At 72.2% G+C, this 57671-nt stretch carries 50 protein-coding genes (2 of these 50 only partly in view); 35 read left to right on the top strand and 15 right to left on the bottom strand.

Annotated features, from left to right (window positions below):
• Together AB4Z02_RS07750 and meaB are read left to right on the top strand one after the other, a co-directional pair.
• Nucleotides 1-72, top strand: partial view of an acetyl-CoA C-acetyltransferase gene (locus AB4Z02_RS07750; protein WP_441970259.1) — the final stretch only. 1131 nt of this gene lie to the left of the window's left edge; 72 of the gene's 1203 nt are visible here — the last part of the coding sequence; the start codon falls outside the window, past its left edge; it ends in the stop codon at nt 70-72.
• 2 nt (nt 73-74) lie between these two features.
• Nucleotides 75-1037, top strand: coding sequence for a methylmalonyl Co-A mutase-associated GTPase MeaB (gene meaB / locus AB4Z02_RS07755; protein ID WP_056882627.1), 963 nt, complete (start codon nt 75-77; stop codon nt 1035-1037).
• Between the two features lie 132 nt (nt 1038-1169).
• On the opposite strand, the gene AB4Z02_RS07760 is transcribed toward meaB, so the two are convergent.
• Entirely contained in the window at nt 1170-1631 is a 462-nt protein-coding gene (locus tag AB4Z02_RS07760; protein WP_441970260.1) for a globin domain-containing protein, read from the bottom strand.
• Nucleotides 1632-1719: 88 nt separating this feature from the next.
• On the opposite strand from AB4Z02_RS07760, the gene AB4Z02_RS07765 reads away from it, so the two are divergent.
• From AB4Z02_RS07765 to AB4Z02_RS07810, 10 genes are all read left to right on the top strand, one after another.
• Nucleotides 1720-3276, top strand: coding sequence for a serine/threonine-protein kinase (locus AB4Z02_RS07765; RefSeq protein WP_441970261.1), 1557 nt, complete (start codon nt 1720-1722; stop codon nt 3274-3276).
• Entirely contained in the window at nt 3273-4991 is a 1719-nt protein-coding gene (locus tag AB4Z02_RS07770) for an FAD-dependent oxidoreductase (protein ID WP_441970262.1), read from the top strand. The genes AB4Z02_RS07765 and AB4Z02_RS07770 overlap by 4 nt, the downstream gene beginning before the upstream one ends.
• A complete protein-coding gene (locus tag AB4Z02_RS07775; RefSeq protein WP_441970263.1) occupies nt 4988-5137 on the top strand; it encodes a GNAT family N-acetyltransferase in 150 nt (49 codons plus the stop codon). Before AB4Z02_RS07770 ends, AB4Z02_RS07775 begins: the two co-directional genes overlap by 4 nt.
• A 182-nt stretch (nt 5138-5319) precedes the next feature.
• Nucleotides 5320-6405: a GNAT family N-acetyltransferase gene (locus AB4Z02_RS07780; RefSeq protein ID WP_441970264.1), complete on the top strand. Its 1086-nt coding sequence runs from the start codon at nt 5320-5322 to the stop codon at nt 6403-6405.
• Nucleotides 6406-6441: 36 nt separating this feature from the next.
• On the top strand, nt 6442-6747 hold the full coding sequence (locus AB4Z02_RS07785; RefSeq protein WP_056882633.1) for a thiamine-binding protein: 306 nt from the start codon (nt 6442-6444) through the stop codon (nt 6745-6747).
• Nucleotides 6748-6898: 151 nt separating this feature from the next.
• Complete coding sequence (locus AB4Z02_RS07790) at nt 6899-9991, top strand: FtsX-like permease family protein (protein ID WP_441970265.1); 3093 nt, start codon at nt 6899-6901, stop codon at nt 9989-9991.
• On the top strand, nt 9988-10887 hold the full coding sequence (locus AB4Z02_RS07795; protein ID WP_441970266.1) for an ABC transporter ATP-binding protein: 900 nt from the start codon (nt 9988-9990) through the stop codon (nt 10885-10887). The genes AB4Z02_RS07790 and AB4Z02_RS07795 overlap by 4 nt, the downstream gene beginning before the upstream one ends.
• Entirely contained in the window at nt 10880-11596 is a 717-nt protein-coding gene (locus tag AB4Z02_RS07800) for an ABC transporter ATP-binding protein (protein ID WP_441970267.1), read from the top strand. Before AB4Z02_RS07795 ends, AB4Z02_RS07800 begins: the two co-directional genes overlap by 8 nt.
• Before the next feature lie 10 nt (nt 11597-11606).
• A complete protein-coding gene (locus AB4Z02_RS07805) occupies nt 11607-12122 on the top strand; it encodes a MarR family winged helix-turn-helix transcriptional regulator (RefSeq protein ID WP_056882635.1) in 516 nt (171 codons plus the stop codon).
• Between the two features lie 163 nt (nt 12123-12285).
• Entirely contained in the window at nt 12286-14010 is a 1725-nt protein-coding gene (locus tag AB4Z02_RS07810; RefSeq protein ID WP_441970268.1) for an acyl-CoA mutase large subunit family protein, read from the top strand.
• A 91-nt stretch (nt 14011-14101) separates the two neighbouring features.
• Here the strand turns inward: AB4Z02_RS07810 and AB4Z02_RS07815 are convergent, their stop codons facing one another.
• On the bottom strand, nt 14102-14737 hold the full coding sequence (locus AB4Z02_RS07815) for a TetR/AcrR family transcriptional regulator (RefSeq protein WP_156399813.1): 636 nt from the start codon (nt 14735-14737) through the stop codon (nt 14102-14104).
• A gap of 137 nt (nt 14738-14874) precedes the next feature.
• Here AB4Z02_RS07815 and AB4Z02_RS07820 point away from each other — a divergent pair, with 137 nt between their 5' ends.
• From AB4Z02_RS07820 to AB4Z02_RS07835, 4 genes are all read left to right on the top strand, one after another.
• On the top strand, nt 14875-15546 hold the full coding sequence (locus tag AB4Z02_RS07820; RefSeq protein WP_441970269.1) for a hypothetical protein: 672 nt from the start codon (nt 14875-14877) through the stop codon (nt 15544-15546).
• A complete protein-coding gene (locus AB4Z02_RS07825) occupies nt 15543-16547 on the top strand; it encodes a hypothetical protein (RefSeq protein WP_441970270.1) in 1005 nt (334 codons plus the stop codon). The genes AB4Z02_RS07820 and AB4Z02_RS07825 overlap by 4 nt, the downstream gene beginning before the upstream one ends.
• A 57-nt stretch (nt 16548-16604) precedes the next feature.
• On the top strand, nt 16605-17630 hold the full coding sequence (locus tag AB4Z02_RS07830) for a tetratricopeptide repeat protein (protein ID WP_441970271.1): 1026 nt from the start codon (nt 16605-16607) through the stop codon (nt 17628-17630).
• Nucleotides 17631-17699: 69 nt separating this feature from the next.
• Nucleotides 17700-19010, top strand: a complete 1311-nt coding sequence (locus AB4Z02_RS07835; protein ID WP_441970272.1) for an ATP-grasp domain-containing protein — start codon at nt 17700-17702, stop codon at nt 19008-19010.
• 69 nt (nt 19011-19079) lie between these two features.
• Here the strand turns inward: AB4Z02_RS07835 and AB4Z02_RS07840 are convergent, their stop codons facing one another.
• From AB4Z02_RS07840 to AB4Z02_RS07870, 7 genes are all read right to left on the bottom strand, one after another.
• Nucleotides 19080-19262: a hypothetical protein gene (locus AB4Z02_RS07840; protein ID WP_056882642.1), complete on the bottom strand. Its 183-nt coding sequence runs from the start codon at nt 19260-19262 to the stop codon at nt 19080-19082.
• Nucleotides 19263-19341: 79 nt separating this feature from the next.
• Nucleotides 19342-20985: a phosphoglucomutase (alpha-D-glucose-1,6-bisphosphate-dependent) gene (gene pgm / locus AB4Z02_RS07845; RefSeq protein WP_441970273.1), complete on the bottom strand. Its 1644-nt coding sequence runs from the start codon at nt 20983-20985 to the stop codon at nt 19342-19344.
• Nucleotides 20982-21533: a VanZ family protein gene (locus AB4Z02_RS07850; protein WP_441970274.1), complete on the bottom strand. Its 552-nt coding sequence runs from the start codon at nt 21531-21533 to the stop codon at nt 20982-20984. Before AB4Z02_RS07850 ends, pgm begins: the two co-directional genes overlap by 4 nt.
• Nucleotides 21530-24028 carry a 1,4-alpha-glucan branching protein GlgB gene (glgB, locus tag AB4Z02_RS07855; protein ID WP_441970275.1) on the bottom strand — a complete coding sequence of 833 codons (2499 nt, stop codon included), beginning with the start codon at nt 24026-24028 and terminating at the stop codon, nt 21530-21532. The genes AB4Z02_RS07850 and glgB overlap by 4 nt, the downstream gene beginning before the upstream one ends.
• Entirely contained in the window at nt 24025-25461 is a 1437-nt protein-coding gene (locus AB4Z02_RS07860) for a maltokinase N-terminal cap-like domain-containing protein (RefSeq protein ID WP_441970276.1), read from the bottom strand. Before AB4Z02_RS07860 ends, glgB begins: the two co-directional genes overlap by 4 nt.
• The gene (gene treS, locus AB4Z02_RS07865; protein ID WP_056882645.1) at nt 25454-27163 is read right to left on the bottom strand and encodes a maltose alpha-D-glucosyltransferase; all 1710 of its coding nucleotides are present in this window, start codon (nt 27161-27163) and stop codon (nt 25454-25456) included. Before treS ends, AB4Z02_RS07860 begins: the two co-directional genes overlap by 8 nt.
• Nucleotides 27163-29265 (bottom strand): maltotransferase domain-containing protein, encoded by a 2103-nt coding sequence (locus AB4Z02_RS07870; protein WP_441970277.1) that lies wholly within the window; start codon nt 29263-29265, stop codon nt 27163-27165. Before AB4Z02_RS07870 ends, treS begins: the two co-directional genes overlap by 1 nt.
• Before the next feature lie 154 nt (nt 29266-29419).
• Between AB4Z02_RS07870 and glgP the strand changes: the two genes are divergently transcribed.
• Entirely contained in the window at nt 29420-32008 is a 2589-nt protein-coding gene (glgP, locus tag AB4Z02_RS07875) for an alpha-glucan family phosphorylase (RefSeq protein ID WP_441970278.1), read from the top strand.
• A gap of 103 nt (nt 32009-32111) precedes the next feature.
• Here glgP and glgX read toward each other — a convergent pair whose 3' ends face one another.
• A complete protein-coding gene (gene glgX, locus AB4Z02_RS07880) occupies nt 32112-34268 on the bottom strand; it encodes a glycogen debranching protein GlgX (protein ID WP_441970279.1) in 2157 nt (718 codons plus the stop codon).
• Nucleotides 34269-34302: 34 nt separating this feature from the next.
• Here glgX and AB4Z02_RS07885 point away from each other — a divergent pair, with 34 nt between their 5' ends.
• The 7 genes from AB4Z02_RS07885 (at nt 34303) to AB4Z02_RS07915 (ending at nt 39802) form a co-directional block, all read left to right on the top strand.
• A complete protein-coding gene (locus AB4Z02_RS07885) occupies nt 34303-34785 on the top strand; it encodes a hypothetical protein (RefSeq protein WP_056882647.1) in 483 nt (160 codons plus the stop codon).
• On the top strand, nt 34782-35561 hold the full coding sequence (locus AB4Z02_RS07890) for an enoyl-CoA hydratase/isomerase family protein (protein ID WP_441970280.1): 780 nt from the start codon (nt 34782-34784) through the stop codon (nt 35559-35561). The genes AB4Z02_RS07885 and AB4Z02_RS07890 overlap by 4 nt, the downstream gene beginning before the upstream one ends.
• 3 nt (nt 35562-35564) lie before the next feature.
• A complete protein-coding gene (locus tag AB4Z02_RS07895; RefSeq protein ID WP_441970281.1) occupies nt 35565-36515 on the top strand; it encodes a class I SAM-dependent methyltransferase in 951 nt (316 codons plus the stop codon).
• A 1-nt stretch (nt 36516) separates the two neighbouring features.
• Nucleotides 36517-37173 carry an acyltransferase gene (locus AB4Z02_RS07900; RefSeq protein WP_056882650.1) on the top strand — a complete coding sequence of 219 codons (657 nt, stop codon included), beginning with the start codon at nt 36517-36519 and terminating at the stop codon, nt 37171-37173.
• A 137-nt stretch (nt 37174-37310) separates the two neighbouring features.
• A complete protein-coding gene (locus AB4Z02_RS07905) occupies nt 37311-37853 on the top strand; it encodes a DUF2231 domain-containing protein (protein ID WP_441970282.1) in 543 nt (180 codons plus the stop codon).
• Between the two features lie 60 nt (nt 37854-37913).
• A complete protein-coding gene (locus tag AB4Z02_RS07910) occupies nt 37914-38588 on the top strand; it encodes a response regulator transcription factor (protein ID WP_441970283.1) in 675 nt (224 codons plus the stop codon).
• Entirely contained in the window at nt 38585-39802 is a 1218-nt protein-coding gene (locus AB4Z02_RS07915) for a sensor histidine kinase (RefSeq protein ID WP_441970284.1), read from the top strand. The genes AB4Z02_RS07910 and AB4Z02_RS07915 overlap by 4 nt, the downstream gene beginning before the upstream one ends.
• Here AB4Z02_RS07915 and AB4Z02_RS07920 read toward each other — a convergent pair.
• Nucleotides 39789-41249 (bottom strand): 1,4-alpha-glucan branching protein domain-containing protein, encoded by a 1461-nt coding sequence (locus AB4Z02_RS07920; protein WP_441970285.1) that lies wholly within the window; start codon nt 41247-41249, stop codon nt 39789-39791. The two genes, AB4Z02_RS07915 and AB4Z02_RS07920, sit on opposite strands and share 14 nt — an antisense overlap.
• Before the next feature lie 88 nt (nt 41250-41337).
• Nucleotides 41338-42018: a hypothetical protein gene (locus AB4Z02_RS07925; protein WP_200949186.1), complete on the bottom strand. Its 681-nt coding sequence runs from the start codon at nt 42016-42018 to the stop codon at nt 41338-41340.
• Nucleotides 42019-42065: 47 nt separating this feature from the next.
• On the opposite strand from AB4Z02_RS07925, the gene arfB reads away from it, so the two are divergent.
• From arfB to AB4Z02_RS07940, 3 genes are all read left to right on the top strand, one after another.
• The gene (gene arfB / locus AB4Z02_RS07930; RefSeq protein WP_235531347.1) at nt 42066-42545 is read left to right on the top strand and encodes an alternative ribosome rescue aminoacyl-tRNA hydrolase ArfB; all 480 of its coding nucleotides are present in this window, start codon (nt 42066-42068) and stop codon (nt 42543-42545) included.
• Nucleotides 42546-42721: 176 nt separating this feature from the next.
• Nucleotides 42722-43504 carry an electron transfer flavoprotein subunit beta/FixA family protein gene (locus tag AB4Z02_RS07935; RefSeq protein ID WP_056882655.1) on the top strand — a complete coding sequence of 261 codons (783 nt, stop codon included), beginning with the start codon at nt 42722-42724 and terminating at the stop codon, nt 43502-43504.
• A 31-nt stretch (nt 43505-43535) separates the two neighbouring features.
• Nucleotides 43536-44495, top strand: a complete 960-nt coding sequence (locus tag AB4Z02_RS07940; protein WP_056882656.1) for an electron transfer flavoprotein subunit alpha/FixB family protein — start codon at nt 43536-43538, stop codon at nt 44493-44495.
• 140 nt (nt 44496-44635) lie between these two features.
• Here the strand turns inward: AB4Z02_RS07940 and AB4Z02_RS07945 are convergent, their stop codons facing one another.
• Nucleotides 44636-45481, bottom strand: coding sequence for a GCN5 family acetyltransferase (locus AB4Z02_RS07945; RefSeq protein ID WP_441970286.1), 846 nt, complete (start codon nt 45479-45481; stop codon nt 44636-44638).
• Nucleotides 45482-45686: 205 nt separating this feature from the next.
• Nucleotides 45687-47138 carry a S8 family peptidase gene (locus tag AB4Z02_RS07950; protein ID WP_441970287.1) on the bottom strand — a complete coding sequence of 484 codons (1452 nt, stop codon included), beginning with the start codon at nt 47136-47138 and terminating at the stop codon, nt 45687-45689.
• Between the two features lie 166 nt (nt 47139-47304).
• Between AB4Z02_RS07950 and AB4Z02_RS07955 the strand changes: the two genes are divergently transcribed.
• The 5 genes from AB4Z02_RS07955 to AB4Z02_RS07975 are packed head-to-tail and all read left to right on the top strand — an operon-like array spanning nt 47305 to nt 52057.
• Nucleotides 47305-48492 carry a cysteine desulfurase family protein gene (locus tag AB4Z02_RS07955; protein ID WP_441970288.1) on the top strand — a complete coding sequence of 396 codons (1188 nt, stop codon included), beginning with the start codon at nt 47305-47307 and terminating at the stop codon, nt 48490-48492.
• Nucleotides 48492-49577 (top strand): tRNA 2-thiouridine(34) synthase MnmA, encoded by a 1086-nt coding sequence (gene mnmA, locus AB4Z02_RS07960; protein WP_441970289.1) that lies wholly within the window; start codon nt 48492-48494, stop codon nt 49575-49577. The genes AB4Z02_RS07955 and mnmA overlap by 1 nt, the downstream gene beginning before the upstream one ends.
• Nucleotides 49578-49582: 5 nt before the next feature.
• A complete protein-coding gene (locus AB4Z02_RS07965) occupies nt 49583-50032 on the top strand; it encodes an MmcQ/YjbR family DNA-binding protein (RefSeq protein WP_441970290.1) in 450 nt (149 codons plus the stop codon).
• A gap of 10 nt (nt 50033-50042) precedes the next feature.
• Nucleotides 50043-51029, top strand: a complete 987-nt coding sequence (locus tag AB4Z02_RS07970; RefSeq protein WP_441970291.1) for a methionine synthase — start codon at nt 50043-50045, stop codon at nt 51027-51029.
• Between the two features lie 5 nt (nt 51030-51034).
• Nucleotides 51035-52057 (top strand): DMT family transporter, encoded by a 1023-nt coding sequence (locus AB4Z02_RS07975; RefSeq protein WP_082590090.1) that lies wholly within the window; start codon nt 51035-51037, stop codon nt 52055-52057.
• A gap of 25 nt (nt 52058-52082) precedes the next feature.
• Here AB4Z02_RS07975 and AB4Z02_RS07980 read toward each other — a convergent pair whose 3' ends face one another.
• A complete protein-coding gene (locus AB4Z02_RS07980; protein WP_056882662.1) occupies nt 52083-53582 on the bottom strand; it encodes a long-chain-fatty-acid--CoA ligase in 1500 nt (499 codons plus the stop codon).
• 157 nt (nt 53583-53739) lie between these two features.
• Between AB4Z02_RS07980 and ligA the strand changes: the two genes are divergently transcribed.
• The 3 genes from ligA to AB4Z02_RS07995 all read left to right on the top strand — a co-directional run.
• Complete coding sequence (ligA, locus tag AB4Z02_RS07985) at nt 53740-55854, top strand: NAD-dependent DNA ligase LigA (protein ID WP_441970292.1); 2115 nt, start codon at nt 53740-53742, stop codon at nt 55852-55854.
• A 46-nt stretch (nt 55855-55900) separates the two neighbouring features.
• On the top strand, nt 55901-56359 hold the full coding sequence (locus AB4Z02_RS07990; RefSeq protein ID WP_441970293.1) for a mycothiol transferase: 459 nt from the start codon (nt 55901-55903) through the stop codon (nt 56357-56359).
• A 127-nt stretch (nt 56360-56486) separates the two neighbouring features.
• On the top strand, nt 56487-57671 hold the 5' portion of the coding sequence (locus AB4Z02_RS07995) for a tannase/feruloyl esterase family alpha/beta hydrolase (protein WP_441970294.1). It continues 210 nt past the right edge of the window; 1185 of the gene's 1395 nt are visible here — the first part of the coding sequence; the start codon lies at nt 56487-56489; its stop codon lies beyond the right edge, outside the window.

Here is a 57671-nt window from a genome sequence, read left to right on the forward strand (position 1 = left end):
GGCGCGGCCGCGCTCTGTGGCGGTGGCGGCCAGGGTGACGCGCTCATCGTGCGCGTGCCGAAGACCGCCTGACCTTGGCTCCCCGCACCGTCGACGTCCCTGCCCTGGTCGAGTCGGCCAGGGCAGGCTCGCCTCGCGCCGTCGCCCGCCTGATCAGCCTCGTCGAGGACGCCCACCCCGCTCTCCGCGAGGTCATGGCGGCGTTGGCCCCGCACAGCGGCACCGCGCACATCATCGGCATCACCGGCAGCCCCGGCGTGGGCAAGTCCACCTCGACCAACGCCCTCGTCGCAGCGTTCCGCGCTCGAGGGCAGCGGGTCGGGGTCCTCGCGGTGGACCCGTCGTCGCCGTTCTCCGGAGGCGCCCTTCTCGGCGACCGCGTCCGGATGCAGGACCACGCGCTCGACCCCGAGGTCTACATCCGCTCCATGGCCAGCCGTGGACACCTCGGCGGCCTCTCGTGGACCACGCCTCAGGCGCTGCGCGTCCTCGACGCCGCCGGCTGCGACGTGGTCCTCATCGAGACCGTCGGTGTCGGGCAGTCCGAGGTCGAGGTCGCGGGTCTTGCCGACACGACCATCGTCCTGCTCGCGCCCGGCATGGGTGACGGCATCCAGGCGGCCAAGGCGGGCATCCTCGAGATCGGCGACGTCTTCGTCGTCAACAAGGCTGACCGCGAGGGCGCCGACGCCACGGTCCGCGACATCCGCCACATGATCTCCCTCGGCGACCGCACCGAGCCTCACCTGTGGCGACCGCCCGTCGTCAAGACCGTCGCCCAGCAGGGGCAGGGCATCGACGAGGTCATGGAGGCGCTGGACAAGCACGTCGCCTGGATGGAGGAGACCGGCACCTTGCGCGAGCGCCGGGTCCGCCGGGCCGGCGACGAGATCGAGTCGATCGCCCTGCAGCAGCTGCGCGCGAAGATGGGCGACCTGAGGCACGGCAACGGTGTGGACGAGCTGGCCGCGCAGGTCGTGGACGGCTCCACGGACCCGTATGCCGCCGCCGACCAGGTCGTCGCCGCCCTCGGCTGACCCCCCACTCTTGCCGCCGAACGCTGGTCTTTGAGCGGTTGACCCGGTCCTGACCGGGTCAACCGCTCAAACACTCGCGGGAGGGCGGGGGACTCGGGGGAGGGCGGGGAGGGTGCGCCGGTATGGCTCCGTTCAGGCGCGGACGAGGCCGTCCCAGTCCCAGCGCGGCATACCCAGCCCCTCGGGCACCGTGGAGCCCTCCGGGTTGAGGGTGTCCATGTCGGCCACCGACCACTCCATGTAGGCGCGCATCGCCGCGCGGAACTCCGGGTCGTCCGGCAGGTCTGCGTCGTCGAGGGCAGCGACGAAGCACTCGACGAAGATCTGGCCGAGCTCGACCATGCCCTCGCCGTGGCCGGCGTGCAGCCGCAGCATCGACGACTGGTCGCCGCCGCAGCCCACGGAGTAGCGCGGCGGGCCGCCGAGCACCTCGGCCCAGTAGAGCCCGAGGCGGTCGATGTGCTCGGGGTGCTGGCCGGGGTGGGAGAAGGGGTGGCTCAGCAGCGGGTCGGCCAGGCAGCGAACGTGGTGAGCACGGGCCAGGGCGAGGAAGGCGGGCTCCCCGCCGGCGAACTCGTACAGGCTCGACCGCACCTTCGAAGCGTGGCACGGGGCCGTGCTGGAGTGTCAACCCCCGCCTGCACGTCATAGGGTGAGGCGCGACCCGAAGGAAAGGATCGCCGTGCAGCCCCAGGTCATCGCCGGACGTTACGAGGTGGTGCGTTCCATCGGCAGTGGTGGGATGGGCACCGTCTGGCTGTGCCGGGACACCGTCCTCGGGCGCGAGGTCGCAGTCAAGCGCGTGGGCGCCATGCCGGGGGACCCGGCGACCGTGGCCCGGGCGATGCGCGAGGCGCGGATCGCGGCGTCGCTCAACGACGCGAACACCGTCGGCGTCTACGACATCGTCGACGAGGACGACGCCCACTGGCTGGTCATGGAGTACGTCGAGGGGCAGAGCCTGGCGGAGACGATCCGTGACATCGGGGCGCTGCCGCCGACCCGCGTGGCCGCCATCGGCAGCGCCATCGCCCGTGCCCTGGCCCGCGCCCACGACCGCGGCATCGTCCACCGCGACATCAAGCCCGGCAACATCCTCATGGACACCACCGGCACGCCGAAGATCAGCGACTTCGGCATCGCCCGCGCCACCACCGACGACCAGCTCACGCAGACAGGGTTCATGACCGGCACCCCGGGCTACCTGTCGCCCGAGCTCGCCCGCGGCGGCGACCCGACCTCGGCCTCCGACGTCTGGGCGCTCGGCGCCACCCTCTACTACGCGGTCGAGGGCCACCCGCCCTACGAGAGCCAGGCCAACCCGCTCGCCACCTTGCAGGCCATCGCCTCGGGGCAGGCCCGCCCCATGGAGAAGGCCGGCCCGCTGGGCGGCGCGATCGCCGCGATGATGGACCCCGACCCGACCCGCCGTTGGGACATGGAGACGACGTCCGAGAGGCTCGGCCGCATCGCCCGGGGCGACGCCACCATGCCGCTGCCCGCGGGCGTCGTCCTCGGCGCCGGTGCGATGGGGGCCGCGGCCACCGAGGTCATCCCCGAGCCGGTCGAGACGACCCAGCGCATGGAGACGGCACCCGTGCCGCCGGTCGTGCCCCCGGCCGGCCCGAGGCCCGGTCAGGGCGGTCGCGACGACGACCGCCGACGCCGCTCACCCCTCGTGCCGATCCTCGTCGGGCTCGCGGTGCTCGGGGTGGCTGCGCTCGCGTACGTCCTGTTCGGCAACCCCGGCGGGAACACCGGGGGCAACGACGCGCAGACCCCGCCGGTGACCACCACGGCTCCCGCCGTCACCAAGACCAGTTCCAGCCCCAGCTCGTCGTCGTCCAGCTCGTCGACCACCTCGTCGTCGTCCAGCACCACCTCGACCACCACGACATCGACGACGAAGTCCGCTCCTCCCGACAATGCGGGGCTGGAGAAGTTCATCAAGACCTACTACGCCGACGTGACGAAGGCAGACAAGCGTGACGCCACCTGGGCCGAGCTGACCCCGGCGATGCAGCAGTCGGCGGGCGGCCGTGACGGCTACGAGAGCTTCTGGTCGACCATCAAGTCGGTGAAGGTGGGGCAGACGCAGGCAGACGCCTCGGTGGGCACGGTCATCACCGAGCTCACCTTCAAGCCCGCCGACGGCAAGGACATCAAGGAGGTCCACCGCCTCACGGTCGAGAAGAGCGGCGACTCCTGGCAGATCAGCGCGGACTCCAAGGTCGGATGAGCACCGCGCCGGCCGCCGGGACCCAGGGCGCATCACCGCGGGTGCGGCCGGCGCTGGTCCTGGTCGTCGCCCCTGAGCACGTCCCCACGGTCGACAGCGAGTTCGGCCGCTATGCCCGCGACTACGAGATCCGTTGTGCCGACAGCGCTTCCGGCGCGCGCGAGGTGGTCGACGACGCGGTGGCGCAGGGGCAGCCGGTCGCGCTGCTCGGAGTGGGCTGGACAGTGCCGGGGGTGGGCGCGGGTCTCGAGCTCATGGACGAGCTGCATGCGCGACTGCCCACCGCGCGGCGCATCTGCCTGACCACCCGCGGCGACTACGGCCTGTCGTTGCCCAAGCTGCGCGAGGCGCTGGGGCAGGGGCGCATCGACACCTACCTGCTCATCCCGCAGGGACCCCGCGACGAGGAGTTCCACACCGCGGTCACCGAGTACCTGTCCGACTGGGGCTGGACCGCTTCGACCCCAGAGGTCGCCGGCGTGCAGATCGTCGACCACGTGGGTTCGGCCGAGGTCTCGAGGATCCGCGACTTCCTGGACCGCATGGGCATCCCGCACCGCGTCCACCGGCCCGACAGCGAGGAGGGCCGCAGCATCATCAGCGGGCTGCCGTCGGTGCAGGGCGGCGCCGCGCCCGCCTTCCCGGTCGTGGTGTCGGCCATGGCGGGCAGCGCCGTGCTCGAGGGCGCGACCGCCCGTCAGGTCGCCCGGCTCGTCTACGGCTCACCGCAGCTCGTCGACTCCGACGACGTCGTCGACCTCGTCGTCGTGGGCAGCGGCCCGACGGGGCTCGCGGCGGCCGTCTACGGCGCGTCCGAGGGGCTCGACACGGTCGTCGTCGAGGAGGACGCCGTGGGTGGGCAGGCCGGCACCAGCTCGATGATCCGCAACTACCTGGGCTTCCCGCGCGGCATCTCCGGCATGCGCCTCGCGCAGCGGGCGCGGTTCCAGGCGACCCGGTTCGGGGCACGCATCTACACCGGCCTCGGCGCGCGGGCGATCACGCCTGCCACGACAGCGGGGGAGCCGCACACGCTCCACACCGAGGGCGGGCCGCTGCTGGCGCGGGCCGTGCTCGTCGCGACCGGGGTGCAGTACCGCCGCCTCGGCATCGAGCCGCTCGAGGAGCTGGTGGGCCTCGGTGTCTACTACGGCGCCGCGACGAGCGCCGCGCGCGAGATGGAGGGGCGCGACGCGTTCGTCGTCGGTGGCGGCAACTCCGCCGGCCAGGCGGCCGTCCACCTGGCCCGGTACGCCGCGAGCGTCACCTTGCTCGTGCGCCGTCCCGACCTCGCCTCGACGATGTCCGACTACCTCGTTCGCGAGATCGCCTCCACCCCGCGCATCACGGTGCGCACGTCCACGCAGGTCACCTCGGGCGGTGGCGACGGCCACCTGGAGTGGCTGGAGGTCACCGGCCCCGAGGGGGTCGCCCGGGGGGAGGCCGGCGGGTTGTTCCTCCTGCTCGGCGCCGACCCCTGCGCCGACTGGCTGCCCGACGCCGTGCTGCGGGACGAGCACGGGTTCGTCTACACCGGGCGCGAGGTGCCGATGGAGCACTGGGTCGAGGGCCGCCCGCCCGCTGCCCTCGAGACCACCGTCCCGGGGATCTTCGCGGCCGGGGACGTGCGCGCCGGCTCGATGAAGCGCGTCGCCTCGGCCAGCGGCGAGGGAGCCGCCACCGTGGCGCTGGTGCACGCGCACCTGAACCGATGAACCGCGCCGAGGCGACCCGGCTCGTCCTGGCGCACCCGTTCGAGACGCTGGGGCTGCGCCGGGTCTCGCTGGAGGTGCACGACTTCAACCCGCGTGCCCGCCGCACCTACGACAAGTCGGTTTCGTCCAGGAAGGGTACGGCGTGAAGGACTCCGCGTCGACGGTCGGTGGGTCGGCTCCGTGCTCATGGCCGTCCTGGAGGACGAGTGGCGGCAGCACCACGGCCACGCGGCCCTGCGGCCACCCCCAGTGCTCCGACCAGTCCGCAGAGGTGCGCTGACCCGAAAACCCGTTGTGGCGCAATACCGCACGGGCTGACACTCGAGTCATGACCGCACCCAGCGCGCCCCGCACAGCCACGGGCACCACCACCGCGCCAGGCACTCCCTCCGCGGGCAGTGGTGACGTCGTGGTGCGCACGCTCGCGGTGCACGACGACGCCGAGGTGGCGGCCGCCCATGTCGCGGTGACCGCGTCACGCAACTTCCAGCGGCCGTGGGCCAAGCGTCTGTCGCTGCGCGAGCTCACCGTCGACCTGCGCGACGAGAGCACCGTCGAGCGGCTGGAGCCGTGGGTGGCTCTCGTCGACGGTGAGGTGGCCGGCCTTGCGCTGCAGTGGTTCCCGCTGCTCGACAACACGCGCTTCTGCTGGGTCGAGGTGGACGTCCACCCGCGGCTGCGAGGGCGTGGAGCCGGCAGCGCACTCGTCGAGCGCGTCGTCGACCGGACTCGCGAGGAGGGGCGCACGACCGTCCTGGCCGAGACGCACGTGCCGGACGGCGCCCGCGTCGACCACCCCCACGTGAGGTTCGCCGAGCGGCACGGCTTCACCTACGCCAACACCGAGATCCGACGGATCCTCGACCTCCCGGTCGACCCCGCCAGGCTCGAGCAGCTGGCCGCCACGGCGGCGACCAGGCACGGTTCCTACCGGGTCGAGTCCTACGTCGGTCGGCTCCCGGAGGAGCTCGTGGCGTCCTACTGCGACTGCTCCAACCAGCTGGCCGTCGACGCGCCCACCGGGGACGTCGACTTCGAGGAGGAGTCGCTCAGCCCCGAAACCTACGCGGAGAACCTCGACCGCATGACCCGCCAGGGCCGCACCATGGTGCACACCGTCGCGTTGGCCCCGTCGGGCGAGGTCGTGGCCTACAACGACCTCGTGGTCAGCGCGGACGACCCGCACGACGTATCGCAGTGGGGCACGCTCGTGCGTCGCGAGCACCGTGGCCGCCGGCTCGGCATGGCGGTGAAGGTGCGCGGCCTGCAGGAGCTCGCCCGCGTGACACCGGCGGCGCAACGGGTGCAGACCTGCAACGCCGAGCAGAACGACCAGATGGTCGGGATCAACGTCGAGCTCGGCTTCCGCCGGGTCGAGGCCCTGCTGGCCTACCAGCGCCACGTCGAGGGCTGAGCGCGTCACTGGCCGGACGCGGCATACGGTGGGCTCATGCTCGTTGCCTTCTCCGTCTCCCCGTCCACCTCCGACCCCGACGGCTCGGTGGGTGCCGCCGTCGCCGACGCCGTCGCCGTGGTGCGCGCCTCCGGGCTGCCCCACCGCACCGACTCGATGTTCACGACCATCGAGGGGGAGTGGGACGAGTGCATGGCCGTGGTGAAGGGAGCGGTCGACGCCGTGGCCGCCCACGGGCCGCGCGTGAGCCTCGTCCTCAAGGCGGACATCCGCGACGGCCGCACCGGCGAGCTCACCGCCAAGCTCGACCGCCTGGAGGCGGCCATCGACGCCCGCAGCTGACGCCCCAAGCCCGCAGGACGTGCGGCCCCGGCGCGTGGCGGCCGTAGATCGTTGCCGGAATGTAGCCCTCGGACGGACGCCTTGGCCCTAGGGTCGGCCGGGAGGTGCTCGGGGGAGCCGGGCCACGGCATGCGCAGGAGGAGACCGGGTCATGTGGGCCGCGATCAGGTACCGCCGGGCCCAGGCTCTCGTGCTCGTCCTCCTCGCCACCCTGGTCACCGCGTGTGCGACGTTCGCGCCTCTCTACGAGCGGGCCCTCGAGCAGTCGCTGCTCCGCAAGGCGATCGACGGTGCCCCGGTCGCGGACACGGCGCTCGTGGTCCGCGGCGGACGCACGGCCGCGGACCCGCTGCGTCGCTCGGGCTCCCTCGGGACGGCGGTCCCCGGCGAGGTGCGGGCCCTGTACTCCGCCCCGGTCGGGCAGATGCTCGACGTCATCGAGATCGCCCCGAGGACCGGCCTCAAGTCGTCTCCCGGCCGTCTGGTGGCGCGCACCGACGTCTGCCGGCACCTGACCCTGACCTCCGGCACCTGCCCGTCCCGGGAGGGTCAGGTGCTGGTCAGCGCCAAGGACCAGGCGGTGTGGGGCTGGCGCATCGGGCAGGAGTTCCAGACCACCATCCCGAAGGCCAACGGGCAGGTCTACCCGAGGCCGCCGGACACGGTGGCGACGCTGACCGTCGTGGGCGCGTACGAGGTGAAGCCGGACCCCGCGTACTGGTTGCGCACCCAGCTCGACGGGAAGTCGGGCACCCTCATCGCCGTCGGCACCGAGCAGGTGCCCGGCATCGACGACTTCGTGACGACGGAGCAGACCTTCGACAAGCGGTGGGAGCAGGTCCAGTCGTCCCTCACCTTCCCGCTGCGCCGCGAGCTGCTCTCGGTCGACAACCTCGACCAGGTGACGTCGGTGCTCGGGAGCCGGGCGAACGGCTCGGCCCAGAGCGGGGTGCTCGTGGAGAGCGAGCTGCCGCTGGTCATCACCTCGGTCACCGGCGGCCAGAAGCAGCTGCGCGTGATCGTGCCCCTGCTCATGGCCCAGCTCGCGCTGCTGGCTGCGGCCATCCTGCTCCTGGTGGCCCAGGCCGCGGTCGAGCAGCGGCGTCCCGAGGCGGCCCTCGCGCGCCTGCGGGGTCGCAGCCGTGAGGGCGCGGGGCGCCTGGTCATGGGGGAGCTGGGTATGACGGTGGCGCTCGGACTGCCCCTCGGCTTCGGCCTCGCGGTGGGTCTGTCCGAGGTCGTGCGTCGGACCCTGCTGGCCCCCGGCGTCCCCTTCGAGGTGCCGCCCCTCGCGCTGGTGGGGCTGGGTGCGGCAGCGGTCGTCTGCGCCCTCGCGATCGTCCTGGCCGTCCGGCCCCTGCAGCGCCAGGCGATCTCGTCGCTGCTGAGACGGGTGGCCCCGACGAGGGCGGCCACCTTCGGTGTCGTCGACATCCTGGCAGTGGCCCTGGCCGCCTTCGGCCTGGTGGGCCTGGCGACCAAGACCCTCACCGGGCCCCTTGCCCTGCTGACCCCGACCCTGGTGGCCCTCGCCGGAGGCCTCGTCGTCTCCAGGCTCGCGGTCCCCGTCGCCCGGACCGCAGGGCGCGCCAGCCTCTCGCGCGGTCGGATCGGGCCGGCGCTCACGGCGTTCGGGCTGCAGCGACGACCGGCGATGCGCAAGGTCGTCACGGTGGTCAGCGTCGCGGTCGCCCTCACCGTCTTCGCGGGCAACGCCGTCGTGGTCGCCGACCGCAACTGGACGGCGCGGGCCCAGCTGCAGACCGGCGCCCCGCTGGTCCTCGGCACCGACAGCCGCAACCCGAGCGCCCTGGCCGCGGCCGTCAAGCGCATCGACCCCTCTGGCGACCGCGCGACGCCCGTCGCCGTCATCAAGCAGGTGGCGGCCGGGTCGACACCGACCATCGCCGTCGACGCGCAGCACTTCCCCTCGATCGCCTACACCCCGGCAGGCGAAGTCCTGCGCACCAGCGCCCTGCGACCCCCGCCGGTGGACACCGTCGTCCTCAAGGGCGAGCGCCTCACCGGACGGGCCACCTGGCACGTCACGGCCGAGAGCAACATCCTCTACCCGGGGTCGACCGGTCAGGCCTCCGACCTCGCGCCGGTCGAGGTGCGTTTCTCGGTCACCGGCCCCGACGGCACGCCACTCGTGCGGCAGGTGACGACCATCCCGGCGAACGGCTCAGGCTCGGCGAAGATCTCGACCCCGCTGCTGTGCCCCTCCGGCTGCCGGCTCAACGGCATCGACTTCCGGCCGACCGACCCGGCCACCAAGCTCGTCTCTGCCACGGTGGACGTCACCGGGCTCGGTGTCGACGGCCGCTCGCTGGGCATCGCCGACACCTCGCGCTGGAACGCCTTCGTCCCGCTCTCCAAGGACAGCACCGACGTCCTGAGGATGACCAACCCGAAGCCGGACACGATGAGGTTCGACGTGCGCACCAGCGGGGTGGCTGTCGGGCTGACGTACGGCGACGTGCCCACCCAGGTGCCGGGCCTGCTCGCCGGCGCCGTGCCGCCCGGGGGTACGGCGGAGGGCTTCACCGCCGTCGGGATCAACGGCGTCCCGCTCGCGGTCAGCAGCGCCCAGCGCCCTGCCGCCCTGCCCGTCGTCGGCGCCCGGGGCGTCATGCTGGACTACTCGACCCTGCAGCGGCTCGGTGGCACCCTCGCGCCGGGCGGCACGCTGTCGGTGTGGTTGCGCGACCCCGGCCAGGCCGACGTGGTCCGCAAGGGACTCGCGGACGCCGGTATCGCCGTGCTGCGCACCGACCGCTTCACCACGGCCAAGGACCTGCTCGCCACCTCGGGCTCCGGGTGGGGGGTGCGGCTCGCGCTGTTCACCGGGGTCATGTCCATCCTGCTGGCGGCCCTGGTGGTCATCGTCATGACCGTGACGGGGTGGCGCGTCGTGGCCCGCGACCTCGCCGCCCTCCACATGTCGGGCGTCCGGCTGCCGCTGCTGAGGCGGGCCCTGGTGCGTGAGCAGCTGCTGCTCGTGGTGGTGGGCACCGTCGTCGGCGTGCTGTGTGGTGCGGTCTCGGCCCTGGTGGCCATGCCGCTGCTGCCGCTGTTCGACGACCCCTCGACCCCGGTGCCCGCGCTGGAGATCACCCCCTCCGTCCCCGCGGTGCTGCTGGCCACGCTCGCGGCGCTGCTGGTGCTCGTGCCGGTGGGCGCGATGGCAGCCCTCGGCTCGGGACGACGGATCGCCCTCCGACGCATCAGGGAGTCGCTGTGAGCACTGGCACCACCGTGGAGCGCAGCACGACCTCGGGTCGCGGAGCCGAGCGCGTCAGGGGGCTCGGCGTCAGCACCCGCGGGCTCGTGCACATCTACCGCGCCGACGGGCACGACGTGGCCGCGCTCTCCGGTGTCGACCTCGTCGTCGCGCCGGGGGAGGTGGTCGGCCTGCTCGGCCCCTCCGGCGCCGGGAAGTCGACGCTGCTGACGCTGTTCGGCGGGTTGATGCGGCCGAGCGCCGGGCGCGTCCGCGTGGGGGAGCACGAGCTGTCGACCATGAGCGAGCCCGAGCTCGACCGCTTCCGCGCGGCCGACGTGGGCATCATCCTGCAGGGCGCCGCCCGCAACCTGCTGCCCTACCTCACCGCCCGGCAGAACGTCGAGTTCGCCCAGCGCTCCGCCGTCAAGGCCGGGCGGGACGTGCCGTCCCCGGGGGAGGTGCTCGAGCTCGTCGGGCTCGACCACGCCGCCACCGCGCCCCTGGACTCCCTGCCGCCGGGACAGCTGCAGCTCGCCGCGCTCGCGGTGTCGCTGGCCAGCCGGCCGGGGCTGCTGCTCGGCGACGAGCCCACCAGCCAGCTGCACCACACCTCCCGCGACGTCGTGCTCGACGCCCTGCACCGCGTCAACGCCGAGTGGGGTACCACCATCGTCGTCGTCACCCACGACCCCGACGTCGCCGCGAGGCTCCCGCGCACCGTCACCATTCGTGACGGCCGAGTGGGTGGCGAGGGTCGGGCGGGCGAGGAGTACGCCGTGGTGTCGGCGGACGGCTCGCTTCCGCTGCCCGCCGCCGTGGTCGAGGCGTTCCCCCCAGGGACGCTCGTCCGTGTGCACCACGAGGACGGGGTGTGGTCCCTGGTCCGCGAACAGGGAGGGACCAGCAATGGCTGAGCGCGACACGCGTCTCGCAGACCCGGTGCGCGGCACCGACGAGGACGTGGAGTCGCCGCCGCTGAGGCTCACCGGCGTGGGTGTGCGGTACGGGTCGACGACCGCCGTCGTGTCGGCCGACCTCGAGGCCTACGCGGGGGAGTTCATCGCCGTCACCGGCCACAGCGGGGCGGGGAAGTCCTCGCTGCTGTGGGCGATCGGGGGAGCGGTGGAGGCCGACGGCGTCGTCGAGCTCGGCGACGACCGCGTGACCGACCGGGCGCAGGCCGCCCGCCTCGGCATCGAGGTCATCCCGCAGGGCAGCGCCCTCGCGGTGCTGTTGTCCGCTCACGAGAACGTCGCCCTGCCGCTGCTCGCCCGTGGCATACCCGCCGAGCAGGCCCGTCGGCGCGCGGACGCGGCGCTCGCCTCCGTGGGTCTGGCCGAGTCCGGCAGCCACCTCGCCGAGGAGCTCAGCGGCGGCCAGCAGCAGCGGGTCGCGGTCGCGCGCGGGCTCGCCCTGCGCGGCCGGGTGCTCCTGGCCGACGAACCCACCTCCGAGCTCGACCACGACAACCGCGAGCGGGTGCTGGCGCTGCTGCGGGCCGAGGCCGACCGGGGGGCGATCGTCGTGATGGCGACCCACGACCCGGAGGCAGCCGCCCAGGCCGACGGCGAGATCCGTCTCGATGACGGACAGGTCGAGACGGTGCGCGTGCCCCGCAGCTAGCCTGCTGCGCGTGCCGAAGCCCATCCGCCTGCCGTTCGACCCGATCACGCGGGCGGCCCAGCTGTGGACCCAGCGCTGGGGACGCTCGTCCCAGCCCCTGGCCATGGCCAGCGCCACCTCGGTCATGCGGGTGCAGCAGCTGCTCATCACCGACTACGACGCGATCGTCGGGCGCCACGGGCTGAGCTTCGCCCGGTACGAGGCGCTGGTGCTCCTGGCGTTCAGCCGCGACGGCCGGCTCGGGATGAGCAAGATCGGCCAGCGGCTCATGGTCCACCCGACCAGCGCCACCAACATCATCCAGCGCCTGCACGCCCAGGGGTTCGTCGAGCGCGTCCCCAACCCCGACGACGGGCGCGGCACCCTGGCCGTCATCACCCCGGCGGGTCGTGACGCGATGGAGGCCGCGACCGCCGACCTCGTGCAGGCGCGGTTCGGCCTCGGCATGCTGAGCGCGGCCGAGCACGAGCAGCTCTTCGCCCTGCTGCGCAAGGTCCGCGTCGGCGCCCACGACTTCGACGGCTGACCCGCCCGGCACGCCCCGCAAAGCGGGTGTCGCGTGGCGAAGCCATCACGTATACGTCCCGGGTCACCGAACGACACCCGCTTTGCGGAGGGAGGGGCGTCCGGAGGCGGACCTGCGACTCGCGTGTTGGTGATTACTAGGACGTCCTAGTAAATTGCACTGTATGACGCAGACCACTCCCGAGCAGTCCGGTGCCGCCCGCTGGCAGTCCCGCTTCGATGCGGCGCAGACGAAGGGGCAGGTGCGTGACGCCGACTTCACCACCCTGTCCGGCATGGAGGTCGACCCGGCCTACGGACCCACCGACGGCAGCGAGGTGCCCGAGCGCATCGGCTGGCCGGGGGAGTTCCCCTTCACTCGCGGGCTGTACCCCACCGGGTACCGCGGTCGCACCTGGACGATCCGGCAGTTCGCCGGCTTCGGCAACGCGGTGCAGACCAACGAGCGCTACAAGATGATCCTCGAGCGCGGTGGCGGCGGCCTGTCCGTCGCGTTCGACATGCCCACCCTGATGGGGCGCGACTCCGATGACCCCATGAGCCTCGGCGAGGTCGGGCACTGCGGCGTGGCCATCGACTCGGCCGCCGACATGGAGGTGCTGTTCGACGACCTCCCGCTCGAGCAGATCACCACGTCGATGACCATCAGCGGACCTGCCGTCCCGGTGTTCTGCATGTACCTCGTGGCGGCCGAGCGCCAGGGCGTCGACCTCGGCGTCCTCAACGGCACGCTGCAGACCGACATCTTCAAGGAGTACATCGCGCAGAAGGAGTGGTTGTTCGCCCCCGAGCCGCACCTGCGCCTGATCGGCGACCTCATGGAGTACTGCGCCGAGAACATCCCGGCCTACAAGCCGCTGTCGGTCTCGGGCTACCACATCCGGGAGGCCGGTTCGACGGCCGCGCAGGAGCTCGCCTACACGCTCGCCGACGGCTTCGGCTACGTCGAGCTCGGCCTGTCCCGCGGTCTCGACATCGAGAAGTTCGCGCCGGGCCTGTCCTTCTTCTTCGACAGCCACCTCGACTTCTTCGAGGAGATCGCCAAGTTCCGTGCCGCCCGGCGCATCTGGGCGCGCTGGCTGCGCGACGTGTACGGCGCGAAGACCGACAAGGCGCAGTGGATGCGGTTCCACACCCAGACCGCCGGGGTGAGCCTCACCGCGCAGCAGCCCTACAACAACGTCGTGCGCACCGCCGTCGAGGCGCTCGCCGCCGTCCTCGGCGGGACGAACAGCCTGCACACCAACGCCCTGGACGAGACCCTCGCCCTGCCGAGCGAGCAGGCGGCCGAGATCGCCTTGCGGACGCAGCAGGTGATCATGGAGGAGACCGGCGTCGTCAACGTCGCCGACCCGCTCGGTGGCAGCTGGTACGTCGAGGCCCTGACCGACAAGATCGAGGCCGAGGCCGAGGCGATCTTCGACAAGATCAAGGCCATGGGCGAGCTGGGCAAGCCCCGCAACGCCGAGGGCGGGGTGGACCACGAGGTCGGGCCCATGACGTCCGGCATCCTGCGCGGCATCGAGGACGGCTGGTTCATGTCCGAGATCGCCGAGGCGGCGTTCCAGTACCAGGTGGCCCTGGAGAAGGGCGACAAGAAGGTCGTCGGCGTCAACTGCCACACGGCCTCCGTCACCCACGAGCTGGAGATCCTGCGCGTCAGCCACGAGGTCGAGCGCGAGCAGGTCGCCGCGCTCGCCGACCGCAAGGCTGCTCGCGACGACGCTGCCGTCCGCGCCGCCGTCGCCCGCATGGTCGAGGTGGCCCGCACCGACGCCAACATGGTCCCGGCCATGCTCGACGCGGTGCGTGCCGAGGCGACCCTCGGGGAGATCTGCGACGCGCTGCGCGACGAGTGGGGCGTCTACCGCGAGCCCGCCCGCTTCTAGGCGGTCGGCGACCCCACGACCCCACGGCCCCACGACCCCACGACCGGTGGTCGTGGGGTCCGCCACCCCGGCCCAGCGGCCCGTGGCCCGGCTACGTGTCGGTGCTGCGGGCCGCCCGGCTGAGGCGGGCGTACGCGACGTCGGCGAGGAGCTCGATGAGGCCGTCGACGAACGCCTCGTCCGGGACGCCGGTCGCGAGCGAACGGTGCATCACCGAACCCACCACGACGTCGGCGAGCAGGTCGACGTCGACCATCTCGGGCCTGATCTCGCCACGCGCGATGGCCCGCTCCACCGACGACGCCACCAGCGCGTGCAGCCTCGTCGACAAGGACCCGCGCACCGCGACGCCGACCCCTTCGGGGTCGCGGGCCGACTCGGCGAGCAGCGCGGCATACGCCCCACCCGTCGAGGGGTCGCGCAGCAGGCGGGCGGCCTCGTCCACGCCGGCCCGCATGTCGGCGGCGAGTGACCCGTGGTCCTCGTCCTCGATCTCGTCGAACACCGCGGCGACCGCGTGGACGGCGAGCTCGACCTTGCTGGGCCAGCGGCGGTAGAGCGTGCTCTTGGCCACGCCGGCCTGAGCCGCGACGTGCTCCATCGACATCCGCGCGACGCCCCGGTCGGCCAGGACCTGTCGCGCGGCGAGGGTGATCGCCTGCTCGGTCGCCTCCTCACGGGGACGGCCGGGGCGGCGGGGGCGGCGGTGCCCGGCTCGGGAGGTCATCACCGGCGATCATGCCATCGAGGCGGCTCCCGGCGCCGGAGCTGATTTGTCGTCGTCGGTGTGCCTGCGTCATGGTGGAGGGAGATGCCGGTGCGGGGAGCTTCCCGTGCCGGCCCGTCCACGTGAGGAATCCTGCCGTGCCGACCTTGGCCACCCGCATCCTGCTGGCTGCGCTGACCGCGATCGGGCTCGTGCTCCTGGTGGTCGGGTCGTGGTTCACCGTCCACCTCGGCCCGTCCGGGAGCGCGACGTTCACCACGACGCCGCCCCGGGGCAGCGTCGTCGTCCTCGAGCCATCAGTGCTCAACCGGGTCGACCGCCCGACGACGGTCACCGCCACCACCCGTGACGGTGCACCGGTCTTCATCGGGCGCGCCACCCCCTCGGACGCGAAGGCCGTCGTGGGTGGCGCCGACGTGACCTCCGTGACCGGGGCCCGCGTGCGCTCCTGGTCCCTCGAGCGCTCGCGGTCGGGAGCCGGCGCCGCGCCGGCGCTCGCCGGCGCCGACGTCTGGCGCAGCACCGCCACCGGCAAGGGCAGCGCGCGCATCCAGGTGCGTCAGGCAGACGCTCCGGAGGCGGTCGTCATCGCGACGGCCGAGGGTCGCGCAGCCGACCTCGTCCTGGTCAGGGTCACGGTCGAGCGGCGTGCGTGGTTCTTCCAGGCGCTGCTCGTGTCCCTCGTCGGGCTCCTCGCCACCGCCGCCGGCGCGGCCGGCCTGTGGCAGCAGCGCCGCCACGCCCTGACAGGGCGCAAGGCCGTGACCGGCCCCGACCACACCCGGCCCACCGAGGAGGTGCCCTCATGACTCTCTCTGCCCCCCGCCACGTCATCGCAGGTGCGCTGGCCGGTGCCCTGGCCCTCGGGGTCGCCGGCTGCGGAGCCGGTGCCTCGCTCGTCGGTGTCGGTGACGCGCCGGCGCAGGTGACCACCGCGGCGCCGATCGGACGTGACGCCGCGCAGAAGGTCGCCGAGCGCGTGCTGTCCCAGGCCGCCGCGGCACAGGCCGCACCCGCCACGCAGGCCCAGAGGCTGCGTACCGCGTCACTCACCGGTTCGGCACTCGCCGTGGCCGACGCGGCCGCCAAGCTCGGGTCCACCGCCACGAGCCCCACGACCGCCCCGCTGACCCGGACCGACCCGCCGAAGGTGCTGGCCGTCTCCCGCGGCACGGACTGGCCCCGGGTGATCCTGGTCCAGACGACCAGCGGGGAGGGCGCAGCGGTGCTCAACCTGCTGACCTCACCCGACGCCGCGACGCCGTTCCGGCTCTCCTCGTCGGTGACGATGCAGCCCGGCACCGAGGTCGCCGCCCTCGACCCGCTCGACGAGGGCTCCCCGCGGGTCACCGCTGCCACGAAGCTGGCCGTCCAACCCGACGAGCTGCTGACCGAGTACGCCGCGAGCCTGGCCTACCCCAAGCCCACGCCCGCGAAGGCCGTCGCCACCAACGACCCGTTCTCGACGGCCGTGCGGGCCAACGCCGCCGCGCAGGCCAAGGCGTTCGGCACGCTGGCCACGCTCCAGCAGAAGCACACGGTGCACCCCGTCCAGACGGTCTCGCTGGCGCTGCGCGGCGGTGGGGCCCTGGTCTTCTCCCTCCTCGAGCGCACCGACACGATCACCCTGAAGCCCGGCGGCAAGTCGCTGACCCCGAGCGCGGAGTTCCAGCGCCTCGTGGGCAAGAAGGCGTTGAGCAGGAACGCTGTGCTGCGCAGCTACGAGACCGTGGCGTTCACCGTGCCTGCCGAGGGCAAGGCCAGCGTCGTCGGCGCCGACGAGGTCCTGTTCTCCGCCAAGGGTTCCTGACCCCGGGCCGTCGGGCCGCGTGGGCGACGGCTCCGCCCGTGAGGAAGAATCGACCCCATGACTGATCAGCCGTTCACCGCAGCCGGCCTGCGTGGGGCCGTCGACCTCACCGGCCTGCAGGGCCAGCCCACCGGATCCACCCAGAGCCGCCCGGGGGGTGCCGGGGCAGCAGCTGCGGCCGGAGCGGGCGCCCAGGGCGGCCAGGGCGGCGCCCACGGTGCGCCGGGTGGCGTCCCGGCCCATGGCGTCGCGGGCCGCTCTGGCCTGGTCGTCGAGGGCACCGACGCCAACTTCACCGAGGTCGCCAACGCCTCCGTCGGCGTGCCGCTGCTGCTGGTGCTCTGGGCCGCTCAGGTGCCCGAGTCGCGCGACTACCTCGACACGGTCGTCGGCCTGGCCCGCGCGCTCGACGGGCGCCTGCAGGTGGTCAGCGTCGACGTGGAGCAGAACCCGGCCCTGCTGCGCGCGTTCCAGATCCAGAGCGTTCCCGTGACCCTCGGCCTCATCCAGGGCCAGCCCGTTCCCATGTTCGCCGGCGTCCAGCCGGCCGAGGCCGTGCGTCCCGTCCTCGACGAGTTCCTGAGCCTCGCCGTCCAGCACGGCGTCACCGGCCGGGTCGAGCTCACCGACGACGGCGCGCAGGGTGACGACGAGGTCGTCGAGCCGCCGCTGCCGCCCCTGCACCAGGAGGCCTACGACGCGATCGAGCGCGGTGACCTCGCGGGCGCGCACGCGGCATACACCCAGGCGCTCAAGGAGAACCCCGCCGACGCCGACGCCGAGCTGGGTCTTGCCCAGGTCGGGCTCATGCAGCGGACCGAGGGTGCCGACCTGCAGGCCGCCCGCGCGGCAGCTGCCGACCGGCCCACCGACGTCGCGGCGCAGACCCTCGTCGCCGACCTCGACGTCCTCGGCGGCCACGTGGAGGATGCGTTCCTGCGCCTCATCGACCTCGTGCGCGCCACGAGCGGCGAGGAGCGCGAGCAGGCGCGCGTCCACCTGGTGCAGCTGTTCGCGGTCGTCGGCGGGCACGACGAACGGGTCAAGAAGGCCCGCACCGCCCTGATGAGCGCCCTGTTCTGACGGGCTCCTGACCGCCTCCTGACCGGGTTCCACTTTCCGGGGCACGCCTCAGCCGACAGGATGGGCTGCATGGCGAAATCCCAGGAACACCTCATCGGTCTTCTCCTCGGGGCTGAGGGCGACTGGCCCCGGGCCTTCGAGACGCTCGCCCAGCGCATGGGCGTGGTCACCGGCCCGGACGGCACCCAGCACCACGTGTCGACCGAGCGCGTCACCATCGAGCCGTTCAACCTGCGCGACAAGCCCCGCCACGACCTGGTCATCGACCGGCTGGCGCACTGGTACTACCACCCGCGCGAGTGGCTCAAGAAGGTCGCCCTCATGGACGACGTCTACCTGCTCAACAGCCCGTTCACGTTCCAGTCCATGGAGAAGCACTCGGCGTACTGCGCCCTGCTGCGCCTCGGCATGGACGTCCCCGAGACGGTCCTCGTGCCCTACAAGAACCCCATCGACAACGTCCGCTGGGCCTACACGTCGGAGAAGTACAACAAGTCCTTCGACCTCGACCGCATCGCCGACGAGCTCGGCTACCCCATGTTCATGAAGCCCTTCGACGGCGGGGCCTGGCGCGGGGTGTCGATGATCAAGGACCGCGCGGCCCTGCACGAGGCCTACGACGACTCCGGCGAGATGCTCATGCACCTGCAGAAGGCCGTCGACGGGTTCGAGGTCTTCGCCCGCGCCCTGACCATCGGGCCCGAGAGCATGGTCATGAAGTTCCGACCCGACGAGCCCATGCACAACCGGTATGCCGTGGAGCACGGCTTCCTCTCCGACGCCGTGGGCACCGAGGCGGTCACCATCGCCCAGACGGTCAACGCGTTCTTCCGCTGGGAGTTCAACTCCTGCGAGATGCTCGTCAAGGACGGGGTGGTCTACCCGATCGACTACGCCAACGCCTGCCCGGACGTCGCCGTCACGTCGCTGCACTACTACTTCCCGTGGGCCATGAAGGCGCTGCTGAAGTGGTCGGTGTTCTGCGTGGCGACCGGTCGCAAGGCCCGCACCCAGGTCGACACCGACCCGTGGTTCGCGGTCGCCGACGACCCGGCGCTGGACTACCAGGCCAAGCTCGCTGCCTACCAGGGGCTTGCGGACGACCACTTCGAGACCGAGCGCTACCGCGAGTTCGTCGAGACGGCCCTGCCGCACCTCGACGAGATGGTGCTCGAGTGGGTCGACTCCGACGACTTCCGCTCGCTGCTCACGGACACGATCCGCGCGACGTACCCCGAGCGGGAGTGGGACACGTTCGAGGGCCACTTCGGCGGTCTCACGCGGCTCTGGGTCGCCGACGAGACCTCGCGGCTGAGCCCGGGACGGTCCGCTGCCGACGAGACGGTGGTCGGCGGACCGGCGCCCGCACTGGCCGACTGAGGGTCCCGGACGCGACTGACGGGCCCCGCCGTGGTGGCGGAGCCCGTCAGACGACAGGAACGAGGGCCTTCAGCAGGCCCGGCACTCCTGCTCGACCTGGTGGCGGCGTGCCTCGGGCTGCAGGAGCCGGGGGCGGCGCAGGCCGCGCACGCGGTCGAGGGTGGCGAGGTTGGGACCGGTGCTGCTCGTCCGTGGGAAGGTGCGGAGCCCGGCGTTCTGGCGCGGTGGGCGCGGGGTGTTGGTGGGCGTCATGTCGTGGTCAACGCCGACGGATGTCCGATGTGTTCCGCGACCGCGTCCGCTCACAGCGCAGCCTCAGCGCCCGCCGCCCTCACCCGCGCAGGGCGGCGTCGACGACCTCCCTGGCCTCGGCCTGCACCTGGGCGAGGTGCTCGGGGCCCTTGAAGGACTCGGCGTAGATCTTGTAGACGTCCTCGGTGCCCGACGGCCGGGCCGCGAACCACGCGCTCTCCGTGGTGACCTTGAGGCCGCCGATCGGCGCGTCGTTGCCCGGGGCGGTCGTCAGCTTGGCCGTGATCGGCTCGCCCGCGAGGGAGTCCGCGCCGACGTCGTCGGGGGAGAGGGCAGCGAGCTTGGCCTTCTGCTCGCGGTCGGCAGCTGCGTCGATGCGCGCGTAGGCCGGGTCGCCGTGGCGCGCGGTGAGGTCGGCGTAGTGCTGGCTGGGGGTCTTGCCCGTGGCCGCAAGGATCTCCGAGGCGAGCAGCGCGAGGATGATGCCGTCCTTGTCGGTGGTCCAGGCGGCTCCACCACGGCGCAGGAACGAGGCACCTGCCGACTCCTCGCCGCCGAAGCCGAAGCTGCCGTCGATGAGCCCCGGCACGAACCACTTGAACCCGACGGGCACCTCGACGAGCCGGGCCCCGAGGTCCGAGGCGACGCGGTCGATCATCGACGACGACACCAGCGTCTTGCCGATGGCGGCACCCTGCGGCCAGTCCGGCCGGGCGCCCCCGAAGAGGTACTGGATCGCCACGGCCAGGAAGTGGTTGGGGTTCATCAGACCCGCGTCGGGGGTGACGATGCCGTGGCGGTCTGAGTCGGCGTCGTTGCCCGTCGCGATGTCGTACTCGTCCTTGCGGGCGATGAGCGAGGCCATGGCGGAGGGGGAGGAGCAGTCCATGCGGATCTTGCCGTCCCAGTCCAGCGTCATGAACCGCCAGGTGGGGTCGACGAGCGGGTTGACGACGGTGAGGTCGATGCCGTGGCGGTCGGCGATCTCGGCCCAGTAGGCGACCGAGGCGCCTCCGAGCGGGTCGGCGCCGATGCGGACGCCGGCCTCCTTGACCTTGGCCAGGTCGACGACGTCGGGAAGGTCGTCGACGTAGGTGCCCAGGAAGTCGTAGGGCTGCGCGTGGGCGCGGGCGCGGCTGAAGGGGACTCGCCGTACGCCGTCGAGGCCGGCCGCGATGAGCTCGTTGGCCCGGGCGGCGATCACCTTGGTCGCGTCGGAGTCGGCGGGTCCGCCGTGGGGAGGGTTGTACTTGAAGCCGCCGTCGTAGGGCGGGTTGTGGGACGGGGTGACGACGATGCCGTCGGCCAGGGTCGAGCCCGTCGTGCGGCCCTCGTTGGCGCGGATGATCGCGTGGCTCACCGCAGGGGTGGGGGTGTAGCCGTCGCGGTCGTCGACGAGGACGATCACGTCGTTGGCGGCGAGCACCTCGAGCGCGGAGGCCCACGCGGGCTCGGAGAGGGCATGGGTGTCACGCCCCACGAACAGCGGGCCGTCGTAGCCCTGCGACGCGCGGTAGTCGCAGATGGCCTGGGTCGTCGCGAGGATGTGCGCCTCGTTGAACGCTGTCCGCAGGCTCGACCCGCGGTGCCCCGAGGTGCCGAACACCACCTGCTGGTCGAGGTCGTCGGGATCGGGGACCTGCGTGTAGTAGGCGGTGACGAGGTGGGCCACGTCGACCAGGTCCGACGGCTGGGCGGGCTGTCCTGCGCGCGGGTCGTTCATGGGCCCACTCTGCCAGCGTTGCGCCGCGCTGCCCACCGCAGTCCCACGAGGAGTACGCCCGCCACCAGTCCGAGCAGGACGCCGGTCCAGTTGTCGGCGAGGTCGGTGGTGTCGCACGAGCGCCCGAGCCCCCGGAAGAGCTGTTGTCCACCCTCGAACAGCAGCGGCAGCGCGGCGGCGCCGGCCACGACGAGCAGCGCCTGCACGCCGCGCAGGCGGCTGGCCACGAGGGCGGCGAACAACCCGACCGGCACGAGCAGCAGGACGTTGAGGATGCGCTGGTCGTCGGCGGCCACCGCGGTCAGGCCGAGTGCCACCCGGTGGATGGCGCAGCGGCGGTCCGGCGACAGGACGCCGTGGTCACGGACGCCGGGCGGCGACATCGTGACCACGCTCGCGAACACCACCGCCCCGCCGAGCAGGACCCGCTCGAGGGTGACGGCGGGGCGGGTGCGGCCGCGCCACAACCACCACGCCGCCACCGCGGCATACGCAAGGACGACCGGGACCACGAGCAACGGGATGCGGTAGCCCCAGACGTGGGTCACTCCGTGCGGTCCTCCACCTCGGACGCGGGGCCGGTCGTCACTCCGGGCGTCTCCTCGACCGGTGCGAGGTAGACCGCGGACAGGGCGGCGACCCGGACCTCCACGGAGTACGGCTGCCCCTGGTGCGGGTGCTCCTGGGCGGTGACGACGACGTCGGCCTGGCTGGGCGTGCCGAACTCGTCGTAGCCGCTCGTGTCGAGCACGACCCTCCAGTCGCCGGCGCGGGGCACGCCGAGCCGCAGGGGCTCGCGGGCCAGGCCGCCGAAGTTCACGGCCACGGCGACGACCGGGCCCTGACGGTCGGGGGTGCCGAAACGCAGGTAGGAGTAGGTGTTTCCCGCGTTGTCGTCGGCGTCGAGCCACTCGAAGCCTGCCGGGTCGGCGTCCAGTGCCCACAGCGCTGGGTTGGCGCGGTAGACCCGGTTGAGCTCCTTGACGAGGTTGTGGACGCGGTAGTGGGCGGCGTGGTCGAGCAGCCACCAGTCGAGCTCGCGGCCGTCGGCCCACTCGGCCTCCTGGGCGAACTCACTGCCCATGAACAGCAGCTGCTTGCCGGGGTGGCTCCAGAGGTAGGCCAGGAACGCCCGCACGGTGGCGAGCTGGTCGTAGCGGCTGCCGGGCGCCTTGCGCAGCAGCGAGCCCTTGCCGTGGACGACCTCGTCGTGGCTGATCGGCAGCAGGTAGTTCTCGCTGAAGGCGTACATGAGCGAGAACGTCAGCAGGTGGTGGTGGTACTGCCGGTTGATCGGGTCCTCCTTGAGGTACTTCAAGGAGTCGTTCATCCAGCCCATGTTCCACTTCAGCCCGAAGCCGAGGCCGCCCTCGCTGGTCGACTTCGTGACGCCCGGCCAGGAGGTGGACTCCTCGGCGATCATGACGATGCCTGGCACGCGCTTGTACGCCGTGGCGTTGGCCTCCTGGAGCAGGCCCACCGCCTCGAGGTTCTCGTGCCCGCCGTGGATGTTGGGCACCCACTCGCCGTCCTTGCGGGCGTAGTCGAGGTAGAGCATCGAGGCCACGCCGTCGACGCGCAGGCCGTCGACGTGGAACTCCTCCAGCCAGTAGACCGCGTTGGCGACGAGGAAGTTGCGCACCTGCATCCGGCCGAAGTCGAAGATGTAGGAGCCCCACTCGGGGTGCCAGCCCTTGCGCGGGTCCGGGTGCTCGTAGAGCGGCAGCCCGTCGAAGCGGGCCAGCGCCCACGGGTCGGTCGCGAAGTGCCCGGGGACCCAGTCGAGGATGACGCCGATGCCGGCCTGGTGGAGCCGGTCGACGAGGTACCTGAAGTCGTCGGGGCGGCCGAACCGCGCGCTCGGCGCGTAGTAGCTCGTGACGTGGTAGCCCCAGGACGGGGGATAGGGGTGCTCCATGACCGGCATGAGCTCGACGTGCGTGAAGCCGAGGTCCTGCACGTAGTTGACCAGGTGCTCGGCGAGGTCGCGGTAGGAGTGGTGGCGCCGCCACGACCCGAGGTGCACCTCGTAGATGCTCATCGGCTGCTCGTGGTGGTTGCTCTGGGTGCGCTTGGCCAGCCACTCGCCGTCGCCCCAGTCGTAGCGGGACTGGACGACGGACGACGCGGTGGCCGGCGGCATCTCGGTGGCCTGGGCCATCGGGTCGGCCTTCTCGCGCACCTTCCCGTCGGCGCCGCGGACCAGGTACTTGTACATCGTCCCGTCGCCGACGCCGGGGACGAAGAGCTCCCAGACGCCCGACTCGCCGAGCAGGCGCATGGGGTGGCTGCGGCCGTCCCAGCCGTTGAAGTCGCCCGCGACGTGCACGGCCTGGGCCCGCGGCGCCCACACGGCGAAGGAGGTGCCGACGACGGTGCCGAGGGGGCCGGTGTACTCGTGGACGTGGGCCCCGAGGACCGTCCACAGCTGCTCGTGGCGACCTTCGCCGATGAGGTGCAGGTCGACCGGTCCGAGCGTGGGCGCGAAGCGGTAGGGGTCGTCCATCTCGTGCTCGACGCCGTCGGCGTAGCTCACGAGCAGGCGGTAGTCCTGGGTCTGCGTCTGCCCCTCGCGCAGCCCGCCCCACACACCGTCCTCCTCGTGGGCGAGGTCGAGGCGGGTGCCGTCCTCGAAGCGCGCTGCGACCGTGGAGGCGAACGGCCGGTAGGTGCGCACGCGCAGGCCGCCCGGCTCGAGGTGGTGCCCGAGCAGGTCGTGCGGCTGCTGGTGGCGGCCGTCGGCGAGGGCGCGGATGGCCTCGGCGGGGGTCGCGGGCACGGGAACCGGCTCGGGCGTCCGGTCGACCGGCGGCTCGGTGACCGGGGCCTTGGGGGCCGACGGCGTGCCGCCCGGCTTCTCGATGAGCGCTTCAGCCTCGGAGGTGTGCGGCGCCCGCTCCTGCTTGGTCGGCTCGACCGCGGCCGACTCGGCGGCCGGTGCCACCGGGGTGACCTCCTCGACCCGGGCCGGCTCGACGGCCTCGACCGCCTGGGTCTCCTTGGCCTTCTTGGTCTTCTTGTCCTTCTTGCCGAAAGGGCTCACGGAAGGTCCTTCCTCGCATCGTCAAGCAAACGGACCACCGCAGTGGTGGGGATGGTCAGCCAGGTCGGCCGGTTGCGCGCCTCGTAGACCACTTCGTACAGAGCCTTGTCGAGCTGGAACGCGATGAGCAGTGCGGTGTCCTCGCGCGGGTCCCTGCCGGACTCGGCGGCGTACCCGTCCAGGAACGCGCGTTGGGCGGACTCCACCCAACCACGCGCGCTCTGGCCCGGGTGGGCCTGCTCCCACGAACCGGCCGCGTAGTCGAACGAGCGCAGCATTCCCGCGATGTCGCGGACGGCGAGGTCGGGCCGGACGCGCTCGGAGAGCGGTCGCAGCGGCTCGCCCTCGAAGTCGAGCAGCACCCAGCCGCGTCCCTCGACCTGCAGGACCTGGCCGAGGTGGTAGTCGCCGTGGATGCGTTGCAGCGCGGGCCAGGGCGCGCCGACAGCCGCGTCGAAGACGGCCGCGATGCGCTGCTCGTGCTCGGCCAGGGCGGGCACCTCAGCGGCGGCGGCGACGTAGCGCCCGCGCATCCCCGCGACCATGGTCGACACCACGGCCGGGGTGACCGGTTCGGTGGGCATGACCTCGGCCAGGCGCGAGTGCACCTCGGCCGTGGCGGCGCCGAGCTCTCGCGCCCGGTCGGCGAAGTCCTCACCGGCGGCGATGGCGCGAAGCGCCACCCGCCAGGCGTCCTCGGTGCCGGGGAAGAACTCCTGGGCGAAGGCCAGGTGCCCGGCGTCCGAGCCCTCGCCGTCGACGGACGGCCAGGTCGCCGCGACCGCTCCCACCATGCCCGGGACGCGCAGGGATCCGGCCTCGGCCAGGGCGCCCTGCACGACCACGTCGGGGTTGTCGCCGGCCTGCAGGGTGCGGAACACCTTGCAGATCAACGGTTTCGGCGACCCCGAGTCGTCGGTGCAGTCGAAGATGACGGAGGTGTTGGACTGTTCACCCGACAGCACGCGCGAGCCGGTGAGGGTGGTCTGCGTCGTCCACGACGGGTGTCTACGTGCCACGACCGCAGGCTCCACGGTGTCGGACCGGCTGCCGGCCTGGGGGACCGCCTGCTCGAGGACGAGGGCGAGGAGCTGGGCGGCGTAGACCGGGTCCTGCGGCCCGTCGTAGACCCAGCGGGGCCCCAGGACGCTGTGCTCCATCGTGCCCACGAGGGCCTGCTGGTGGCCCTCGAGCGGCGCGGATCGGTAGGTGAGCGGCACCTGGTAGACGACCGGCTCGGCGCCACCCTCGTCGACGACGAGCAACGTCTCGATACCGACCTCCCCGGCGGGGTCGTCGAGGCGCCACGACCACAGCTTGCGCAGCACCGGCTGACGCCCCTTGGCGGCATACCAGCGCTGGCGCGCCATCCACGGCGCGACGAGCTCGAGCTTGGTCGGCGTGATGCTGGCGGTCGTGTGGATCTCAGCCACGGGCGGCACCCGGCACGAGCCGCAGCCAGAAGAAGTCCCGCGAGCCCAGGGTCAGGGTGACCGTCCCGTCGTCGGAGACCTTCGGGAAACCGTTGCCGCCGAACAGGTCTGCGAGCTGGGCGCCCTTGAACTCCGCGGGCACCCGGATCGTCGTGGCCTGCGGGCGGCTGGCGAGGTTGTTGACGCAGAGCACGGCCTCGGAGTCGGCGCCGTCCTCGTGGTCCCACTCGACGCGCAGGAAGGACAGCACGGCATCGTTGTCCGATGGGCAGACCTCGAACTCGCCACGGCCGAAGACGGGGTGCCGCTTGCGGATCTCCAGCATCGCCTTGACCCAGTGCAGCAGCGACGAGCTGTGCGCCATCTGGGCTTCCACGTTGACGTTGTTGTAGTGGTAGACGAGCGAGGAGATGACCGGCAGGTAGAGCTTGCCCGGGTCGGCGGAGGAGAAGCCGGAGTTGCGGTCCGGCGACCACTGCATCGGCGTGCGGACCGCGTCACGGTCGTTGAGCCAGATGTTGTCGCCCATGCCGATCTCGTCGCCGTAGTAGAGGCACGGCGACCCCGGCAGCGACAGCACGAGGGCGTGGATCAGCTCGATCTCCGCGCGGCTGTTGTCCAGCAACGGCGCCAGCCGCCGGCGGATGCCGACGTTGGCCCGCATCCGCGGGTCCGGCGCGTACCAGCCGTACATCGCCGCGCGCTGCTCCGGCGTCACCATCTCGAGGGTCAGCTCGTCGTGGTTGCGCAGGAACGTGCCCCACTGGGTGCCGGCGGGCTTGGCGGGGGTGTCGGCGAGCACGTCGACGATCGGCGACGCCTTCTCCTCCCGCAGCGAGTAGTAGAGCATCGGCATCACGGGGAAGTGGAAGCACATCTGGCACTCCGGCTCCTCCTCGGTGCCGAAGTAGTCGACGACGTCGGCCGGCGGCTGGTTGGCCTCGGCGAGCAGGATGCGCCCGGGGTACTCCGCGTCGACCATCGCGCGCAGCTTGGCCAGGAACTGGTGCGTCTTGGGGTGGTTCTCGCCGTTGTGGCCCTCCTCCTCGTAGAGGTAGGGGACGGCGTCCAGCCGGAACCCGTCGATGCCCATGTCCATCCAGAACCGCACGACGTCGAACATCGCCTCGTGCACGGCCGGGTTCTCGAAGTTGAGGTCGGGCTGGTGGGAGAAGAAGCGGTGCCAGAAGAACTGCCGGCGTACCGGGTCGAAGGTCCAGTTGGAGACCTCGGTGTCGATGAAGATGATGCGCGCGTCGGAGTACTTCTCGTCGGTGTCGGACCACACGTAGAAGTCGCCGAACGGGCCCTCGGGGTCCGAGCGCGACGCCTGGAACCACGGGTGCTGGTCGCTGGTGTGGTTCATGACGAAGTCGGTGATGATCCGGATGCCGCGGGCGTGCGCCTGCGACACCAGCTCCTGGAAGTCGGGCAGCGTCCCGAACTCGGGGAGCACGGCGGTGTAGTCGGCGATGTCGTACCCGCCGTCGCGCAGCGGCGAGGCGTAGAACGGCGGCAGCCACAGGCAGTCGACGCCGAGCCACTGCAGGTAGTCGAGCCGGTTGATCAGGCCGGTGAAGTCGCCGGCGCCCGACCCCTTGGAGTCGCCGAAGCCTCGGACGAGGACTTCGTAGAAGACGGCGGTCTTGAACCACTCGGGGTCGTGCTTCAGGCCGGGCTGGTTGAGGTTGAGACCCTGCATCAGAACCTCCGGATCGCGACGACGTGGACGGGCTCGGTCTCGGGCCCGAGTCTGACGTAGACGTGCTCGCCCCAGTGCCACGACTCCCCTGTGATGAGGTCCTGTGCGGCGATGCCGTCCTCGTGGCGCAGGCCCAGGGCGGGCATGTCGAGGTGGAGCGTCGACTCCCGGGTGGCGTGGGGGTCGAGGTTGGCCACGACGACGACGACGTCCTCGGTGCCGTCGGGCAGCACCCGGCGCTTGGAGAACGCGATGATGTTCTCGTCGTCGACGTGGTGGAACGTGATGTTGCGCAGCCAGTGCAGGGCGGGGTGCTCGCGCCGGATCTCGTTGAGCCGCGTGAGGTAGCCGGCCAGCGAGTGCCCCTCCTTGGGGCCGCCGGGCTCGTAGTCCTCCCAGTGGCGGTTCTTGTACTCGTACTTCTCGTTGTCGATCTGCTCCTCGGCACCCGGCCGGGCGACGTGCTCGATGAGCTCGTAGCCGGCGTAGATGCCGTAGGTCGGCACGATCGTGGCCGCGACGGCCGCCCGCAGCTTCCACGCGGCCGGGCCGCCGAACTGCATGTACGGCGTGAGGATGTCGTGCGTCGTCGGCCAGAACGACGGGCGCATGTAGGCAGCCGCCTCGCCGGACAGCTCCTCGAGGTACTCGGTGAGCTCCCACTTCTGGTTGCGCCACGCGTAGTAGGTGTAGGACTGCTGGAACCCGACCTTGCCGAGGGTGTGCATCATGGCGGGCTTCGTGAAGGCCTCGGCCAGCCAGATCACCTCGGGGTGGTCGCGGGCCACGTCGTCGATGATCCACTGCCAGAACTCGACCGGCTTGGTGTGCGGGTTGTCGACGCGGAAGATCTTGACGCCGTGGTCGATCCAGACCTGGATCATCCGTCGCATCTCGGCGTAGGACCCGGCGGGGTCGTTGTCGAAGTTGAGCGGGTAGATGTCCTGGTACTTCTTCGGCGGGTTCTCGGCGTAGGCGATGGTCCCGTCGGCGCGCGTGGTGAACCACTCCGGGTGCGACTGCACGTAGGGGTGGTCGGGCGAGCACTGGAGGGCGATGTCCATCGCGACCTCGAGCCCGAGCTCCTCGGCACGGGCGACGAACGCGTCGAAGTCGTCGAACGTCCCGAGGTCGGGGTGGATGGCGTCGTGGCCGCCGTCGGGGGACCCGATGGCATACGGGCTGCCCGGGTCGTCGGGGCCGGCGTCGAGGGTGTTGTTGGGTCCCTTGCGCGCCGTGGTGCCGATCGGGTGGATCGGGGTGAGGTAGACGACGTCGAAGCCCATGCCGGCGATGGCCGGCAGCCGCTCGGCAGCGGTGCGCAACGTGCCCGACCTCCAGTGCCCGGTCTCGGGGTCCTGCACCGCCCCCTCCGATCGGGGGAAGATCTCGTACCACGCGCCGTACAGCGCGCGCTCACGCTCCACGAGCAGCGGCAGGTCGGCGGACGGGCTGACCCAGTCGCGCAGCGGCCGCGCGGCGAGCTCCTGCTCCACCGAGGGGTCGGTGGCGGCGTGGAGCCGGGCCATCGGGGGACGCCGGGTGTCGCGCAGCGCGGTCACGGCGTCCTTGAGCAGCTTCGCCCCCGGCTTGGGGCGCCCGACCTCGGCCAGTGCGCGCTCAAGGACACGGGCGCCCTCCTCGAGCATGAGCTCGGCGTCGATGTCGGCGGCCACCTTGATGGAGGCGTCGTGCTCCCATGTGCCGTAGGGGTCGGACCAGCCCTCCACGCGGTAGTGCCACCAGCCCGCGGTGCCGGCCTCGACGACCGCCTCCCAGGCGTTGAGGCCCGGGTTGGTGCAGCGCATGGGCAGCACGTGCTCGCTCCCGTCCGGCGCGGTGAGGACGACGGAGGCGTTGACGGCGTCGTGGCCCTCACGGAACACCGTCGCGGTGACGGTGAACTGCTCACCGACGACCGACTTGGCCGGTCGGGCGCCGCCGTCCACCAGGGGCTGCACGTCCTGGACGGGGATCCGCCCGACCGGGCTCTGCGGCGGTCGGGTGCGTGGGGCGGGGGAGGGCCCGGGTCGGGCTTGCGGGCTGCGGGAGCCGCGGGGGGTGGGAGAGGTGGGTGTGGTTGCCGAGGGGGTCGCAGTCACGCGCCCGACGCTACTCGTTCTGGGCGCTGGTGCACCTCTGCGGGACTCCGGGTGGACGCGCCGGGCACCGCGCCGTGAAGGCACCGTGAAACTTTCTGAAAGATCTGCAAGAAGTCGACAGACTTTCCGGGTCCTGGCCCTATGATCAGCCCTCGTGAAGGCGATCCGACGCTTCAGCGTCCGTACTGTCCTGCCCGAGCCGATCGCGGCCCTCGGCGACCTGGCGAGCAACCTGCGGTGGTCCTGGCACCCGCCGACCCGCGACCTCTTCGAGCGCATCGACCCGCAGCGCTGGGCCAAGGTCCGCAAGGACCCCGTGCGCCTGCTGTCGGCGCTGTCGCCGGCAGAGCTCGCGGCGCTTGCCGCAGACACCGGCTTCGTCGGTGCGGTCGCGGCGGCCAAGGCCGACCTCGACACCTACCTCACCGAGCCGCGCTGGTACCAGGCGTGGGCCCAGGCGCAGGACGAGGACGGTGCGGGCGCCCCGAAGGCGATCGGCTACTTCAGCCCCGAGTTCGGCATCACCGAGGTGCTGCCGCAGTACTCCGGCGGTCTCGGCATCCTCGCCGGCGACCACCTCAAGACCGCCTCCGACCTCGGCGTCCCGATCGTCGGCGTCGGCCTGTTCTACAAGACCGGCTACTTCAAGCAGAGCCTCAACCGCGACGGCTGGCAGCAGGAGACCTACCCGGTCCTCGACCCCGACGGCCTGCCGCTGAGCATGCTCCGCGAGGAGGACGGCACCCCGTGCGTCATCACGCTCGGGCTGCCCGGCGGCCGCCAGCTGCACGCCCACGTCTGGAAGGCGCAGGTCGGCCGCGTGCCGCTGCTGCTGCTCGACTCCGACGTGCCGGACAACGACGAGGCCGCCCGCAACATCACCAACCGCCTCTACGGCGGCGGTGGTGAGCAGCGCCTGCAGCAGGAGATGCTCCTCGGCATCGGCGGTGTCCGCGCGCTGCGCCTGTGGTCGCGCCTCACCGGCGCCCCGGCCCCGGACGTCTATCACACCAACGAGGGCCATGCCGGGTTCCTCGGCGTCGAGCGCATCCACGAGCTGACCCAGTCGGCGGACCTGGGCTTCGAGGAGGCGCTCGAGGCCGTGCGCGCCGCGACGGTCTTCACCACCCACACGCCGGTCCCTGCGGGCATCGACCGCTTCGACGCCGAGCTCATCTCGCTGCACTTCGGCGGCGACCAGGCCGTCCCGGGTGTGCCGGTCGACCGGCTGCTCGCCCTCGGTGCCGAGGACTACCCCGGTGGCCAGCCCGGCATGTTCAACATGGCGGTCATGGGCCTGCGCCTCGGCGGCCGTGCCAACGGCGTCTCGCAGCTGCACGGTGTCGTCAGCCGCGAGATGTTCGACGGCCTGTGGCCGGGCTTCGACGACGACGAGGTCCCGATCAGCAGCGTCACCAACGGTGTCCACGCCGGCACCTGGGTCGACCGCCGGGTCTACGAGCTCGCCGACAAGTACCTCGGCACCCACGACCTCGAGCGCGACAACGCCTGGGACCGCATCGACGAGGTTCCCCGCGAGGCGATCTGGGCGACCAAGCGCGACATGCGCGAGCAGCTCGTCGTGGAGGCCCGTCGCCGCACCCGCTCGTCGTGGAAGAAGCGTGGCGCCAGCCCCGCCGAGCTCGGCTGGGTCGACGACATCCTCGACCCCGACATCCTCACGATCGGCTTCGCGCGGCGCGTCCCGACCTACAAGCGGCTCACCCTGATGCTGCGCGACCCCGCGCGCCTCAAGCGCCTGCTGCTCGACGAGAAGCGCCCGATCCAGCTCGTCATCGCCGGCAAGTCCCACCCCGCCGACGAGACCGGCAAGCAGCTCATCCAGCAGATGGTCCGCTTCGCCGACGACCCGGAGATCCGCCACCGCATCGTCTTCCTGCCCAACTACGACATCGCGATGGCGCAGTACCTCTACCCCGGCTGCGACGTGTGGCTCAACAACCCGCTGCGCCCGTTCGAGGCCTGTGGCACCTCCGGCATGAAGGCGGCCCTCAACGGCGGCCTCAACCTGTCGATCCTCGACGGCTGGTGGGACGAGTGGTTCGACGGTGGCAACGGCTGGGCCATCCCGACGGCCGACGGCGTCGAGGACGCCGAGCGCCGCGACGACCTCGAGGCGGCCGCCCTCTACGACCTCATCGAGAACTCGGTGGCGCCGCGCTTCTACGACACCGACGAGGCGGGCCTGCCGCAGAACTGGCTGTCGATGATCAGCCACACGCTGCGCACGCTCGGCCCGAAGGTGCTGGCCAGCCGCATGGTCCGCGACTACACCATCCAGCTCTACGGGCCCGCCGCCCGCGCCGGCTGGGCGCTCGACGGCGAGACCTACGCCGGTGCGCGTGACCTCGCGGCCTACAAGCACAAGGTGCGCGAGGGCTGGTCGTCGGTCCACGTCGACCACGTCGAGTCCTCGGGCGTCTCGGACTCGCCGCAGATCGGCGAGACCCTGCACGTGCGGGCCTACGTCTCGCTCGGCGACCTGACGCCCGACGAGGTGGAGGTGGAGGTCGTGCACGGCACCGCGCGCGACTCCGACGAGCTGCGCGACGTGCAGTGCGAGCCCCTCGCCCTGGTCGAGTCCTACGAGGGCGGGCGGCACCAGTTCGCCGGCGACTTCGCCCTCGCGCGGACCGGGTCGTTCGGCTACACCGTGCGGGTGCTGCCCAAGCACGTCGGCCTCGCCAGCACCAGCGAGCTCGGGCTGGTCGCCAACGCCTGACCCGCACCAGCTCCACTTGGGGGCCGGGGAGTGACGCCTACGTCACTCCCTGGCCCCCAAAGTCGTCTCGGTCCCAGGAGTACGGCGCGGAGCCGCGCGAGGGTCAGGTCGGGTCGACGGCGCGGTAGACCTGCAGGCAGGCGCCACCGACCTCGACCGGGCCGGGCGGCAGCGGGGGACCGGGGTGGCACGGCCGCTCGAGGGTGGAGTCCCAGAGCAGCTCGTACCCCGTGAGCCCGGGCAGCGTGGGCAGCGTCACCGTGCCCGGCTCGGCGTCGCCCCGCAGGACGAGGAGGAGCGAACGGTCCTGCAGGCACGCGCCGTTGAGGAACATGAGCAGCGTGCGGGTCGAGGGGTCCTCCCACCGACCGTTCTCCATCGGCTCGCCGTCGGCGCCGAACCACGCCAGGTCGGTCGAGCCGTCCTCGTGGACCGGGCGCCCGGTGAAGAACGTGCGCTGCCGCAGGACCGTGTGCTCCGCCCGCAAGGTGGTGAGGAACCGGGTCGTCGCCAGCAGGTCCTCCTGCCAGTCGTCGAGCTCCCAGTCGAACCACGACACCTCGGAGTCCTGGCAGTAGGGGTTGTTGTTGCCGTCCTGGCTGCGGCCCAGCTCGTCGCCGGCGTTGAGCATCGGCACCCCCGTGGCGAGCAGGGTGGTGGCGAGCAGGTTGCGCATCGAGCGGCGGCGCGCGGTGCCCACCTCGAGGTGCGTGAGGTCCACCGGGTCGGTCGGGCCCTCGACCCCATGGTTCCACGAGCGGTTGCCGTCGGTCCCGTCCCGGTTGCCTTCCCCGTTGGGGCCGTTGTGCTTGGCGTTGTAGGCGGTCAGGTCCGCGACCGTGAAGCCGTCGTGCGCGGCGACGAAGTTGACCGAGGCGACCGGGCCCCGGTCACGGGCGCCGAACAGGTCCTGCGACCCCGCGAGCCGGGTGGCGAGCTCGCGCACGCCGTGGCCCTCCTGACCGTGCACCTGGGCGCCGAGGTCCTGCAGCCAGAACGTCCGCACCGCGTCGCGGAAGCGGTCGTTCCACTCGGCGAACGGCGGCGGGAACTGGCCCGTGCGCCACCCGTGGATGCCGACGTCCCACGGCTCGGCGACGAGCTTGACCCTGGACAGCACGGGGTCGGTGCGCAGGGCCACGAGGAACGGGTGGTTGGGGTCGTAGTCGTCGTTCTGGCCGCGGCCGAGGGCGACGGCGAGGTCGAAGCGGAAGCCGTCGACGTGGCACTCCTGCACCCAGTACCGCAGCGAGTCGAGGACCATCTTGCAGACCATGACGTGCCTCAGGTCGAGGGTGTTGCCGCAACCCGTGACGTCGATGTCCTGGCCGCGCTCGTCGAGACGGTAGTAGGCCCGGTTGTCCAGACCGCGCCACGACAGCGACGCGCCCTGGCGCGACTGCTCGGCGGTGTGGTTGTAGACGACGTCGAGGATCACCTCGATGCCCTCGTCGTGCAGCAGCCGCACCATGCCCTTGAACTCGTCCAGGGCGCCCTGCGGGTCGGGGGTCGACGCGTAGCGGGCGTGCGGGGCGAAGAACCCGAGGGTGTTGTAGCCCCAGTGGTTGACCAGCCCGCGCTGGACCACCTCCGGCTCGGAGGTGAAGGCGTGCACCGGCAGCAGCTCCACCGCCGTGACGCCGATCGCCTTGAGGTGCGCGATGACGGCCGGGTGGCACAGCCCGGCATACGTGCCGCGCAGGTGCTCGGGCACCTCGGGGTGGAGCATCGTGATGTTGCGGACGTGCGCCTCGTAGACGACCGAGTCGGCGAGCGGCGTGTGCGGGTGCTGGTCGTCGCCCCAGTCGAAGTCGTCGCGCACGACCACGCAGCGCGGCATCGCCCCGGCGCTGTCGAGGGTGCCGCGGATGACGTCGTCACCGCGCAGCTGCTGGTTGACCGGGTGGGCGTAGACCTCCGGTCCCCACCGCACCTCGCCCTCGACGGCCCGCGCGTAGGGGTCGAGCAGGAGCTTGTGCGGGTTGTAGCGCAGCCCCTCCTGGGGACGCCACGGGCCGTCGGCGCGCAGGCCGTAGCGCTGCCCGGCCTGCACGCCGGGGAGGAAGCCGAACCACGTGCCGTGGGTGCGTTCGACGAGCGGTACGCGTCGCTCGGTGGACCCGTCGGTGTCGCCCTCGTCGAAGAGGCAGACCTCGACGGAGTCGGCATGGCCGGCGTAGACCGCGAACTCGGCGCCACCCTCGACGAGCGTCATGCCGAGGGTGGGAGGAAGGTCACGCGGGCGCGCGGCAGGCGACATGGTCCTCAGCCTAGGCAGTGGTTACGGTTGGGGCATGACCGATCCCACGTCGCTGCCCAACTTCCCGCCGCCCCCGGACGAGCACCCCCTGCGCGGGCGGGTCCTGGACGCGCTCATCGACCAGGGCCTCGCGCCCGACATCGACGGTGACGGCGACGTGGCGTTCACGGTGCAGGACCAGCAGCTCTTCGTGCGGTGCACCGAGGGCGACTTCCAGATCATGCGGCTCTTCGGCCAGTGGGCCATCAGCGACGCAGTGCCCAGCGACCCGCTGACCCGGCTCGCCACCTGCAACGAGATCACCCTGCAGCTCAACATCGTCAAGGCCGGCCTGGCCAACGACACCCTCGTCGTCACCGGCGAGCACATCGTCACGCCCACCAGCGATGTCGCCGCGCTCGTCAACATCACCATCCAGCTCGTCCTCGCCGGCGTCCAGATGTGGCACGAGCGCATCATGGGTGGCGAGTCCGGCCCCGGCGCCGGCCAGCCCGCGCCCGACGGTGGCCCCGCATGAGCGACCTCGTCTCGGTCGAGGTCGAGGGCGGCATCGCCACGATCCTGCTCGACCGGCCGCCCATGAACGCGCTCAACGCCGAGGTTCAGGAGGCGCTCGCCGCCGCCGCGGTCGAGGTGGGCGAGCGTCGCGACGTCTCCGGTGTCGTGCTCTATGGCGGTGAGAAGGTGTTCGCAGCCGGTGCTGACATCAAGGAGATGCAGCACATGTCCTACACCGACATGGTCGAGCACTCCGGCTCCCTGCAGGCGTTCACCCGCACCCTGTCCCGCATCCCCAAGCCCACCGTCGCTGCGATCACCGGCTACGCGCTGGGCGGCGGGTGCGAGGTGGCGCTCGCCTGCGACTTCCGGGTCGCCGCGTCCAACGCCAAGCTCGGCCAGCCCGAGATCCTGCTCGGCATCATCCCCGGCGCCGGTGGCACGCAACGCCTCACGCGTCTGGTGGGGCCGGCCAAGGCCAAGGACCTCATCTTCTCGGGACGCTTCGTCTCGGCCGACGAGGCGCTCGCGATCGGCCTCGTCGACGAGGTCGTCGAGGCGACGGACGTGTACGCCGCGGCGCGGCGCAGGCTCGCGCCGTACGTCGGCGGTCCCGCCCAGGCCATCCGGGCCGCCAAGGAGGCCATCGACCGCGGGTCCGAGGTGGACCTCGACACCGGCCTGGAGATCGAGCGCATGCTGTTCGCGGGGCTCTTCGCCACCAGGGACCGCGAGACCGGCATGCGGTCGTTCGTCGAGAACGGTCCGGGCAAGGCGAAGTTCGAGGGCGCCTGAGCGATGCCACCGACCTCACCGTCGGCCAGTGCCGAGGACGTCGAGCGGGCCTACGGCGACACCAAGCTGGCCCAGGTGCTTTACCACGACTGGGAGGCCGCGACCTACGACGACAAGTGGTCCATCTCCTTCGACGAGCGCTGCACCGCCTATGCGCGTGACCGGTTCGAGGCGATCACGGGGATGCCCGAGCCGCTGCCGTACGGCGTCGCGCTCGAGCTCGGTGCAGGCACGGGCTTCTTCTCGCTCAACCTCAAGCTCGCAGGCGTCCTGGACGAGGTCCACGTCACCGACATCTCACCGGGGATGGTCGAGGCAGCGAAGGCCAACGCGGAGCGACTGGGCTTCACCGTGCAGGGACGGGTGGCAGATGCCGAGCGGATTCCCTACGACGACAACACCTTCGACGTCGTCGTCGGCCACGCGGTCATCCACCACATCCCCGACGTGGAGGCGGCGTTCGCCGAGGTGCTGCGGGTGCTCAAGCCCGGAGGCCGGTTCGTCGTCGCGGGCGAGCCGACGCGGGTGGGGGACTGGTACGCCCGGCGCCTCGGCCGACTGACCTGGCACGCGACGAAGGCGGTCACCGCCTTGCCGCTCCTGCGCGAGCGCTGGGCCCGCGACCCCGAGGAGCTCGACGAGTCGTCCCGCGCCGCGGCCCTGGAGGCGGTGGTCGACCTGCACACCTTCGACCCCGACGAGCTCGCCCGCACGGCCCTGCGCGCAGGGGCGGTCGCCGTCCGGACCCGTACGGAGGAGCTCACGGCAGCATTCCTCGGGTGGCCGGTGCGCACCTTCGAGGCGGCCGTGAGACCAGGAGCCCTCGGGTGGGGCTGGGCGATGTTCGCCTACGGGTCGTGGCGCCGGTTGTCGGCGCTCGACCGGGTGCTGGCGCGGGCGGTGCCCGCCAAGCTCTTCTACAACGTCGGCATCACCGGCGTGAAACCCGGCTGAGGTGGACGCGGCCGCCGACGCCGACATGTCGCCGGACGAACACGGTGACCGCGCTCCGCGAGGTGCGCACCGACCGCTGCTGTGGTTGCGCTGGGTCGGCTGGGCGCTGTCCCACCGGGCGTTCACCCGCCACCACCTGCTCAGCTACCTGCGCATGGCCCGGGCGAGTGCACGCTGCCCGTCCCTGCGCTTCGAGGGCCCGTGCTTCATCGGCCCCGACGTGCGCTTCGAGGTGCGCGAGGGCTACGGACGGCTCGTGATCGGCGCCTACACCCACTTCGGCGCCCACGCGCGGGTCCGGGCGCACGAGGGCACGCTGCGCATCGGCCCGAAGTCGGTCATCGGCATCCGCAACACCATCAACTGCTGGCTCGACGTCTCGATCGGCGACGCGTGCCTGTTCGGTGACGACGTCTACGTCTGCGACTTCGACCACGTGACCGACAGTCTCGAGGTCCCGGTCAAGGACCAGGGGATCGTGAAGTCACCGGTCCACATCGGCGACGACGTGTGGCTGGGCACCAAGGTGGTCGTCACCCGCGGCACCTGGGTCGGCGACCACTGTGTCGTGGCCGCGGCCGCGGTGGCGCGCGGCACCTACGAGGACTGCTCGGTGGTCGCAGGCGTGCCCGGGAGGGTCGTGCGCCGGCGCGGGTGAGGGCGCGAGCGAGGGCGGGGTGAGGGCGCGGGTGGTCTCGGCGGGCGACATCCTGCCGGTTCTGTCACCGTTTGAGAATCCCTTGAGATTCGCCTGCGAGGCTGGAGGACCCGGCCCCCCACACCAGGAGACCCCCCATGCCCAGCACCGTCCTCGGACTCCCGCTCCATCCGCTCGTCGTCCACGCGGTGGTCGTCATCGTGCCGTTGGCGGCGCTGCTCCTGGCTGCCTCGGCGGTCTCGCCGCGGTTCCGTCGCTGGGCCCTGTGGGCCACGCCGGTCGTCGCCGTCCTCGGGCTGGTGCTCGTCCCCGTCGCCACGAGCAGCGGTGAGGACCTCGAGCACAGCATCCAGTCGACCCCGGCCCTGGAGGCGCACACCGAGCTCGGCGACACGCTGCTGCCGTTCATGATCGTGCTGACGGTCCTGGCCGTCGCCCTGTTCGTCCTCGAGCGCCGCCGCACCATCCCCGTCTCCGACGGCCCGGGTGCTACCCGCGTCGGCGCCCCCAGCGACACCCGCACCGGCCTGGACTCGCCGGTCCTCGTCCGCGCCGTGGCCGTGCTCGCCCTGGTCGCCTCGCTCGCGACGATGGTGCAGGTCGTCCGCATCGGCCACAGCGGCGCCAACGCCGTCTGGAAGGGCACGGGCCAGAGCGCCTCCTCCAGCTCGGACAAGTAGACCCGTACACCCCACCGGAACCCAGAGCCCGAGCCGCCGGCCGCTGTCATGCTTGACGACATGGGCGACCCCGAGCCGATCCCGCTGCTGCTCGTCGAGGACGACCGCGAGCTGTCGACGCTCCTGGTCCGGCTGTTCTCGGGGGAGGGCTACGCCGTCCACGCGGTGCGCGACCTGCAGGCGGGACTGCACGCCGCGATGTCCCGCACCGTCGCCGTCATGGTCGTCGACCGCAGGCTCCCCGACGGCGACGGGGTCGACCTCATCCGGCGGGTCCGCACCAGTGGGGTCGTCACGCCGGCGCTGGTGCTGACGGCCCACGGCTCGGTGCAGGACCGCGTCGAGGGACTCGACGGCGGTGCTGACGACTACCTCGTCAAGCCGTTCGACAGCTCCGAGCTGCTGGCCCGGGTGCGGTCGCTCCTGCGGCGGCACCTGGAGTCCGCGACGGTCGTCCCCCTCGGCGACGCGGCGGTCGACACCGACGCCCACGAGGTGCGGCTCGCCGACGGCTCGCGGGTCGAGCTGTCGCCCGCCGAGACAGCCTTCCTGGCCCAGCTCGCCCGTCGCCCGGCGCGGGTGTTCTCCCGCGACGAGCTGCGCGACTCGCTCGCACCCGGCACCCGCAGCCTCTCCCTCGTCGACACCTACGTCTACTCCATCCGGCGCAAGCTCGGCCCTGCCGTGATCCGTACGGTGCGGGGGGTCGGCTACCGCGCCGGTGAGCTGGGGTGAGCCCTGCCGGGAACCGCTTCCGCCGTGCGCGGCGGCTCATCGCCCTGCAGGCCCTCGGTGGGGTCCTCGCGGGGGTGGCCGTGGCCGGGCTCGTCACCGTGGGGGTGGTGCTGGTGGGCCAGAAGCGCGAGGTCAGGGCCCAGCTCACCGCGCTCGCGGCAGCACCCACGACCGAGGCGGTGCCGAGCGGCACCTTCGTCGTGCGGGTGGACGTCTCGGGGGTGCGCACGGCCTCGCCGGGCGCCCCGGCCTCGCTGCCGAGCCGTGACGACCTGGTGCAGGCGCGCTCCTCGGGACGCGACCTCGACCGGGAGAGCTACGTCGAGGACCGTGAGTACCAGACCCTGACCAGGGTCGTGGACGGTGCGGTCGTGCAGGCGGGGGTGGACCTGTCCCCGTACGAGTCCGAACGGCACCGGCTGCTCGTGGGACTGGCGCTGGCGGCCCTGGGGGCGGGCCTGGTCGCCGCGTGGACCGGCGACCGGCTCGGCCGGCGCACGCTGGCCGTGTGGGACGACGCGCTCGCCCGGCAGCGGCAGTTCATCGCCGACGCCAGCCACGAGCTGCGCACGCCGCTCTCGCGCCTCGCCCTGCGCGCCGACCTGGTGGCGCACGGCATGCGGGCTGACGCCTCCCGGGACGCGCTGGCGCTCGACCTCGTGCTGCTCAGGCAGGAGGCGTCCGCCATGGCCGACATCGTCGAGGACCTCCTGCACGCCGCCGACGTGGAGGCCTCGGAGGAGTCGGGGGAGCTCGTCGACCTCGCGGAGGTGGTGACCGCCGTGGGGGCGCTCAACCGCCAGCTCGCCGACGAGCGGGGTATCGCGCTCACCGTCGACGTCGTCGAGGTGCCCCCGGTGCGCGGGGCCGGGGTGGCCCTGCGCCGGGTGGTCGACGCGCTGGTGGACAACGCGCTGCGCCACGCGACGTCGCAGGTCGGGGTGCGGCTGCGCCCGGAGGGACCCCACGTCGTGCTGGACGTCTCGGACGACGGCCCGGGCATGGACCCCACGGTGGCGCACCGCCTCTTCGACCGCTTCGCCCGTCATCCGACGTCGCCGGGCTTCGGCCTCGGCCTCGCCCTGGTCAGCGAGGTCGTGCACCGGCACGGGGGGACCGTGGGCGTGGTCCCCTCCACCCGTGGCACGACGTTCGAGGTGCGCCTCGACGCCGTCGAGCTCCCCGACCTGTCGCCGGAGGTCAGGGCGAGCTGAGCCGGGCGTCCAGCGCCGGGAAGGTGCGGTCGGTGACGGCCTGTCGCACCGCCTCGAGACCGGCCTCCGCCGTGCGCCCCTGCTCGATGAGGGCCGCGAGGCGGTGGAAGTCGGCCCGGTGGCCCTCGGCCCGGCGCCACGCGTAGTCGACCGACTGCCCGCGGGAGACGAGGAACGCCCAGTCGCTGGACAGGGCGTTCCACAGGGTGAGCAGCAGCTGGTCGAGGTCGGGACGCCGCGTGCCGAGCCGTCCCTCGGCCCGCTCGCACGCCACCACGTCGAGCCACCGGCGCTGCAGCCACTCGTTCTCGTGGGCGAGCTCGGCGACGAGCGGGCCGTCCCACACCGAGTAGTCCTTCCCCGCGCCCCACGAACCGGCCCCGAGGGCGAGCTCGCCGCCGACGTGCCCCGCGGCCAGGGCCTTCTCGAGCGTCGTGACGGTGACGCCCGCGGACCGCAGCGCGCGCAGAGCCCGTCCCAGGAAGCGCGGACCCTCGTGCCACCAGTGGCCGAAGAGCTCGGTGTCGTACGCCGCCACGACGAGCCCGGGGCCGCTGGTCACCGAGTGGGCGTGCTGCAGCCGGTGCCGCACCGCGGCGACGAAGTGGGCCACGTCGCGGTCGACCTGCGCGTCGGCCCGGGCCGGGTCGTACGGCGCCTTGGCGCCACCGGGCGCACCGTCCGCCGAGTGCGTGACCGCCCACAGCCTGATCCCGGTGGCCGCGTCCCGGGCGTGGAAGTCACGGTAGGCCGCAGCCGCCGGGTAGCCGGCGCGGGAGGACCACACCAGGTTGGTGACGGCGAGGTCGCGCGGGACTGCGACGAGGTCGGTGCCCTCCACGCGCCACGCCGCATGGGGGTGACCACCGGCGTCGCGCACCAGCTGCTCGTCGACGACGAAGTGACCGACTCCATTGCGCCACAACGGCTCTGCGAGCTCTGGCCGCCACCCGCACTCCGGTGACCAGATGCCCCGCGGGCGCTCGCCGAGGCGCCACGTGCTGTCAGCCAGGCCGGTCGCCAGCGCCAGCGAGGCCAACTCGGGCAGCAGCAGCGGGAGGAAGGGGTGGGTGCTCGGGCCACCGAGCAGCTCGACCACCCCGGCGTCGCGCAGCGACCGCAGCACCGGCGAGCCGCCACCGCTCCAGCGCCCGGCGAGCAGGTCGGCGGCCGCACTCGCGAGGGCGTGCTCGCGGGCTGCCGCCTCGCGACGAAGGGGGTCGGGGCCGGAGGCCATCTCGGCCGCGCGCAGCTGCGCCATACCGGCCCAGGTCCCGACATCGCGCCGCATCCGCGGGTGGTCGAGCTGGGCCGCCAGCACGGGGGTGACCCCGAGGGTCAGGACGTCGCGGTGGCCCTCCGCGGCGAGCGCGTCGAGCTCGGCGACCAGGGGGACGTAGGACTCGACCCAGGCCTGGAACAGCCACTCCTCGCCCAGCGGCCACACGCCGTGGCCGGGCAGTCAGGGCAGGTGCGAGTGCAGGACGAGGCAGAAGGCGCCAGGCACCGGAGAGCTCACGAGGCACCAGTCTGCCTCAGCGCAGGAGCGACGCTCCCTGCTGGAAGAAGGCCAGCACGGCGTCGGCGCTCCCCAGGTCGCGCAGCGGGCGGGCGGCTCCGAAACTGGCGTTCCAGAACCGTCCGTGCACGGGTTCCCACGGCCCGACGTACGCGTAGGGGGTGGCGATCGTGGCGTCACCGGGGGAGACGCCGTAGTTGGCCCGGTCGACGGTGACGGCGATGTCGAAGTGCTCCGGCCACAGGACGGGCCGCTCGCCAGGTGCCAGGGCCCGCAGTGCCGTGTCGCCCCACGAGAAGGCCTGCGAGACCTCCTCCGCCGCGGCAGGGTCGACCACCAGCCGCTCGTCCGCGGACACGCCGGGTCCGTCGTCGTAGACGCCAGGAGCGGCAGCGGTGAGGCCGAGCTCCGTCGCCAGCTCGGCGCAGGTGCGACCGTGGATGGCACACCGTCGCCCCGACCCGTGGACCAGCTCACCGCCCTCGACGCGCAGGACAGGGTCGGCCACGGTGGCCCAGCCGCCCGGGACGGCGCGCAGTTCGATCGAGCCGCTCACCGCGTACTGCGGACCGGCGAGGACGAGCTCGGCGACGCCGTGCAGCGAGCGCCGGGTGCGGGCGAAGGAGCCCGCATCGACGTCCTTGTCAACGTCCTTGCCCACGTACCCGTCCACGTCCTTCTCCGCGTCACTGTCCACGTCCCCAGTGTGCATGGTCCCGGGTGTGGTGGAGTGGGCTCGTGACCTTGCCCTCGGCCGGCCGGCCCCAGCCCGGAGCCGCCCTCCTCGTGGCTCCGGGACCCGGGCTGCCCCGGGGACTGCGCATCGATGCCGGCGAGCTGACCGAACGGTTCTCCCGCTCGTCCGGCCCCGGGGGCCAGGGCGTCAACACCACCGACAGCAGGGTGGAGCTCGAGTTCGACCCGTCGACCTCCGCCGCGGTGGCCACCCTGCCGGACGAGGTCCGCGAACGTCTGCTCGCCCGGCTCCGCCCGCACCTGGTCGGCGGCAGGCTCCTCGTGGTCGCCTCTGAGCACCGGGCCCAGCGGCAGAACCGCATCGCCGCCCGCCGGCGCCTCGTGACCCTCCTGCGTGAGGCCGCCGCCCCCGAGCCGCCGCCGCGGCGGGCGACCCGCCCCACCCTCGGCTCACGCCGTCGCCGGCTCGAGGACAAGAAGCGGCGCGGGCAGGTGAAGGCAGGGCGGCGCTCCAGCGGCGACGCCTGAGCGGCTCCGTCCCCACGCGGTACCCATCCGGAAGGCGGCGTGGTGGCCGGGTGTGCAGCCCCGTCGCCCACCCGTGGTGAGCGTCACGCGCTGCTGACATGCCCATTCGGAGCACGGGCTGTAAGGATGGCACCTGACCTCATCTCAATCCCTACCTGGAAGAGGACGATCAGCGCATGAACATCGTCGTCTGCGTGAAATACGTGCCGGACGCACAGTCCGACCGCACCTTCAACGACTCCGACAACACCACCGACCGCGTCGGTGTCGACGGTCTCCTGTCCGAGCTCGACGAGTACGCCGTCGAGGAAGCCCTCAAGATCGTCGAAGCCGGCGAGGGCGAGGTGACCGTGCTGACGGTCGGCCCCGACCAGGCCGCCGACGCCCTGAAGAAGGCGCTGCAGATGGGCGCGCACCAGGCCGTCCACGTCAACGACGCCGCGATCCACGGCTCCGACTCCGTGGCCACCTCGCTGGTGCTCGCGGAGGCCGTGAAGAAGATCGGCACCCCCGACCTCGTGATGACCGGTATGGCGTCCACCGACGGCACCATGAGCGTCGTCCCGGCGATGCTCGCCGAGCGCCTCGGCCTGCCGCAGGTGACGTTCGCCTCCGAGCTGACCGTCGACGGGTCCACCGTGACGATCCGCCGCGACGGCGACGCCGCGTCCGAGACCATCGTCGCCTCGCTGCCCGCGCTGGTCTCCGTGACCGACCAGATCAACGAGCCGCGCTACCCCTCGTTCAAGGGGATCATGGCCGCGAAGAAGAAGCCCGTGCAGACCTGGTCGCTCGCCGACCTCGGCGTCGACCCGTCGCAGGTCGGCCTCGACGCCGCCTGGACCAAGGTGGAGTCGTTCACCAAGCGCCCGCCGCGCGAGCAGGGCCAGATCGTCACCGACGAGGGTGACGGCGGCGCCAAGCTCGCGGAGTTCCTGTCCGCGCAGAAGTTCGTCTGAGCCGGCCAGAGACAGAAGGAAAGGAACACCCATGGCTGAAGTACTCGTCCTGGTCGACCACGCGAACGGCACCGTCCGCAAGACCACCGCTGAGCTCCTGACCATCGCCCGCCGCCTCGGCGAGCCCTCCGCCGTCTTCGTCGGCGAGGGCTTCGAGGCCGCCAAGGAGGCGCTCGCGAAGTACGGCGCGGAGAAGGTGTACCGCGTCGAGTCCGCCGACGTCACCGACCACCTCGTGGCCCCGCAGGCCGAGGTGCTCGCGCAGCTCGTCGCCTCCGCCTCGCCCGCCGCGGTGCTCATCCCGAGCAACTCCGCCGGCAAGGAGATCGCCGCGCGCCTGGCCATCAAGACCGAGTCGGGCCTGATCACCGACGCCGTCGACGTGCAGGCCGGTGAGGGCGGTGGCGTCAAGACGGTGCAGTCCGTCTTCGCCGGGTCCTACTCCGTCACCTCGACGGTCACCAAGGGCACGCCCATCGTCACGGTCAAGCCCAACTCGGCCGCCCCCGAGGAGGCCGCGGGAGCCGCTGCCGACGAGGTCGTCGAGGTGAGCATCTCCGACGCCGCCAAGGCCGCGAAGATCACCGAGTCCAAGCCCAAGGAGGCCACCGGCCGTCCCGAGCTGACCGAGGCCGCCATCGTCGTCTCCGGCGGTCGTGGCACCGGCGGCGACTTCTCCAAGGTCGAGGAGTTCGCCGACTCGCTCGGCGCCGCCGTCGGTGCGTCCCGTGCCGCCGTGGACGCCGGCTGGTACCCGCACACCTCGCAGGTCGGGCAGACCGGCAAGCAGGTGTCGCCGCAGCTCTACGTCGCGTGCGGCATCTCCGGCGCCATCCAGCACCGGGCCGGCATGCAGACCTCGAAGACCATCGTCGCCGTCAACAAGGACGAGGAGGCGCCGATCTTCGAGCTCGTCGACTTCGGCGTCGTCGGCGACCTGTTCACCGTGCTGCCCCAGGCCACCGAGAAGGTGCAGGCGGCGAAGGGCTAGCCCGCAGCCACCGCTCGAAGGGCCCCCGACCACACCGGTCGGGGGCCCTTCGACGCATGGCGCGGGGGCTCCATACGCCGCCGGCCTGTCTCGGTGAGCGCGAGGTGTCGCCATGGGACCGTGGTTCCGGCACTTCGCGCTCACTCAGCGTGCCAGACCCAGTTCTGCCGCACGTAGAGGTCGCGGAAGCCCGCCCGGCGCATGTTGTGCAGCGACGGGTTGTGCTGTCCCTCGCACTCGGCCCAGGTCTCGGCCACCATCAGGCGCGCCCCTGCTGCCCTGGCGAGCTCGACCCGGCGGTGGAAGAAGGTGGACTGGGCGCCGCGGCCCCGGGCCTTCTCCAGGGTGGCGGCCCCGCAGAACGACGCGAGGTCGCCGGTGAGGTAGAGGTTGGCCCCCGCTACGACCTCGTCCCCGTCCCACGCGGCCAGGGGGTGGAAGGACGGGTTGTCGAGCACCGCGGCGACCATGTCGGCGAGGGGTCCGACCGGCATCCCGAAGCCCACGCAGTACACCTCGCCCCACGCCCTGGCGTCCTCGCGGGTCACGGGTCCGACACGCAGGTCGGTGGTTGCCCCAGGTGCGGGGGAGGCGTCACGGACGAGCTTGACCCAGCTGCTCCCCGCCACGATCCCGTGGGCTGCGCAGAGGTCGTCCCAGTCCTGCGGCAGGGCCTGGGGCGCGACCTGCAGGCAGGCCACGCCGCTGCCGCTGTCGCGGTAGAAGTCGAGGACGGAGTCCAGCACCTGCCCGGTGACCGGCTCGGTGAGGCCCAGACCGAGCGACTTGTTCCAGTAGCCACCGGCGGGGTCGTGGCGCATGGCCAGGGCGACCCCACCGGCGATGCGGGTGGTCGAGATCCCGAGCTCTCGCGCCACGTGCGGCGGCGCCCCCGACTCGAGCGCGTACATGAACTCGGCCTCGGCGGTCTCCGCGTCGGCGCACTCCGAAGCGGTGGGTGCGGCAGGCGGTGTCGCGTCGTCCATGGGGGCCTCCTGCTCGGGACGCTCAGCAGGCAGCGTAGGTCCGGGCCGCGGTGGCGGGATCCGCCGAAGGGACGACCACGACGGCACCGCGACCCTGTACCCACGGCCCCGTACCCGCGATCCCGTACGAGCGACCCCCGAACGCACGAACGCCCCGGACCACGCGCGATCCGGGGCGTTCGGCGTCACTCCGCCGGGTTGGTGGTCAGCGGAGGGCAGTGGCGGCCGCGACGACGTCGACCAGGCCGTGGCCCTTGTCGAAGCTCGTCGTGCCGTTGGTGCCGTTCTCGTAGGGGGCGCCGTCGGTGTACTTGTACGCCGTCGACTCGATGGCGGCCTCGACCTGCGCCGGGGTCGCGGACGGGTTCGCCTGGAACAGCTGGGCGACGATGCCCGCGATGTGCGGGGTGGCCATCGAGGTGCCGCTGATGGTGTTGTAGTCGCCGCCGTCCTTGGGGTCGAGGCCCGTGGTGCAGATCGGCAGGTAGATGCGGCACGAGCTCGTGATGTCCTCACCCGGGGCCGAGATGTCGGGGTAGGTCGACTGGTCGCCAGCCTTGCCACGGCTGGAGAAGTCGGAGACGGTGCCGTTGCGGGTGCCGGTGTTCTGGTCGAAGTACGACGCGACCGAGAGGATGCCGGGGGTCGGGTCCATGCCGGGGGGGTTGGACAGCGAGGCCGAGCCGTCGCCGCCGTCGTTGCCGTTGGCCCAGACCGTCACCACGCCCTCCTTGACGAGCTGGCGCTGCAGCTTGACGGTTGCTGAGTTCGGGTCGAACGCGCCACCGCCGGTGGGGCCGTAGGAGTTGCTGGTCACCTTGATGGGCGGGCACTTCGCGACGGACACGCCTGCGCCACACGGTGCGGCGTGGTTCTCGAGCACCCAGTTGAGGGCGGCGTCCGCGCCGACGATGAACAGCACGGCACCGGTGCTGATGCTCACCAGGCTCGAGCCCGGGGCGGCGCCGTGCATCTTCGTGCCGTCGGACAGGGTGACGTCGCGGCCGGCGACGATGCCGTTGACGTGCATGCCGTGGCCGCCGACCGACAGCAGGTCGGTGTTGAGCGAGCCCGCGTCGACCGGTGCGCACGTGCTCTCGGTGAGCGGTTCGCACACCATCTTGAGGTTCTTCATCACGGCCGAGGAGCCGTCGGGGTTCTTCAGGAACGGGTGGCTGGGGTCGACGCCGGAGTCGATGACGGCGACGGAGACGCCCTTGCCGTCGAGGCTGGTGCCGTCGGCGCCGCTGAGGGTGTTGCGCGCCTCCTCGCCGCGGGTGGCGACGTTGGAGGTGGCGAGGGTCATCTGGATGGGCTGGTTGCCCTCGACGTAGGTGACGCCCGGCTGGGCGCGCACTGCCTGAACCTGGGCGGGCAGCCCGGTGGCGACGACCACGCCGATCTTGTCGAACGTCGTCACCTGACGCAGGCCCGCCGCGGAGACGGCCCGCTGCGCGGCGGCGGTGTCCGTCCCGTGGACGAGCACGGTGGTCGGGGTGGCGGCCTGGAGCACGCCGAGCTGGGTGGTGAGCCACGGCTGGACGGGTGCCAGGGGCTGTCCGGCGGGCAGCAGCCCGGCCGAGGCGGGGGCGGCGAGGGCCACGGTGGCCAGCGCGGCGGCGGCGAGGGCGGCTCTGGTTCTTCTCACGGTGCGCATGCGGTTCCCTTCGAGGAGCGACCAGCATCGGTGGTGGTCGGCCGTACCCGGTCCAACGACGGCCCGCGGACGTGGTTACGCCCCTCGCGGGTATGGGACTGGTCAGGAACCGCCGGCCCGTGCTCGCGCCGTACGGGATCCCCGCGGTCACGCGTAAACTCTGCTGGTGCCCGCCTACCTCGACCACGCCGCGACCACGCCGATGCTCCCGTCGGCCGCTGCGGCGATGACCGAGCAGCTGGCCGTCACCGGCAACGCGTCCTCGCTGCACACCAGCGGCCGCCTCGCGCGCCGGGTCGTCGAGGAGTCCCGCGAGCGGATCGCAAGGGCGCTGGGGGCGCGGCCGTCCGAGGTCGTCTTCACCTCCGGGGGCACCGAGTCCGACAACCTCGCGGTCGCCGGCACGTGGACCGCCCGCCGGGACGCCGATCCTGCACGGATCCGCATCATCGCCAGCGCCATCGAGCACCACGCCGTGCTCGACTGCGTCGACCACCTCGTCAGCCACGAGGGGGCCAAGGTCACCTGGGTCGAGCCGGATCCCGCCGGGGTCGTCACCGTCGACGCCGTCCGCGCCGCCATCGACGAGGACCCCGGCTCGGTCGCGCTCGTGACCGTGATGTGGGCCAACAACGAGGTCGGGACCATCCAGCCGGTGGCGCAGCTCGCCGCGCTCGCCCACGAGCACGGCGTCCCCTTCCACAGCGACGCCGTGCAGGCCGCGGGCCACGTGCCGGTCGACTTCGCCGGCAGCGGGCTCGACCTCATGACCGTCACCGGGCACAAGGTCGGCGGGCCGCTCGGCGTGGGTGCGCTCGTCGTCAAGCGCGACGCAGTGCTGGTGCCGCAGACGTTCGGAGGCGGGCAGGAGCGGCAGGTGCGCAGCGGCACCCTGGACGTGCCGGCGATCCGCGCCTTCGCCGTGGCCCTGGAGGAGTCGGTCCGTGCCCTCGACACCGAGACCCCGCGCCTGGTGGCCCTGCGCGACCGGATCGTCACCTCGGCCGTCGACATGGGCTACGACATCACCGTGACCGGCCCGTGGGAGCCGGGCGACGCCAAGCACCGGCTGCCGGGCAACGCCCACCTCCTCGTGCCGGGATGTGAGGGGGACTCGCTCCTCTACCTGCTCGACGCTGCCGGGGTGGAGTGCTCCACCGGCTCGGCGTGCCAGGCGGGCGTGCCACAGCCGTCGCACGTCCTGCTCGCGATGGGGCTCCCTGAGAGCTCCGCGCGTGGCGCCCTGCGGCTCACCCTCGGGCACACGTCCACCGATGCCGACGTCGACGCCCTGCTCGCGGCCCTCCCGGCTGCGGTCGAGCGGGCGCGCCGGGCCAGCGGGTTGGCCGGCTGATGCGCGTCGTCGCCGCGATGTCCGGGGGAGTCGACTCGGCCGTCGCCGCAGCCCGGATGCTCGACGCCGGGCACGAGGTGGTCGGGGTGCACCTGGCCCTGTCGCAGAGCGCCGCGACGCTGCGCGAGTCGGCCCGCGGGTGCTGCACCATCGAGGACGCGGGCGACGCCCGCCGGGTCGCCGACATGCTCGGGATCCCCTTCTACGTCTGGGACATGGCCGCGCGCTTCAAGCGTGACGTCATGGAGGACTTCGTCGCGGAGTACTCCGCGGGGCGCACACCCAACCCGTGCCTGCGGTGCAACGAGAAGATCAAGTTCTCGGCGCTGCTGGACAAGGCGGTCGCCCTGGGGTTCGACGCGGTCGCCACGGGCCACTACGCCCAGGTGGTCGAGCGCCCCGACGGGGTGCGTGAGCTGCACCGGGCCGTAGACGCCGACAAGGACCAGTCCTACGTCCTCGGTGTCCTCGACGCCGACCAGCTGGCCCGGGCGTTCTTCCCCCTGGGCGACACCACGAAGCCCGACGTCCGCGCCGAGGCGAGGGAGCGGGGCTTCTACGTCGCGTCCAAGCCCGACTCCTACGACATCTGCTTCATCGCCGACGGCGACACCCGTGGCTGGCTATCACAGCGGCTGGGGGAGCAGCCCGGTGACATCGTCGACGCCGCCAGCGGTGACGTGGTCGGCTCGCACTCCGGGTCCTACGGCTACACGGTCGGCCAGCGACGCGGCCTCGGTCTGCCGCGCTCGCAGCAGGACGGCGAGGCGCGCTACGTCGTGGGGGTCGACGCCGCCACCAACACCGTGACCATCGGCACCTCGGACCTGTTGGGGGTCAACGCGATTCGCGGTGACCATGCCCGATGGTGCGGCACGGCCCCTGAGGGCGTGGTGCAGGTCGGCGCGCAGGTCCGCGCGCACGGCGAGGAGGTGCCTGCGCAGGCCTGGGCCGCAGGTGAAGACGTCGAGGTGCGGCTGTCCACGCGGCTGCGCGGGGTCGCTCCCGGCCAGTCGGTCGTGCTGTACGACGGGACGCGGGTCGTGGGTTCGGCCACGATCGCGTCGAGCTGGCTGGAGCGCTGAGCGGTATGGCGCCGGGCGACGGGCGCCTGGGACCGCGCCTGGCGCGGGTCCGGGCGCTGTGCCTGGCCCTCCCCGCGACGGAGGAGCGCACCTCGCACGGCGAGCCCTGCTGGTTCGCCGGCGGGAAGAAGATGTTCGTCATGGCGGCACAACGGCACCACGACGAGCGGGTGGCGTTCTGGGCTGCTGCGCCCGAGGGCGTGCAGGGCTCGCTGGTCGCCGCCGAGCCGGAGCGCTACTTCCGGCCGCCGTATGTCGGGACCCGCGGCTGGGTCGGGGTCTACCTGGACATCGAGGTGGTCGACTGGGACCGCGTCGCCGGGGGTCGTCGAGGACGCCTGGCGGCAGGTCGCGCCGAGACGCCTGGTCGCCGAGCACGACGCCGGCTGACCGCTCAGCTCGGGCAGGCTCCGCACGCCCCTGCCGTGACGGGGGCTGTCGGTGGCGCGGACTAGAGTCCTGCCCGTGGCGCGCGCAACCGGTATCGGCTCTCTTCCCGGCACCGACATCCGCGAGGCCCTGCGCGGTGTCCGCGAGATCCTCGCCGTCGACGACCACCTGCCCTACCTGCCAGAGCTGCCCGCACGAGGACCCGGCGCCGACATGGTTGGCCGGGCTGCGAGCCTGCTCGTCGACCTCCACGTCGACCTCCAGCCCGCGGGATGGCGCCTCGTCGAGCGCCCGGGTCACGACGCGGCCCGCACGGCCGCCCTGTGGCGCCAGGACCTCGACGAGCTGGCCGAGGCGTTCGACGGCTGGGAGGGCGACCTCAAGCTGCAGTGCACCGGACCGTGGACCCTCGCTGCGAGCCTCGAGCTGACCCGTGGTGAGAAGGTCCTGGCCGACCCCGGCGCGGTCCGTGACCTCACCGGCTCGCTGGCCGAGGGAATCCGCCTCCACCTCGACACCGTCCAGCGGCTCGTGCCCGGGGCGCGCCTGGTCCTGCAGGTCGACGAGCCCTCCCTGCCCGCGGTCCTGGCGGGGCACCTGCCGACCGCGTCCGGCTACGGCTCCCTGCGGGCGGTCGATCCCCAGCGCGCCATGAACGGGCTGCGCGACGTGCTGGCCGCCGCAGGCGAGCGGCCCACGGTCGTGCACTGCTGCGACCGCGCCGTACCCACCCCCCTCCTGCGTGCCACCGGGGTCGGTGCGGTGGCGATGGACGTCACCGACCTCACGCCGCAGCGGTGGGAGTCGGTCGCGGCGACGACGGAGGAGGGGGTCGCCCTCTGGGCCGGGTGCCTGGCCACCGACGGCTCGGGCACCACCAAGGCCGCCGCCCAGCTCGTCGAGCGCGGATGGCGCGACGCAGGTCTGTCGCCGCGCGGCCTGGCCGACGTCGTCGCGACCCCGACCTGCGGGCTCGCCGGACTCACACCCCAGGGGGCCTGGGGCGTTCAACGCAGGGCGGTCGAGGTGGCCGCCGAATGGACCGAACGAGCCGAGGGCTGAACCGCATGAGCAGCACCACCAACACCACGAACAGCAGCCCGGGCGGCCTCGGGACGCCCGCCGCGACCACGGCGCCCGCCACGCGTGTGCCCTGGCAGGCGAAGTACCTGATGCTGGCCCTCATCTGGGGCTCGAGCTTCCTGCTCATGAAGGTCGGGCTGCGCACCCTCGCACCGCTGCAGATCTCGGGGCTGCGCATCTACGCCGGCACCCTGACCCTGCTGGCCCTGCTCGCGGCGACCGGCGGCCGGCTCCCGCGCGAGCGCCGCACCTGGGGACACCTGACGGTCTCAGGCATCTTCCTCACGGTGCTGCCGTTCAGCTTGTTCGCGCTGGGGGAGGAGCGGGTCTCCTCCGCCCTGGCCGGCATCGGCAACGCCACGACCCCGATCGCCGCGCTGTTCTTCGCCCTCCTGCTGCTGCCGAGCGACCGGCTCTCGCCGCGCAAGCTGGCCGCCGTGCTGGTCGGGTTCGTCGGCGTCGTGGTCATCCTCCAGCCGTGGGAGTCGACGGGTCGTCCCGACCTGCTCGGCTTCGGCATGACCCTGGTGGCCGGTGCCTGCTACGGCCTGGGCTGGACCTACAACCGCCGCTACCTCGGCGGCGCCGACCTCGGCGGCCTGTCCATGCCCACGGCGCTGCTCGTCGTCGGCTCGGTGCTCATGGTCCCGGTGCTGCTCGTGTGGTGGGCCCTGCACCGGGATGGGTATGCCGCGCCGTGGAGCGGCCACGCCGACCCCACAGGGGGTGGCTGGTGGCCGCCGCTGCTCTGCGTCCTCGCCCTGGGCATCGTCGGGACCGGGCTCGCCTACATGCTGCAGTTCGACGTCGTCCGTGGCGCCGGAGCCACCGTCAGCACGACCGTCACCTACCTCATCCCGGTGGTCAGCGTCGTGCTCGGGGTCGTCGTCCTCGACGAGCACCTCGCCTGGCCGCAGCTGCTCGGGGCGGCCATCGTCCTGGTCTCGGCCGTCGTGGTGGGGCTGCCCGCCCGCCGCCGCAGGCAGCCCGCTCCGTCACCCGCCTGAGGACCCGCCCGCGGCTCGGCGGCCCTCAGGCGGAGGGCTTGTGCACCTCGCGCCGCAGGATCTTGCCGGTGGCGCCCTTGGGCAGCTCGTCGACCTTCCAGAGGTGGCGGGGGTACTTGTACGCGGCGATCTTCGACTTCACGAACGCCTGCACGTCCTCGAGCGTCGTCTCCGCACCGGGTCGCAGGGCGACAGCCGCGCCGACCTCCTCGCCGAGCAGGTCGTCGGGGACCGCGACGACGGCGGCCTCGAGGACGTCGGGGTGCTCGTACAGCACCTCCTCGACCTCGCGGGGGTACACGTTCATGCCACCGCGCAGGATCATGTCCTTCTTGCGGTCGACGATCGTGAAGTAGCCCTCCTCGTCCATCGTCGCGAGGTCCCCGGTGCGGAACCACCCGTCGGGGATGGCCTCAGCGGTCGCCTCGGGGTTCTGCCAGTAGCCCTTCATGACGTTGTCGCCGCGGATCGCGATCTCGCCGACGCCGTCGCCGGGCGGTACGTCGTTGCCCTCGAGGTCGACCAGCTTCATCTCGCAGCCGGGGATCGCGACGCCGATGGTGCCGGGCTTGCGCTCGCGCATGGGCATGTTGAACGAGGCGACCGGCGACGTCTCCGAGAGCCCGTAGCCCTCGAGGATGACGCAGCCGAACTTGTCCTCGAACGCCTTCATCACCTCGTGGGGCATGGCCGACCCGCCGGAGCAGCAGGTGCGCAGGTGGGTCGCGTCCATGGCGTCGGAGTCCGGGTGGTTGAGGATCGCGGCGTACATGGTGGGCACGCCCATCATGATCGTGACCTTCTCGTCGTTGATGACCTTGATGGCCTCGGCCGGGTCGAAGCGCGGGATGAGGGCGAGGGCGGCACCGGCGATCACCGCGGCGTTGAGCCCCACCACGAGCCCGAACACGTGGAACAGCGGCAGGCAGCCCATGACCACGTCGTCGGGCTTGGTCTCCTGGATGTCGACAGCGCTGCGGTGGGCGTTGAGGTGGACGTTGCTGTGCGTGAGCTCGGCGCCCTTGGGCCGGCCAGTCGTGCCAGAGGTGTAGAGCACGATGGCGGTGTCGTCGTCGGCCCGCTCCACGGGCTCGGTGATGGGCTCCCCGTCCTCGAGGGCGCCTTCCTCGGGGCCGAGCGGCCCGCACTGCACGATGCGCGTGCCCGAGCTCTTCGCGCCCTCGGTCGCCTCGGCCACGAAGTCCGGCCAGACGAACGCGACCTTGGCCCCGGAGTTCGTGAAGAAGAAGTCGATCTCGCCGGCCTTGAGGAGCGGGTTCATCGGCACCACGATGGCCCCCGCGAGCAGCGACCCGAAGAACACGACCGGGAAGGCCGGCACGTTGGGCAGGATGATCGCGACCCGGTCGCCCGGCTCCACCCCCGCCGCCCGCAGCGAGCCGGCGACCTTGGCCGCCATGCCGTGCAGCTGGGCGTAGCTCAGGTCGTTGCCCCTGAACTTGATGGCGGGCTGGTCCGGCTGCTTGGTCGCCGTCGTGACCAGGTTGGTGGCGAGGTTCGTCATCGGTGGCTCCGCATCGTCGGGGACGTGTCGTGCACATCCTCGCCCGTCGCGACGGGTTTGGCTACGCGTCGGTACGGCGTGTGCATCCGTACCCCGCCAACGCCGGACGGTGCGGGGGAGTGCCGCCACCGCCCGCCCGTCGGTGGTGTGCGGCAGGATGGCTCGCGTGAGTGAGATCGTCTCCAGCACCGTCCCCGACCAGGCCCGGCACGAGTGGGTCGACCTCGCCGAGCAGGCGTCCGCGGCCCAGTTCGCCTACCACGTCAAGGACGCCCCGACGATCAGCGACGGGGAGTACGACGCCCTCATCCGCCGGCTCAACGAGCTCGAGCACGAGCACCCCGAGCTGCGCACCCCCGAGAGCCCCACCCAGCAGGTCGGCGGCGCGGTGTTCTCCACCGACTTCCAGGCCGTCGACCACCTCGAGCGGATGCTGTCGCTCGACAACTGCTTCTCGCCCGAGGAGCTGGCCGCGTGGGCGGCACGGGTGACCCGCGACGCCGGCACCGACGACCTGCACTTCCTGTGCGAGCTGAAGATCGACGGCCTGGCCGTCAACCTCCTCTACGACAAGGGGCGTCTGGTGCGGGCGCTCACCCGTGGCGACGGTCGGACGGGCGAGGACGTCACCAACAACGTGCGCACGATCGACGGCATACCCCACCAGCTCGCGGGCACCGGGCACCCGGCGCGCGTCGAGGTCAGGGGAGAGGTGTTCTTCCCCGTGGAGGCGTTCGCCGACCTCAACGCCTCGCTGGTCGAGGCCGGCAAGGCGCCGTTCGCCAACCCCCGTAACTCCGCCGCAGGGTCGCTGCGCCAGAAGGACCCGCGGGTCACCGCGAGCAGGCCGCTGCACATGCTCGTCCACGGCATCGGGTTCCGCGACGGCCTCGAGCTCACCCGCCAGTCGCAGGCCTACGAGCTGCTGCGTGAGTGGGGGCTGCCGATCTCCAGCCACTACAAGGTGCTCGACACCCTCGAGCAGGTGCAGGAGTTCGTCGTCCACTTCGGCGAGCACCGGCACAGCGTCGAGCACGAGCTCGACGGGATCGTCGTCAAGGTCGACGAGGTGGCCGTCCAGCGCCAGCTCGGCTCCACCTCGCGGGCACCCCGCTGGGCCATCGCCTACAAGTACCCGCCCGAGGAGGTGAACACCAAGCTCCTCGACATCCAGGTCAACGTCGGCCGCACGGGTCGCGTCACCCCGTTCGGCGTGATGGAGCCGGTGCTCGTCGCGGGGTCCACCGTGGAGCGCGCCACCCTCCACAACGGTGACGAGGTGCGGCGCAAGGGCGTGCTCATCGGCGACACCGTCGTGCTGCGCAAGGCAGGCGACGTCATCCCGGAGATCCTCGGCCCGGTCGTCGAGCTGCGCGACGGCACCGAGCGGGAGTTCGTGATGCCCACGCACTGCCCGTCGTGCGGCACCGAGCTCAAGCCCGAGAAGGAGGGCGACAAGGACATCCGCTGCCCCAACGCCCGGACCTGTCCCTCGCAGCTGCGCGAGCGGCTGTCGAGCCTCGCCGGTCGTGGCGCGTTCGACATCGAGGCGCTGGGTTGGGAGGGGTCCGTCGCGCTGCTCGACTCCGGGGTGCTCGAGGACGAGTCGGGGCTGTTCTCGTTGCGGGAGAAGGACATCGCCCAGGTCCCGCTGTTCACCCGGGCGGCGAAGAAGACCGACCCCGAGGACCAGGTCGTCGACGGCCGCGTGCTGTCGGCCAACGGTCGCCGCCTCGTCGACAACCTGCAGGCCGCCCGCACCCAGCCGTTGTGGCGGGTCCTCGTTGCCCTGTCGATCCGCCATGTGGGGCCCACGGCCGCCCGTGCCCTGGCGCAGCACTTCGGCTCCATGGACCGCATCCGCGAGGCGAGCCTCGAGGAGCTCGCCGGGGTCGAGGGCGTCGGTGGGGTCATCGCGGAGGCCGTGCGCGAGTGGTTCGACGGCCCTGCCGGCGACTGGCACACGCGCATCGTCGACCGCTGGGCCGCCGACGGCGTGCGGATGGAGGACGAGCGCGACGAGTCGGTCGAGCAGACCCTCGCGGGGATGACCGTCGTGGTGACCGGGTCGCTCGAGGGGTTCTCCCGGGACGAGGCGAAGGAGGCGATCCTGGCCCGCGGCGGCAAGGCCTCCGGGTCGGTCTCCAAGAAGACCGACTACGTCGTCGTCGGTGAGAACGCCGGCTCCAAGGAGGACAAGGCCCGCGAGCTGGGCCGCCCGATCCTCGACGAGGCGGGGTTCCGCCGGCTGCTCGAGACCGGGCAGGCATGACCTCGATGCAGGGTGCTCCACAGGCCGGTGGAGGAGGGAGGGCGTCGTGATCGACGAGAAGACCTACCTGCGCTTCTGTGACGAGGCGCTCGTGGCCATGCGCGACATCGTCGTCGAGCTCGGTGACGACCTGGCCAACCGCCGACCGGACCTCCCCGGCGCCAACACCCCTTTCGCGATCCTCACGCACTGCCTGGGCGTCGCCGCCCGCTGGGCCTCGACCGTCAACCTCGGCGAGGTCGTGCCACGCGACCGCGACGCCGAGTTCACCGCCTCCGGAGCAGTGGCCGACCTCGCGACCGACACCGACCGCACCCGGATCGCGTTGCAGGAGTGGGTGTCCCGCTCCGACGTGCATGCGCCGCCGGCCAACCCCACCCACGAGCGCGACGACTGGTACGCCGCGACGCAGGGCGGGGTGCTCATGCACGTCTACGAGGAGCTCGCCCAGCACCGCGGCCAGCTGGAGGTCACCCGCGACCTGCTGCAAGCGCTGCCGCAGTAGGCCGGTCAGCTCCGAGCACGGCATGAGGGCGGACGCGCCTGCCCTGCGAGCGGCACATGGCCCACCTCCCGTTTGTGTGCCTGACCCACATTGAGCAGGGCCGTTCCCCGGGCGAAGCATGAGCCGCATGCGCCCGACAACGACGTCACGCCGGCGGATCGCCGCCCTCGCCACGACTGCCTCGCTCGCCCTCCTCGGTGGGCTCGCGACGGCCGCTCCCGCCTCGGCGGACAAGCCCCAGGGCGGTCACTGTGCCCGCCAGTCCAAGATCCGCGTCCCGGGTGCCGAGGTGCAGACCCTCGCGTGCCTCGACGACCTCACGACAGCCGGGACGGTGGCCTCGGGCCACACCAACCCGGGCGACTGGGCCGGCCTCAACGCCGCCGGCACGGTCAACCCCACCGGAGTGCCGGGCATCCAGGTGGACGGGTACTTCCCGGACACCTCGACGACCAACACCAACCACGGCTGGAACCACGACGCCCAGTTCGTCCTGCGCATCCCCGACCACTGGAACGGTGGCCTCGTGGTCAGCGGGGCTCCCGGCGTCCGCGCGCAGTACGCGAACGACTTCATCATCAGCGACTGGGTGCTCAGCAAGGGCTACGCGTTCGCCTCGACCGACAAGGGCAACACCGGTGCCTCGTTCTACGACGACGGCAGCAGCCCCGGCGGCTCGATCCGCGAGTGGAACTCCCGCGTCACCGAGCTGACCCTGGCGTCGAAGACCACGCTGCGGCAGGTCTACGCCAAGGCGCCGAGCCGCACCTGGATGGTCGGCATCTCCAACGGTGGCTACCTCACTCGCTGGCAGCTCGAGAACCGTCCCGACCTCTACGACGGCGGCATCGACTGGGAGGGCACGCTGTTCCGTGCCGAGGGTCCCAACCTGTTCACCTATTTGCCGACGGCGCTGAAGAACTACCCGAAGTACGCGGCCACGGGCGACCAGGCTGCCCACGACGCGATGATCGCGGCCGGGTTCGCCCCCGGGTCGGAGTTCCTCTGGGCCTTCCACTACTCCTACTACTGGGACCTGACGCAGCGGATCTACCGGGAGGAGTTCGACCCCTCCTTCGACGGTTCGCTCAAGGCGGGCGTGCCATTCTGCGCCAGCGGGACGCCGAGCTGCGACGCCGACTACGACTACGCCTCACGGCCGCAGGCGGTCAAGGACGCGGTGGCCTCGGTGTCCCTGACGGGGAAGATCGGCAAGCCGATGCTGACCGTCCAGGGCACGCTGGACACGCTGCTCCCGGCGGCGACTGACGCGGACGTCTACGACCGGCTCGTCGACCAGGCCGGTTCTGGC

This window comes from Pedococcus sp. 2YAF34 (assembly GCF_052114585.1).
Taxonomy (GTDB): Bacteria; Actinomycetota; Actinomycetes; order Actinomycetales; family Dermatophilaceae; genus Pedococcus.

Excerpts from the sequence above, each read along its gene's own strand:
- AB4Z02_RS07935 (WP_056882655.1), top strand. The coding sequence starts at position 42,722 with ATGAACATCGTCGTCTGCGTGAAATACGTGCCGGACGCACAGTCCGAC.
- AB4Z02_RS07975 (WP_082590090.1), top strand. The coding sequence starts at position 51,035 with ATGAGCAGCACCACCAACACCACGAACAGCAGCCCGGGCGGCCTCGGG.
- AB4Z02_RS07825 (WP_441970270.1), top strand. The coding sequence starts at position 15,543 with ATGACTCTCTCTGCCCCCCGCCACGTCATCGCAGGTGCGCTGGCCGGT.
- ligA (WP_441970292.1), top strand. The coding sequence starts at position 53,740 with ATGGCTCGCGTGAGTGAGATCGTCTCCAGCACCGTCCCCGACCAGGCC.
- AB4Z02_RS07835 (WP_441970272.1), top strand. The coding sequence starts at position 17,700 with ATGGCGAAATCCCAGGAACACCTCATCGGTCTTCTCCTCGGGGCTGAG.
- AB4Z02_RS07895 (WP_441970281.1), top strand. The coding sequence starts at position 35,565 with ATGCCACCGACCTCACCGTCGGCCAGTGCCGAGGACGTCGAGCGGGCC.
- AB4Z02_RS07830 (WP_441970271.1), top strand. The coding sequence starts at position 16,605 with ATGACTGATCAGCCGTTCACCGCAGCCGGCCTGCGTGGGGCCGTCGAC.
- AB4Z02_RS07790 (WP_441970265.1), top strand. The coding sequence starts at position 6,899 with ATGTGGGCCGCGATCAGGTACCGCCGGGCCCAGGCTCTCGTGCTCGTC.
- AB4Z02_RS07840 (WP_056882642.1), bottom strand. The coding sequence starts at position 19,262 with ATGACGCCCACCAACACCCCGCGCCCACCGCGCCAGAACGCCGGGCTC.
- AB4Z02_RS07945 (WP_441970286.1), bottom strand. The coding sequence starts at position 45,481 with ATGGACGACGCGACACCGCCTGCCGCACCCACCGCTTCGGAGTGCGCC.
- AB4Z02_RS07980 (WP_056882662.1), bottom strand. The coding sequence starts at position 53,582 with ATGACGAACCTCGCCACCAACCTGGTCACGACGGCGACCAAGCAGCCG.
- AB4Z02_RS07965 (WP_441970290.1), top strand. The coding sequence starts at position 49,583 with ATGGCGCCGGGCGACGGGCGCCTGGGACCGCGCCTGGCGCGGGTCCGG.
- AB4Z02_RS07775 (WP_441970263.1), top strand. The coding sequence starts at position 4,988 with ATGAACCGCGCCGAGGCGACCCGGCTCGTCCTGGCGCACCCGTTCGAG.
- AB4Z02_RS07770 (WP_441970262.1), top strand. The coding sequence starts at position 3,273 with ATGAGCACCGCGCCGGCCGCCGGGACCCAGGGCGCATCACCGCGGGTG.
- mnmA (WP_441970289.1), top strand. The coding sequence starts at position 48,492 with ATGCGCGTCGTCGCCGCGATGTCCGGGGGAGTCGACTCGGCCGTCGCC.
- treS (WP_056882645.1), bottom strand. The coding sequence starts at position 27,163 with ATGCAGGGTCTCAACCTCAACCAGCCCGGCCTGAAGCACGACCCCGAG.
- AB4Z02_RS07800 (WP_441970267.1), top strand. The coding sequence starts at position 10,880 with ATGGCTGAGCGCGACACGCGTCTCGCAGACCCGGTGCGCGGCACCGAC.
- AB4Z02_RS07815 (WP_156399813.1), bottom strand. The coding sequence starts at position 14,737 with ATGACCTCCCGAGCCGGGCACCGCCGCCCCCGCCGCCCCGGCCGTCCC.
- AB4Z02_RS07950 (WP_441970287.1), bottom strand. The coding sequence starts at position 47,138 with ATGCGCACCGTGAGAAGAACCAGAGCCGCCCTCGCCGCCGCCGCGCTG.
- AB4Z02_RS07910 (WP_441970283.1), top strand. The coding sequence starts at position 37,914 with ATGGGCGACCCCGAGCCGATCCCGCTGCTGCTCGTCGAGGACGACCGC.
- AB4Z02_RS07780 (WP_441970264.1), top strand. The coding sequence starts at position 5,320 with ATGACCGCACCCAGCGCGCCCCGCACAGCCACGGGCACCACCACCGCG.
- AB4Z02_RS07785 (WP_056882633.1), top strand. The coding sequence starts at position 6,442 with ATGCTCGTTGCCTTCTCCGTCTCCCCGTCCACCTCCGACCCCGACGGC.
- AB4Z02_RS07885 (WP_056882647.1), top strand. The coding sequence starts at position 34,303 with ATGACCGATCCCACGTCGCTGCCCAACTTCCCGCCGCCCCCGGACGAG.
- pgm (WP_441970273.1), bottom strand. The coding sequence starts at position 20,985 with ATGAACGACCCGCGCGCAGGACAGCCCGCCCAGCCGTCGGACCTGGTC.
- AB4Z02_RS07890 (WP_441970280.1), top strand. The coding sequence starts at position 34,782 with ATGAGCGACCTCGTCTCGGTCGAGGTCGAGGGCGGCATCGCCACGATC.
- glgX (WP_441970279.1), bottom strand. The coding sequence starts at position 34,268 with ATGTCGCCTGCCGCGCGCCCGCGTGACCTTCCTCCCACCCTCGGCATG.
- AB4Z02_RS07905 (WP_441970282.1), top strand. The coding sequence starts at position 37,311 with ATGCCCAGCACCGTCCTCGGACTCCCGCTCCATCCGCTCGTCGTCCAC.
- AB4Z02_RS07810 (WP_441970268.1), top strand. The coding sequence starts at position 12,286 with ATGACGCAGACCACTCCCGAGCAGTCCGGTGCCGCCCGCTGGCAGTCC.
- AB4Z02_RS07940 (WP_056882656.1), top strand. The coding sequence starts at position 43,536 with ATGGCTGAAGTACTCGTCCTGGTCGACCACGCGAACGGCACCGTCCGC.